The following is a 57,671-nucleotide window of genomic DNA, read 5'->3' on the forward strand; positions in this document are numbered from 1 at the left end:
CCCTCCAGTGCCAAGATGCCATGATGTCATCTTGCTGCCGGGAGGGGGTTTTTTTTCGTCTGGCGCTTTCGCATGCTTGCACCCCAAGCACAAAGTGCTGGGGTCAGACCCTCAATACCGCCAACGCAAAGGTCATCGCCAACGTGCGAGGCGGGGGGATGCGCCCCAGTGGGGCACATCCCGATCACGAAGTGACTGACCCCGGCTCTTCATCAGCTGCCCATGCAAAAGGCGAAAAAAGTAGCGCTACGCGCTGCCGTTGTCACCTAACGTCGTTTAACTCCCTCGATAAGTCGAATACGACCACGGCGATACCACTAGCGGCACATGGTAGTTTTCATCCGTATGCGCAATGCCGAAAGCGAGGGTGACCAGGTCGATGAAGCGTGGCGTAGGCAGATCGAGGCCTTGGGCGGCGAAGTAGTCGCCTGCGTTGAACACCAGTTCATATTGACCCGCTTTCATGCTGTCGCCTTCCAGCAATGGCGTGCTGCAGCGGCCGTCGCTATTCGTCATATCCATCTTCAATAACACTTTGCCTTCTGGCGCGACTGAAAACAGGGCTACCTTGACGCCCGCCCCCGGCCTGCCGTGGGCGATATCGAGTACATGCGTGCTAAGTTTTCCCATTTGCTATCCTGTATATAAGGTGAGTGAAGGTGCTTATCGTGCAAATCATATACCGGCGACTGCGCCCGGCTATATGATTGGGCATATAGCCAACATTGTCCTCCTATAGGCGCGCCTCCGCATGAACAATTACGAACATTATCCACGCGACTTGATCGGCTACGGCCGGACGCCACCCCATCCGCAATGGCCGGGCAAGGCCCGTATCGCCCTGCAATTCGTCCTCAATTACGAGGAAGGGGCGGAAAATAACGTGTTGCATGGCGATCCCGCCTCGGAAACGTTTTTATCGGAAATGATTGGTGCGGCCGCTTTTCCTGCGCGTCACCTGAGCATGGAGTCGATTTACGAATACGGTTCGCGCGCCGGGCTGTGGCGCTTGCTGCGCATGTTCGAGGAACGGCGCCTGCCGTTGACGGTCTTTGGCGTCTCGATGGCCTTGAAGCGCAATCCGGAAGCGGTGGCCGCCTTCCAGCAACTGGGGCATGAAATCGCCTGTCATGGCTTGCGCTGGATTTCCTATCAAAACATGGATGAAGCGACGGAGCGCGAACACATGCGTGTAGCCGTGCAGATCATCCGCGAAATGACGGGTTCCGCTCCGCAAGGCTGGTACACGGGGCGCGATTCGCCCAATACGCGCAAACTGGTGGTCGAACATGGCGGTTTTCGCTACGACGCCGATTATTACGGTGATGACTTGCCATTCTGGGAAAAGGTGGCGTACACGGATGCTGCCGGACAGCCCGCCGTGCAACCGCAGCTGATCGTGCCCTACACCCTGGATACGAACGACATGCGTTTTGCTGCCATGCAGGGCTTTAATTCGGGCACGCAGTTTTTCGATTATCTGAAGGATGCTTTCGATGTCTTGTACGCGGAAGGCGACCCGAACGGCTTGAACCAGCCGAAGATGTTGTCGGTGGGTTTGCATTGCCGCCTGGTGGGGCGTCCGGGACGGGCCGCAGCACTGGCGCGCTTCCTCGACTATGTGCAGGGCCATGAGCAAGTGTGGATCACGCGCCGCATCGATATCGCCGAACACTGGCATGCGACGCATCCCTATGCTGCCTGATGGATATTGATATTGGGTGATAAGTAAAATCAGTCTTTGCATATAGTTGTCGCATATGCCGGTGTTAATCTCCTATACTGGGACTATACCGAGGCCAGCATGTCAGAACCGATCCGCTTTTACTACCGTGGTGCCGTACAGGAAGTACGCAACGCCGCCCCTACGCAGACTGTGTTGCAGCACTTGCGCGAGGATTTGCATTGCACGGGCACCAAGGAAGGCTGCGCCGAGGGAGATTGCGGCGCCTGCACCGTCGTCATCGGCAGCCTGGTCGATGGCCAGGTCGAGATGAAAGCCGTCAACGCCTGCATCCAGCTCACGCCTACCCTCGATGGCAAGGCCCTGTTTTCCGTAGAAGACTTGCAACAGCCCGACGGCGCCCTGCACCCGGTGCAGCAGGCGATGGTCGAGTGCCACGGTTCCCAGTGCGGCTTTTGCACGCCCGGCTTTGTCATGTCCTTGTGGGGCATGTATCTGGAGAAAAACGGCGAGCAGCCAACGCGCTGCGAAATCGACGATACGCTCTCGGGCAATCTGTGCCGCTGCACCGGCTACCGGCCCATCATCGATGCGGCCAGGCGCATGGGGGAACTGCCGCATGTGACATTCGACCGTGTTGCCCTGGCGCAGCAATTGCACGCGCTGCAGCGTGCTAGCGTGACCACCTATGAACACGGCGGCCAGCACTTCCACGCGCCACGCAGCATTGATGAACTGGTGGCGCTGCGCGCGGCAAAGCCGCAAGCGTGTCTGCTGGCCGGCTCTACCGATGTGGGTTTGTGGGTGACCAAGCAATTGCGCGAGCTGGGCGACATCATTTATCTCGGCAACGTGGCCGCGCTGAAAACCATCGCCATCGCTGACGACAAGCTGCACATCGGCGCTGGCGCCAGCCTGAACGACGCCTACGCGGCGCTGTGCGGGCATTATCCGCAGGAATTGTCGGAACTGTGGCAGCGCTTTGCTTCCTTGCCGATCCGCAACGCGGCTACCCTGGGCGGCAATGTGGCCAATGGTTCGCCCATCGGCGACTCAATGCCATGGCTGATCGCGCTGGGCAGTGATATCGTGCTGCGCGGCACAGGCGGCCGCCGCAGCATGCCGCTGGAAGACTTTTATCTAGGCTATCAAAAGAAAGATTTGCAAGCAGGCGAATTCGTCGAAGCCGTGCGCGTGCCCTTGCCGCGTGCCGACGTGCTATTCCGTACCTACAAACTGGCGAAGCGCTACGACCAGGATATCTCGGCCGTGTGCGCCGCATTTTCCTTCCGCATGGATGGCGCTGTGATCGCCGAAGCGCGCATTGCCTTTGGCGGCATGGCGGCCACGCCGCAGCGCGCGGCGCAAACGGAAGCGTTTTTGCAGGGGCAGGCGTGGACGGAAGAGAACCTGCTCATCGCCATGCGCTTGCTGGCCGACGATTACGCGCCCCTGTCCGACATGCGTGCGTCGAATACCTACCGCATGACGACGGCGCAGAACCTGTTGCGCCGCTTCTGGCTGGAAACACGCCCCGGTGCGCCTTTACTGCCCACCGCCGTCAACGCCTACGCTTGCCGCGCTTGAAAGGACCAGCATGAACCATCCTGTCACGCCCGAATTGCAAGCGGCCACCTGGGCCGCCGTGGGCAAGCCCAGCCCCCATGAATCGGCGCAATTGCATGTGCTGGGGCAAGCCACCTACACCGATGATATCGCCGAACTGCAAGGCACCTTGCACGCGGCGTTGGGCCTGTCGCAAAAGCCGCATGCGCGCATCACGGCCATGGATTTGTCGGCCGTGCGCAGTGCCAAGGGTGTCGTCGCCGTCTACACGGCGCAGGACATTCCTGGCACCAATGATTGCGGTCCGATCATCCATGACGACCCCATCCTGGCTGCGGAACTGGTGCAATACGTGGGCCAGCCCATCTTTATCGTGGTGGCCGATACGCACGACCATGCGCGCCGTGCCGCCCGCCTGGCGCAAGTCGGCTATGACGAGCTGCCCGCGATCATGACACCGCAAGCGGCCAAGGCCGCGCAATCATACGTGCTGCCGCCGATGCAATTGACGCGTGGCAACTACCAGGCCGCGTTCGAGAAGGCGCCGCATGTGGTCAAGGGGCAGCTGTATGTGGGCGGCCAGGAACAGTTTTACCTGGAAGGACAGATTTCCTACGCCATCCCGAAGGAGGCGCAGGGCATGCTGGTGCTGTGTTCGACCCAGCATCCTAGCGAGATGCAACACGTGGTGGCGCATGCGCTGGGCGTGCATTCGCATAACATCACCGTCGAATGCCGGCGCATGGGCGGTGGTTTCGGCGGCAAGGAGTCGCAATCTGCCCTGTGGGCGGCGGCGGCATCGATTGCGGCGGCCAAGCTGAAGCGTCCCGTCAAATTGCGCGCCGACCGCGACGACGATATGCTGGTGACCGGCAAGCGCCACTGTTTTTACTATGAGTACGAAGTGGGCTACGACGACGACGGGCGTATCCTTGCCGCCAAGGTCGACATGACCACGCGCGCCGGCTATTCGGCCGACTTGTCCGGCCCCGTCGCCACGCGCGCCGTCTGCCACTTCGATAACACCTATTATTTGTCCGACGTGGATATCCGCGCCGCCTGCGGCAAGACGAATACGCAGTCGAACACGGCTTTTCGGGGCTTTGGCGGGCCGCAGGGCGCCATTGCCATCGAGTACGTGATCGATGAAATCGCCCGCCATCTACAACGCGATGCGCTCGATATCCGCCTGCTCAATTTTTATGGCCGCAATGATGCGGAAGGGCGCAATGTCACGCCGTATGGCCAGAAAATCGTCGACAACGTGATCCATGAACTGGTTGCCGAACTCGAAGACAGCAGCGATTACCGGGCGCGTCGCCGCGCCATCGATGCCTTTAACGAGGCCAGCCCCATTTTGAAAAAGGGTCTGGCATTCACGCCGCTGAAATTCGGCATCGCCTTCAACGTCACGCATCTGAACCAGGCTGGTGCCCTTGTGCATGTGTATGTCGATGGCTCCGTGCTGGTCAACCATGGCGGCACGGAAATGGGGCAGGGCATCAATACCAAGGTGATGCAGGTGGTGGCGCACGAACTGGGGCTGGACCTGGACAAAGTGCGTGCCACGGCCACCGATACCAGCAAGGTGGCGAACACGTCGGCCACGGCGGCGTCCACCGGCGCCGACCTGAACGGGAAGGCGGCGCAGGACGCGGCGCGCCAGATCCGTGAACGCCTGGCCGAATACGCGGTCAAACTGTATGGCGGCGAGGCGGCGTCCGTGCGCTTCTTCGACAATCATATCCACGTCAATGGCCACGTCATGCCGTTTGCCGAGCTGGTACAGAAGGCTTATCTGGCCAGGGTGCAACTGTGGTCGGACGGTTTTTATGCCACGCCGGGCCTGTCATGGGATGCGAAAACGATGACGGGCCATCCGTTTTCCTACTATGCATATGGCGCGGCCGTGGCCGAAGTGGTGATCGATACCTTGACGGGGGAGTGGAAACTGCTGCGTGCCGACGCCTTGTATGACGCGGGCCAGTCGCTCAATCCTGCGATTGATCTGGGTCAGGTTGAAGGCGCGTTTATTCAGGGCATGGGCTGGCTGACGACGGAGCAGTTGTGGTGGAATGCGGCGGGCAAGCTGATGACGCACGCGCCATCGACCTACAAGATTCCCGGCATTTCCGATTGCCCGGAAGATTTTCGCGTCCAGCTGTTCCAGAACCGCAACGTGGAAGACAGCATCCACCGTTCCAAAGCCGTGGGCGAGCCACCGTTGCTATTGCCGTTTTCCGTGTTCTTTGCCATCCGCGACGCCATTTCCAGCGTGGGAAATCACGCCGTGCAGCCACCGCTGAATGCGCCCGCCACCAGCGAGGAAATCCTCAAGGCGGTGATGGCAGTGCAAGCAGCCGGCGTGGCCGCTTAGGAGCGGAGGATGGCTGACTGGCTGACAGCGATGGGCAATGACACGCGGGCATCCGTGCTGGTGACGGTCGCCGTGGTGGAAGGTTCCGGGCCGCGCGAGGCGGGCGCGAAGATGCGTGTCACCCTCGATGGCCAAGTTGATACCATCGGTGGCGGCCACCTGGAATTGCGCGCCGTGGAAATCGCCAAGACCATGCTGGCCACGGGCGACACGCATGCGCGGCTCGAGCGTTTTGCGCTCGGTCCCAGCCTTGGCCAATGCTGCGGTGGCGTCGTCCACCTGGCGTTCGAGTATGTCGATGCCAGCCTGAAAGAGTTGCTGCTAGCCTTGCGCGAACGCCGCCAGCACGACAGTTGGAAAGTCACGGCGCTCGATGGCGACGCCGCGTCGGCCCTGTTCGATGTCGGCGGTTGCTTGATCGCCGGCACGCCAGCCCAGGCACCCGGCACGTTTTCGCGCGAGCGGGGAACGCACGTGGCGCAGGATGGCAAGGGGCAGCGCTGGCTGGTTGACCCCTGCCTGGCGCCACGCGCGCACCTGACCCTGTTTGGTGCCGGCCACGTGGGCGCCGCCATCGTGCGCGCGCTGGCTCACTTGCCCTGCAATATCACCTGGGTCGATGAACGCGAAGACATGTTTTCTGCGGCGCTGCCGGCGGGGTTGCCCGATAATGTGCGCATCGCCGCCACCGATACGCCCGAAGAATTTGTTGCCATGGCGCCGCCGGGCGGCAGTTTTCTCGTCATGACGCATAGCCATGCGCTCGATCAGCGCTTGACGCAAGCCATCATGGAGCGCGAGGATGCGGGCTGGTTCGGGCTGATCGGTTCGCACACGAAACGCAAGCAGTTCGAGCACCGCCTGCAGGCGCGCGGCGTGCCGGATGAGCGCATTGCTGCCATGGTCTGTCCTATTGGCATGCCCGGCATCCGCAACAAGGCACCGGCCGTGATCGCCGCCTCCGTTGTCTGTCAATTACTCATGGTGTGGGAGGAAGCGGCCGCTGCCGCCCTGGCCGCGCCGCTGCGCCTGGCTTCGGCCAGCGCGCCACCGCGGTGCCGAACACGCGCCGCCATTCATCCCTTATAGAAAGAAGTCATGCCGATTGTTCCTGCCACATTGCAAGCTTACCGTGCCAGCTTGCTGCACTTCCACGCCGATCCCGCCTTCAGTGAGGAAGCGCACGCCTGGCATGCCGATGGTTTGCTGATCGTGGCCGATGGGAAAATCGTGGCGGCCGGCGATTATGCGCAACTACAGGCGACTTTGCCGCCTGGCACGCAGATCGCCGATTACCGGGGCAAGCTGATCGTGCCCGGTTTTATCGACACGCATCTGCATTTCCCGCAAACGGAAATGATCGCCTCGCCCGCCCCCGGCTTGCTGCCGTGGCTGGAAACGTATACCTTCCCCACCGAGCGCGCGTTTGAAGACCCCGTGCACGCGCGCAATGTGGCCGAGTTCTTCCTCGATGAACTGCTGCGCTGCGGCACCACCACAGCCATGGTGTATGGCAGCGTGCATCCGCAATCGGTCGACGCCTTCTTTGGCGCCAGCGAGGCGCGCGGTTTGCGTATGGTGGCGGGCAAGGTCATGATGGACCGCAACTGCCCCGAATTCCTGCGCGACACGGCTGAGTCGGGCGCGCGCGAAAGCGAGGAGCTGATCCGGCGCTGGCACAAGCATGGCCGCTCGCTGTATGCGATCACGCCCCGTTTCGTGCCCACCTCGACGAATGAGCAGATGCACCTGGCGGGCGAACTGGCGCGCGCCTATCCCGATACCTATCTGCAGACGCATGTGTCGGAAAACGAGGATGAGTGCCGCTGGGTGCGCGAACTGCACCCGCAGGCGCGCAGCTACCTCGATGTGTATGACCAGTACGGCATGCTGCGCCCGCGCGCCATGTTTGGCCACTGCATCTGGCTCGATGAGCGCGACCGCGCGCGCATGGCCGAAACGTCTTCGGCGGCCGCCATTTGTCCCACCTCCAACCTGTTCCTCGGCAGCGGCCTGTTCGATTTCGAGCGGGCCGATGCGGCGCACGTGCTGCTGTCGCTGGCGACGGACGTGGGCGGCGGCACCTCGTTCTCGATGTTGCAAACCATGAACGAAGCCTATAAAGTAGCACGCTTGAAAGGCAGCTACCTGCCCGCCTTGCGCATGTTTTACCTGGCGACCCTTGGCGCCGCGCGGGCCATGCAACTGGAAGGCGTCCTGGGCAATTTCACGGCCGGCACGGAAGCGGACTTCATCGTGCTGGACAAGCAATCGACGCCGCTGCTCTCGCGCCGCACGGCCGGCTGTCAAAGCCTGGAGGAATTGCTGTTTGCCTTTGCGCTGCTGGGCGACGACCGTGCCGTGGCCGCCACCTATTCGGGCGGGCAATGCGTGCATATGCGGGGGCAGGGTTGACCTACCCGTTGTTTCATACGAATTACCCTGAGCGAGAACGCGAATGCACAAAAAACTCACTGGCCTGGCGCTTGCCGCCGCGCTGACACTGACCGGAACGGCGCATGCTGCCAAGGCAGTGGCCCATCCGTCTTCCAATGAAGCGGCCACCGCGCGCCATTTTGCCGCGTTGGTATCGGGCACGCAGCCCAAGACAGCCGAGTTGAGCCTGTTCTTTTCCATGATGCCCAAGGGCGGCGACCTGCATCACCACTACTCGGGTGCCATTTACGCGGAGCAATTCCTCGACTGGGTCGACAAGGAAAACTATTGCGTCAACAAGACGACTTACCGCATCGAAAGCAACAAGGACGTCTTGGCGGCCGAGCGCGCCAAGCCGGCCGCGCAGCGTGGCTGCCTGTCGTCTACGGAAGTGTTTGCCGATGCGGGCCTGTATGCGCAATTGCTGCAGCGCTGGTCGACCAAAGATTTCTACAACCACAGCGCCATCCAGACGCCGCCGGACCGTACCTTCTTTGATACGTTTGGCTACTTCGGCCCCGTCGCATCGAGCAACACGGCCGATGGCTTGAAAACCCTGAAGCAGCGCGCCATCGCGGAAAACCTCAGCTACATCGAGACGATTTTCGAGCTGTCGCCATTCGTACAGAACGCGCAGTTCGACCAGCAAGTGCTGGCGCCGGGCTTGCAGCCGGCGGCCTTGCAAGCCGTGCTGGCCAACTGGACAGGCAGCCTGGAGCGGGACGCCAGCTTCCAGAAAAGCATCACGGCCTATAACGACAATGTGAACAGCAGCAGCGCCGGCATCGATGATGTGAACTTCACCATGCGTTACCAGGCGTATGTGTTGCGTTTCCTGTCGCCATCGCAAGTGTTTTCGTCCATGCTTGCCGCGTTCAAGGCCGCCAGCCTGAATCCGCTGCTGGTGGGCGTGAACATTGTCGGCCAGGAAAGCGTGAACATTTCCATGCGCGACTACAGCCTGCACATGGAAATGTTCAAGTTCCTCAAGGCCAAATATCCGAACGTCAAGATCGCCCTGCATGCCGGTGAGCTGGCGCTGGGCATGGTGCCGCCGGAAGGCATGGCTTTCCACATCGCCGAAGCCGTCGATGTGGCTGGTGCGGACCGTATCGGCCACGGCATGGATATCGCGTACGAGCACAATGCGCTGGCGACCATGCAAAAGATGCGCGAACGGGGCATACCCGTGGAAGTAAACCTGACCAGCAACGACTATATTCTCGGCATCAAGGGCCAGGCCCATCCGATTACCCTGTACCGCAAGTATGGCGTGCCATTCGTCATTTCCACCGATGACGCAGGCGTCTCGCGCAATACCCTGTCGAATGAATACGTGCTGTTTGCCAGCCAGTACAAGACTAATTATGCGGAAATCAAAAAGCTGTCATACAACAGCCTGCGTTATTCTTTTTTGGCTGAGGCCGACAAGCAACGTTTGCTGAAAGCGCTCGATGCCCGTTTCACCCGTTTTGAAGCGCAAATTGCTGCGGCAGACAAGGTAGGCAAGAATGGTAAACCGTAAGTTGCGCGACGTTCACAACTGATACTCTCAGGACGGCCGGATTTTCCGGCCGTTTTCCATTTCTCTTCTCAAGTTCTAGTGATGTCATTTAGTTAATTTGTGGCAGCCATGCGACACAATTAACGACAGATACACGACTTTGTCCTATTTCCTGGATGAATCAATTTCAAGTACATATTGCTCATTTATAATCTCGCGCCATAAGCCCGGACGCTGTCAGCACGATATCAATCCAGCTAGTTACGCATGTCATTTATACTTTAAATATATAAATATGTAAAAAAAAACGTATTTGTCATCCATTTTTTGATGATGCATAGTGGGATAAAGGTGATATTAAAAAGTCACAATTCATATGGGTGATATCGTATGAAGATGGGTATTTGCAGTAAATAGAGGTGAGATGCAGAGTGAAACAAACAGTGGCGCAGTTAAATGACGACATTCTTCTGTATTTTGCCGCCGTGTCACAGTCTTGAAATATTTAACAATTACACTCGCGGCTTGCCATGTTAGCCGGGTAAGCATGTCGGGTGACTGACACAGGTGCTAGCGCCCTGGGTCGTACGGATTGGAGGCAGTTTTTCCGCCGTTATTGTCTGGATAGTAAGGGTTTAAAGTGTGGAGCGGCGTTTGTGATGGTCTTGTCAGGACCTCAGCCAGTCCCTCCGGCGTAACAGTTGCAGCATCGTAAAGAGGAGATCTTGTGTTTGTGTTGCTGTGCGGCGCAGCCGGACGGTGGGCAATCCAGGATTTTCAAAAAATAATAGTCTTTTCTGGGGTTAAAGATGATCAATCACAAGCGACTTCGGCTAACGCAAATCGCGTTCAGCCTGTCTATTGCACTGGCGGCGGCACCATCGTTCGCACAGAACACTACGTCTTCCATTGGCGGCCGCATCTCGGCCACCGACGGCAAGCCGGCAGCAGGCGCCACTGTTACCATCGTGCACACCGAATCGGGGTCCGTCAGCAATGTGACGACCGATGCGGAAGGCCGCTACGTTGCCCGTGGCTTGCGCGCAGGCGGTCCTTACACCATCACCATCACCAAGAATGGTGAAGTTGAAAAACGCGAAGGCGTGTACGTCCAACTGGCTGAAACGGCCAACGTGGACGCCACCCTGGGCGCGCAGATACAAACGGTGAACGTAACGGGTACGGGTGCCCGCGCACAGATATTTAACCGTAGCAATATGGGTGCAGGTACCAATATCGGTCCAACGGAATTGGCTACCCAGGCATCGATCTCGCGCAGCCTGCAAGATTATGCCCGCGTCGATCCGCGCTTGTCGCAAACAGACAAAGAGCGCGGCGAAATTTCCGTCGCCGGCCAGAACTCGCGCTACAACTCGATGACCATCGACGGCGTGGCCGTGAATGATACGTTCGGCTTGGAAGCGAGCGGTACCGCAACCGGCAAGCAGCCGATTTCGGTGGAGGCCATCCAGTCGGTGCAAGTGAACGTTGCCAACTACGATGTGACCCAAAAAGGCTACACGGGCGCCAACATCAACGCCGTTACGAAGTCCGGTACAAACAAAGTCAAGGGTAGCGTTTACTACGTTTTCCGTAACGACAAGATGTCGGGCGACCGTTATAACGATACGTCGGGCGAATATTACGCACCGCCAAAATCGAAAGATACCACCAAGGGCATCACCATGGGTGGCCCGTTAATTGAAGATAAATTGTTCCTGTTCGCTAATTACGAGAAATCGAGCAGCAGCCGCAGTTCGCCAGCATTTGGCCCGATCGGCAGCCCGCTGACGAACGTCACTATTTCTCAAGCGGCCATTGACAGCGCCATCGCCATCGGCCAGAACAAGTATGGTATTCCGAACGGGACGTCAGTTCCTGGCGGCACGGAATTCACTGCCACGGAAAAGCTGTTGAAGCTGGACTGGAACATGACCGATACGCAGCGCATGATGTTGCGCTACTCGAAAACTGAGCAGTCTGAACCGATTTTCCCGGGCTTCTCCCCGACTGGACTTTCGCTGAGCTCTTACTGGTATTCTCAGGACAAGAGCCTGGAAACTCTGGTTGCTCAATGGACTTCCGAGTGGACCCCAAACTTCTCGACAGAAGTGAAATTATCGACGCGTAAATATGACAGCGTACCGAAGAACAATGCCTACCTGCCTGCGATCGGCCTGCAATTTACCGGTGCGGCACCGGATGGGTCGCCTGCCGGCTTGAGCACCGCCAGCCGTTACCTGAACTTCGGTACGGAATTGAGCCGCCAAAAGAACGTCTTGAACAACAAGACGCTAGACGCCTACGTGGGCGCGAACTGGGCCTTGGGCGACCATGATGTCAAGTTCGGCACCGATTACAGTACGACCAAGGTATATAACGCATTCCTGCAGAACGTCAATGGTAACTATACCTTTGGCTGCCTGAGTACTGTTAGTTATTCGTTCGGCAACCTCGATTGCACGAAGGCGACAGCTGCTCAAATGCAAGCTGCGGTACTGGAAAACTTCCAGCGCGGTCGTCCCAGCTCGTATACATTGCAGGCGCCAGTGGCCGGTGCTGCTATCGAAGATGCGATTGCTCGCTTTACGTTGAAAAACATCGGCCTGTTCGTGCAAGATAGCTGGAATGTCAACAAGCAGTTGACCCTGATGGCTGGCTTGCGTGTCGACGGCACGCGTATCGGCGAAAAACCTATCCGTAATACCGTTGCTGCCTTGCCGGTTGGTCCGATGGTGAAGGGTCGTCAAACGGGCGGTTTTGGTATCGACAATACGCACACCATCGATGGCGAAAACCTGTATCAGCCACGTTTTGGCTTCAATTACAAGCTCGATACGGCACGCCCGACGCAAATTCGTGGTGGCGCGGGCCTGTTCCAGGGAGCTGCCATGGCTGTCTGGTTGGGTAACCCTTACCAGAATACGGGCGTAGTACTGCGCAACTTCAATTGCAGCTCAACAGGTAAAGCCTGCCCGACCAACGACGGTTTCTTCAGCATCGATCCCTTGAATCAACCAACCAACGTCGGTGATACGGTGCCGGCCATGAAGGTCGATGCGCTGAGCTCCGATTTGGCACAGCCGTCCGTCTGGAAGGCTAATCTGGCGTTCGAACATGAATTGCCGTGGATGGGGCTGGTTTTTGGTGCAGAATACTTGCGCACCAAGACCAATAATGCAATTTATTACCAAGAGCTGAATCTGGGCGCGCCAACCCGAACCGGTAGCGATGGACGTCCCCTGTACTATGAAGCGAATGCATACAATGTTGATTGCTGGGATGTGGCCAAGGGTAGCTTGACAGGTAAGGCCGGCTGCACCGCCCGCACCAAGGCAGGCAGTAACGAGAAGTTTGGTCAGGTATTGATGGCCACCAAGACCGACAAGGGTGAAGGCAATCTGCTGACCCTGTCGCTGCGCAGCCCGATGCGCAATGGTCTTTCTTGGGGCACGTCCTACACCTATAGCGATGCGACCGAAGTGTCGCCGCTGACGTCGTCGACTTCCAGTTCGAACTGGGGTGGCCGAGCCGTATTCAATCCGAACGAAAACGTCGCTTCGAATTCGAATTACATGGTCAAGGACCGCTTCACTGCCAACGTCAGCTGGCAGAAGCGTTTCTTCGGCGAGTACAAGACGAGCTTCGGTCTGTTCTATGAAGGACGTAGCGGCAAGCCATATAGCTGGACCTTCAATAACGATTTGAATGGTGACGGCCTGGCTGGCAATGACTTGATGTACATTCCAAAAGCACCGGGCTCGGGCGAAGTTGCCTTTGCTGGCGCCACTGATGCTGCCCGTGCAGCGAATGAAGCGGCTTTCTGGAAGGTGGTCAACAGCAATGGCGACTTGCGTAGCTCCGCTGGTAAAGTTATGAGCCGCAACAAGAGCTTTGCACCATGGACCAATAGTATCGACATGCGCTTTAGCCAGGAAATTCCAGGCTTCTTCAAAGGCAATAAAGGCATCATCACCTTTGACATGTTGAACGTTGGTAACATGATCAATCGCAAATGGGGCCGTATTAATGAAATCGCTTTCCAATCGCAAGGCGGTCAAGTGCGCAGTTTCGTTGACTTCGTCGGTATCGATGCCCAGGGCCGTTACATCTACAACACCCGTTCGACGGTAGAAGGTACGGAAACCCGCCAGGCAAAAGGCGAATCGCAATGGGGCCTGCAAGCAACGGTCAAATACGAATTCTAATTTCGTAGTTGCCTCGTAGTTTGGCAAGCTAAAAACGGCTGGTGGCGACACCAGCCGTTTTTTTTATAGACCAGATGGTTTACTCTTTCCTCTTTTTGACAAATATCATTCCATGGCTCACTTCCTCCGCACCCCGGTCGCCTGCGCGGCGCTGATTCTGTCCCTGTCTGCCTGCAGCAATTTCGCTTCCGCGCCGCAGGCCGCGCGTAGCGGCCCGATTGAAGTGAACCTGGTCGCCCTGAACGACTTCCACGGCAACCTCGAACGCAGCAAATTTACCTACACGAGTGCCACCGATGCCGAGCGCAAGACGGTGCAGGCGGGCGGCATCGATACCTTGTCCGGCGCCCTGACGGCGTGGCGGCGCGAAGATGCGCAGCTGATTTTTGTCGGCAATGGCGACCTGGTCGGTGCCAGCCCCGCCATGTCGGCGCTGTGGGCCGATGAACCGAGCATCGTCGCCATGAATATGCTGGGCATGAAGGCCAGTTCCGTGGGCAACCATGAATTTGACCAGGGCAAGGCGGAATTGCTGCGCCAGCAGCGCGGCGGTTGCGAGTCCGCGCGCGCGGACAAGGCGTGCAAGTTCGCGCCGGACTTCAAGGGCGCCAACTACACCTATCTGGCGGCCAATGTGATCGACGCGCAAACGGGCAAGTCCCTGTTGCCGGCCTACCGCATAGAAGAGGCGCATGGCGTCAAGGTGGGCTTGATCGGTGCCGTGCTGAAAGATACGCCGTCCGTGGTGACGGCCGCCGGCATTGCCGGCCTGCAGTTTGGCGATGAGGCGGATGCCATCAATGCCACCTTGCCACAGCTGCGCGCGCAGGGCGTGGGTGTGTTCGTCGTGCTGCTGCACCAGGGCGGCGAGACGAAAGAAGCCATCGACCAGCCCGATTGCAGCCACCTGAAGGGCGAAGTGGTCGACGTGGTAAAACGCCTCGACCCGGCGATTCAACTGGTCATCAGCGGCCATTCGCACCAGGGTTATCTGTGCCGTGTCGATGGCCGCCTGGTGACGCAAGCTCAGATGGGCGGACACATGTTGACGCGCATCAAGCTCAAGGTCGATCCCGTCAAGAATGCCGTAGTCGATGCCAGCGCGCAAAACGTCGTCATGTTGCCTGGCATGTATGAGCCGGACCCGGCCGTTGCCGCTTACCTGGAATCGGTGAAGCAGCGCAGCGCGGCAGAATTGTCGCGTCCCGTGGCCGCCATCGCCGTGCCCACGGTTGGCCGCAGCACCAAGGGCAGCGGCGCTTCTGCGCTGGGCGACCTGGTGGCCGACAGCACTCTGTTCGGCGCGCGAGCTGCCGGCGCACAAATCGGCCTGATGAATAATGGCGGCATCCGCAAGGACCTGGAAGCAGGCGCCGACCTGATGACGAACGTGGGCCAGAACCAGGCAGTTGTCCCGTTCGGCAATACTTTGATCGTCGTCAGCCTGTCCGGCGCGCAAATTCGCACCTTGCTCGAACAGCAATGGCCGGGTGCGGAAGCGGAAGACAACAACCTGTTGCAAGTGTCCGAAGGTTTCAGCTACCGCTGGGACAGCACCCGCCCCCAGGGCCAGCGCGTGCTGCCAGGCAGCATCATGCTCAATGGCGTGGCTATTGAAGACAATCAACAATACAGAGTCGCCGCCAACAGTTTCCTGGCCGGCGGTGGCGACCGCTTTACCGTGCTGGCGGCTGGCACGCGCCGGCTCGACACGGGCGTGCGCGACATCGACGCCTTCAGCGATTACCTGATCGCCCGTGCGCGTGCCGGCAAGCCGGCTGGCAGCGCCACGGCGGCCGGGCGCATCGTGCGCGTCAAATAATCTTTACAAGGAAAAACCATGCGTCGTATATTTGTTTCCCTGCTCGTCACTACCCTGTTCGCGGGCAGCGCCCACGCCGATTTCACCATTCCCGGCTTTGAATTGGTGCACACCTCGCCCGTGGAAACCAGCTTGACCAACCTCGACCTGCGTGAGCCCGTCGCCGTGTGGAGCGAGCTGTTTGATTCGGCAAAAAAAGAGATCGTCATCGCCCAGTTCTATGCTGTCAGCAAACCGGGCACGGCGTTTGAAAAGGTGCTGGCCAGCCTGACTGCAGCCGGCCAGCGCGGCGTGAAGATCCGCTTCCTGCTGGATCAGAAGGGCGTGGGCCTGTCGGAAGCGGCGACCATCGCGCAGATCAAGGCGATTCCGAACCTGGATTTGCGCCTGATCGACTTCAATAAAATCACGGGTAACGGCATCGTGCATGCGAAATACCTGGCCGTCGATGGCCAGGTGGCGTATATCGGCAGCCAGAATTTCGACTGGCGCTCGTTCGAGCACATCCACGAGACGGGCTTGAAGATCACGGAGCCGGCGATGGTCAGTCAGGTGCAGGCGATTTTTGAACAGGATTGGCAGGCGCAGGCGTTGACGTCGCAAGGCGGCCGCGCCACGGTGCTTAATAGCAAGGTGGTGCCGGCCAATTACGCACAAAACGCGTTTTTGCTGGCCAGCCCGAATGCGTACAACCCGCCCGGCGTGGGCGACTCGGAAACGGGCTTGCCCGCCTTGCTGGTGGAAGCGAAAAGCGAAGTGCGCATCCAGTTGCTCGATTACGCGCCGCTGTCCTACGGGCCGAACCGCACGCGTCCGTACTACGCCGTGATCGACAACGCGGTGCGTGCGGCCGCCCAGCGTGGCGTGAAAATCAAGCTGATGGTATCAAGCTGGAACACGGAAGCGCCGGCCATCGCCTACCTGAAGAGTTTGGCCCTGGTGCCGAACGTGGAAATCCGCATCGTGACGATTCCTGCCGCTTCGACGGGTTTCATCCCATTCGCGCGCGTGATCCACAGCAAGACCATGAGTATCGACGGCAAGCTGGCCTGGGTTGGCACGAGCAACTGGGCGGGCGGCTATTTTGACTTGTCGCGCAATCTGGAAGTGGTGCTGCGCAACGACGCCATGGCGCAGCGGATTGCCGCGCTGCATGAGCAGACGTGGAGCTCGGCGTATGCGCAGCCTATCGATATCAACAAGCACTATCCAAAGCCGGCCAAGGCCACGCCGCAAGGCAAGGAGTAATGCTCAACATGAAAAAATTACTCTGCGTGCTGGCGCTGGGCGCCGCTTTTGCCTCCGGCAATGTCCTGGCCTGGGGCAATGATGGCCACCGCGCCGTGGGTGCTATCGCTGATCAATTGCTCAAGGGTAGTGCGGCGCAGGCGCACATCAGCCAATTGCTGCTGCCCGGCGAAAGCCTGGAAAAGATCGCCAACTGGCCCGACTGCGTGAAGGGTACGTATTGCGGCCCGCAATCACCGGAAATGCTGACGTATGTCGCGGCAAACCCCAAGCATGGCGAATACCATTACACGAATGTGCCATTCCAGAATGCGCACTACCACGACCATGGCGTGGGCACGGCTGACGACGATATCGTGCAGACGCTCAAGCAGGCTATCCTGGTGTTGCAGGGCAAGGCGGACGCGTCCAGCAATCCGCACGGCTTCAGCCAGCGTGAAGCGTTGATTTTGATCACGCACCTGGTAGGCGATATCCACCAGCCGCTGCATGTGGGCAATGCGTTTCTTGGCAAGGATGGCCAGTTTTTCGTGCCCGCCACGCAGGCGCAGATCGACGACATCGCCATTTTCAACGCACGCGGCGGCAATGACTTGTTGCTCGACGATGCGAAGATGACGGTGCTGTCGGACGCCGTGATTCCTGCGCCGCTGCCGGCGGAAGAGGGGACAACAAAAGCTCCCGCCTATCCGAAGTCGCCCACCAAGCCCCTGCATGCGTATTGGGATACGACCGTGGTCGATTACGCCATGCGCCGCCTGAGCACGCGCGCGCCGCAGCAGTTCGCCAAGACCGTGATCGCCAGCCAGCCAGCAGTGAGCGCCAATACCGGCGACCCCGCTACCTGGCCGTATCAGTGGGCCGATGCCGCGCTGGCGGCATCAAAGATTGCTTTCACGAACGTGGTGGCCGGTCCTGCCACGCAGCAGACCGGCCGCAAGGGCGAGGTGTATCAGGTGTGGAGCTTGACGGTGCCGGACAATTATCCCGTGCCCAGCTCGGCGCTGGCGAAGCAGCAACTGATCGAGGGCGGCTATCACCTGGCGGCCGTGTTGCAATCGATCTGGCCGCAATAAAAATGTCATTCGAGAGCGGCCTGCGGGCCGCTTTTTTCATGCCAGGGTGATGCCAATTCCCATCTCGCGGTAGGGCGCGACCAGGGCGTCGTCCACGTCGCGGTGCACGATGATATCGTTGACCTGGCTCAAGGGCACGATTTGAAACGGCGAAGACGTGTTGAACTTTTCCGGCGAGGCCAGTACGACGGTGCGGCTTGACGCCTCGCTCAGCGCGCGTTTCACGCACGCTTCTTCATGGTCACCGGTGGTGATGCCCGCTTGTGGATGCAGGCTGGATACGCCCATGAAATACAGGTCGGCGCGGATGCGGCCGATGGCTTCCACGGTCGCCGCGCCCACGCCCACGATCGAGTGCTTGTACAGACGCCCGCCCAGCATCAGCACCTCGATACCAGGGTGATTGACCAGTTCGATGGCAATCGAGGGACTATGCGTGACCACCGTTGCCTGCAAGTCGCGTGGCAACTGGCGTGCCAGTTGCACGGCGGTGGTGCCGCCATCGAGAAATACCACTTGTCCCGTTTGTATCATGGCGCCCGCCGCGCGGCCAATGGCGGGCTTGGCTTGCAGTGAAATCTGCTCGCGTCCCGCAAACGGTGCCAGCGCTGGCGAGCGCGGCAGCAAGGGCAGGGCGCCGCCGTGTACGCGCTCCAGCAATCCCTCTTTTGCCAGCTCGCGCAGGTCGCGCCGTATCGTGTCTTCCGACAAGCCCAGGGCGTCGCTGACGGCCTTGGCGACGAGCTGGCCTTCACGCTGGAGCAGGTCCAGCAGGTATTGTTTGCGTTGATGTGTCAGCACTTTTTTTTCTTGAATTTTCTTGATATTGCACGAGTTTGCATGATAAGGTCGGCAAAAGCAAGCACAGACAAGTACAAGGAAATGACATGCGCGAAGAACAAAGCAAGCACGAACGGGTCCGCATCCAGCAGATGCAGACCCTGTCGCACGACTGGTATCTATTGCAGAAGACCACGTTCGACTATCTGCGTCATGATGGCCAGTGGCAGACGCAGACGCGGGAAACCTATGACCGCGGCGATGGGGCCACGATCCTGCTCTACAACAAAGTCAAACGCACGGTGATCCTGATCCGCCAGTTCCGCTTTCCCACGTATCGTGAAGGCCACGACGGCTTCCTGATCGAAGCGGCAGCCGGCTTGCTGGAAGAAGCCAGCGCCGAGCAACGCATCCGCGCCGAGGTGGAAGAGGAAACCGGTTACCGGGTAGGCGACGTGCACAAGGTCTTCCAGGCTTTCATGAGCCCCGGTTCCGTGACGGAGCGCCTGCATTTTTTTGTTGCCGAATATGACCCCGCCAGTCGCATCGGCGACGGCGGCGGCCTGGCACACGAGGGGGAGGATATCGAAGTGTTGGAATTGCCCCTGGCGCAGGCGCTGCAGATGGTGGCAGATGGCCGCATCTGCGATGGCAAGACCATCATGTTGTTGCAGCACGCGCAACTGCATGTGATGCCGTCAGCGCAAGAGATGCGGCGGGGCATGCAGATTCTGGTTGCCGGCCCTTACCGTTCGGGTACCGGCGACGATCCTGCCCTGATGGCGGCGAATGTGGCGGCCATGCAAGCCGTCTGCCTGCCGCTGTATGCCAAAGGACACATGCCCGTGCTCGGTGAATGGCTGGCCTTGCCCATGCTGGCGCTGGCTGGTTCAAACCGGGTGGGCGATAGCGTGTATGAGGAACTGTTCCACGCGCATGCGACGCGCTTGCTCAGCCATTGCGATGCCGTGCTGCGCATCGGTGGCGCATCCCAGGGGGCCGACCAGATGGTGGCGGTGGCACGCAGCCTGGGCCTGCCTGTATTTTTCTCGCCGGACGAGATTTCGCAGGCGTAAAAAAAGCGAAGCCCGCAGGCTTCGCTTTTTTGATGACGTCACAGCCGAGTCACAGCCGACTATCGAGACTTCACGAATGGAACACCAATCGCCTTCGGTGCAACGGACTTCGCCATCAGGCCCGCCAGCACGATCACGGTGACCACGTATGGCACCATCTGGATCAGCGAGCCGGGGATGCGGCCCACGACAGGCAAGTCCACGCCTTCGATCTGGATCTGGATGGCGGCAAAGAAGCCGAACATCAGACAGCCGAGGAAGGTGTAGACAGGGCGCCAGTTGCCGAACACCATGGCCGTCAGGGCCAGGTAGCCGGCGCCGGCCGACATGTCGCGCAGGAAAAAGCCGCTTTGCACGATGGCCAGGTAGGCGCCCGAGAACGAGCACAGGATGCCGGCCACCAGCATGGCCATGTAGCGCGTCGCCTCGACGCTCACGCCGGCCGAATCGGCCGCATGCGGGTTTTCGCCGCAGGCGCGCAGGCGCAGGCCGAAGCGCGTGTGGTACAGCAGCCAGTGCACGAGTGGAATCAGCAGGAACGCCACATACACGAGGATGGAATGGCCGCCGATCAAATGGGCATATACCCAGCCGATGAAGGGAATGTGTTCCACGTACTGCGTGCCCGGCAAGACCACATCGAACAGTCGCGCTGAACCGAGGTCGGGCGTGCGGCCGCCTTGCTGGAAGAAGAATTGCGCCAGCACGAACGTCAGGCCGCTCATGGCGATGTTGATCGCCATGCCGGCCACCAGTTGATTGCCCTTTTGCGTGATGCTGACGTACGCTTGCAGCAAGGCCAGGGCGACGCACACGAGCATGCCGGCAGCCATGCCGTAGTACGGGTTTTGCGTCGTGTAGGCCACGGCGGCGGACGCGAAGGCGCTGGCCAGGATCTTGCCTTCCAGGCCGATGTCGATCATGCCGCTGCGTTCGGCAAACAGGCCGGCCATAGCGGCAAAGATCAGGACGGGCGCATTGCGCACGGTCGATACCAGGATGCTGGCGAATTGAAAGTCGTCGAGTGTCATGGTGTTAGCCTTTGGTGCGCTTGAGCAGGGCGGAAATGGCCGGTGCGTAGAAGTTTTCCATGGCGCCGCAGAACAGGATGATCAAGCCCTGGATGAAAATGAAGGTTTCCGTCGGGATATTCGGTTTTTCCAGCGACAAATCAAAACCACCCTGTATCAGTGCGCCGAACAGCACGGCCGACAGGAAGATGCCGACCGGATGCTGGCGGCCCATCAGGGCGATGGCGATACCGATGAAGCCGGCGCCGCCGACGAAATTGAGCGACAGATAATGCGTCGAGCCCATGATGGAATTGACGGAACCGAGGCCCGCCAGCGCGCCGGAGATCAGCATGACGACGATGATCATCTTGCTGATCGACACGCCCGCATAGTGGGCCGCATGCTTGTTGAGGCCCGTGGCGCGCAGCTTGAAGCCCCACGACGAGCGCCAGACCATCACGCCATAGATCACCAGCGCGGCAATCGCCAGGATAAAACTGATGTTCAGCGGCGTGTCGCCCAGCGACGGGAACCAGGTGGAGAGGCGCGGCATTTCACCGCTTTCCGCAAACACGCGGCTGGCCGTATTCTGTTCGCCCGGCGGTATCAGGTATTTCACGATCACGAAGTTCATCAGGCTGGCGGCGATGAAGTTGAACATGATGGTGGTGACGACGATATGGCTGCCGCGCCTGGCTTGCAGGTAGCCGGGCAAAAAGCCCCACAGCGCGCCGAACAGGGCCGCGCCTATCATGGCGGCCGGAATCAATAGCCAGGCTGGCAGGGTCTGGTCGAAGGCCAGCATGGCCACCGTCAAGCCCAGGCCGCCGATATACATCTGGCCTTCGGAACCGATATTGAACAGGCCGGCCTGCATCGCCACGGAGACCGACAGGCCCGTGAAGATGAAGGTGCTGGCATAGAACAGGGTATAGCTCAAGCCTTCCGGATTGAGGATGGCGCTGTGGACGAGGATACCCAGCGATTCGGCCGGGTCTTCGCCCAGCATATAAATGACCAGGGCTGCGACCAGCAAAGCCGACAGCAGGTTTAACATGGGCATGACAAAGGCTGTCGCCCAGCGTGGCAAGTCGTTATTCATGATTTATGCATTCCCCCCATCAACAGACCGATGCGGGTGGTATCGAATTCTTCAATTTTCAGTTCGCCGGTGATGCGTCCGCCGCACATGACGAGAATGCGGTCGGCCAGCGCCCGCACTTCTTCCAGTTCGACGGACACCAGCAGGATCGCCACGCCCGCGTCGCGCAGGGCCAGCAATTGCGTATGGATGCTTTCGATGGTGCCGATATCGACGCCGCGCGTGGGCTGGCCCACCAGCATCAGTTTCGGCTTGGCCAGCACTTCGCGCGCGATCACCACCTTTTGCTGGTTGCCGCCCGACAGCAGGCCGATGCGCAGGTCCGGATTGGCCGGGCGCACGTCGAAGGTCTTCAGCAATTGCGCACAGCGCGCGCCGATGGCCTTGAAGTTGAACAGGCCCCAGCGGTTTTTCAAGTGATCCTGGTAACCGAGGATGGTGTTTTGCATGACGGAAAAATTTTTCACCACGCCATCGCGCAAGCGGTCTTCCGGAATGTGGGCGATGCCCAGATCGCGGAAGACTAGCGGCAAACCGTCGGCGTCAGTGCGCTTGCCAAACGGCAAATCTTTGCCCTGGAAGCGCAGCTTGCCCGAGGTGGGCAAGCGCATGCCGGACAGAATTTCCAGCAGCTCGCTCTGGCCATTGCCCGAGACCCCGGCGATGGCGACGATTTCGCCGGCGCGCAAGTTGAAGCCTATGTCGGCCAGCAATTTCACCTGTTGCTCGTCGGCCAGTTGCAGAGCGTCGACTTCCAGCACCGTGGCGCCCGGATTGTACGGCGCGCGCGGCAAGTGGCTCTGGATGGGGCGGCCCACCATCATATTGGCCAGTTCCTCTTTCGAGGTAGCGTTTGTTGCCACGGCGCCCACCACCGTGCCGCCGCGCATGACGGTGACGTTGTCGGTGATTTCCAGGATCTCTTGCAGTTTATGCGTGATCAGGATGATGGTCTTGCCCTGTTCCTTGAACAGGCGCAGGATTTCAAACAGCGAGGCCGTTTCCTGCGCCGTCAGCACGGCCGTCGGCTCGTCGAGGATCAGAATGTTGGCGCTGCGGTAAATCTGCTTGAGGATTTCCACGCGCTGCTGCGCCCCGACGGAGAGGTCTTCGATCTTCGCCAGCGGGTCGACGTCGAGGCGGTAGCGCGCGCAGATGTCGCGCAACTTGGCTTCCGCTTCCGCGCGGTGGCTGGCCAGGCGAAAACCGCCTTCCGTACCCAGCATGATATTGTCGAGGACGGTGAAGTTCTCGACCAGCATGAAATGCTGGTGCACCATGCCGATGCCGAGGTTGATCGCTTCCTGGCTGTTGCGGATAGGCTGTACTTTTCCGTCGAGCAAGATTTCTCCGCCGTCGGCACGGTAATACCCGTACAGGATGCTCATCAAGGTCGATTTACCGGCGCCATTCTCTCCCACCAGGCCATGGATACTGCCCTTGGCGATGGAAAAGTTGACGTCGGCGTTCGCCTTCACATGTCCAAACTGCTTGGAAATGCTGCGAAATTCTACTGCTGGCTGCATAGGTTCATAACTGGATAGTTTCATGGAAACGCGCCGCGCGGAGACAGGCTCCGGCGGCGCGCTATAAGATACGCAGAAAAATTAAACCGGGCAGCTGCTGCCGACGCGGTAATCGATCACTTTGATCTTGCCATCGATAATGTCCTTACGCGCACCCAACACGCGTTTTTCGATTTCCGGCGTAATCAGCTTGCGGTTGTTGGCGTCGAGCGCCCAATCCACGCCGCCCTCTTTCAAGCCTTTATAGCTGACGCCGCCCTTCCAGGTGCCGTTCTTGACTTGCATGAAGCTGTCGTAGACGGTGTTGTCGACGCGCTTGACCATCGAGGTCAGGATGCTGCCCGGGTACAAGCCATTCTGGTTCGAATCGACGCCGATGGCCAGCTTGCCTTTTTCCTTGGCCATTTGCAAGGTGCCCATGCCGCTGCCGCCAGCGACGGCGAAGACGACATCGACGCCGCGCTCGAATTGGGAACGGGCCAGTTCGCCGCCCTTGGCCGGGTCATTCCAGGCGCTGGACGTGGTGCCGACCATGTTTTGCGTGATTTCCGTCTTCGGATTGACGGCTTTGACGCCTTGCGCGTAGCCGCAGGCGAAGTTGCGGATCAGGGGAATATCGATGCCGCCGATGAAGCCGACCTTCTTGCTCTTGCTGGCCATGGCTGCTGCCACGCCCACCAGGTAGGAGCCTTCTTCTTCCTTGAAGACGACGGAATTGACGTTGCTGCCGGCAGCCTGGCCATCGATCAGCACGAATTTTACGTTCGGGAATTCCTTGGCGACCTTTTGCACGGCTTGCGTTTGCGCAAAGCCGATGGCGGCGATCATGTCGAGTTTCTTGCGGGCCAGGCCGCGCATGACTTGTTCAGCCTGCGTATCGCTCGAGGCTTGTACTTCGATGAAGGAAATGCCCGTGTCTTTTTTGAAGCGCGAGGCGCCTTCGAAAGCGGATTGGTTGAACGACTTGTCGAACTTGCCGCCCGCGTCATACACGACACCCAGTTTTGGGGTAGCCGCGGACGCTTGAGCAGTCAACAATACGGCTGCGATCGTCAAACTAAATTGTGTAAGTTTCATGAATTGGCTCCTGGAAGATCGATATTGTATATTTTTTATAGGTGAAACATATAATTTGGGGCCGATTTAGCCTGTTTTTGATGCACGAGGTGATGATTCCTTATCAACATTGCACTGTATTGCACAAGATCATTGCTGGCCTCGTATGCTTTTATGTCGTCAGTGTGATGCTCATGCAACAGTCGCGCCCCGTCTCTTTTATAGGTACAACATCGAATGGGGCTGCCGGAGCGGGCTGGAATGCGCCGTCAGTGGACGGGCAGGGCAGACACGGGACCGGCGCCGCGATGGGCGTCCGAATCACTATGCATCATGCCAGATATGTATGACAAATACGTTTTTGTTTATGCATTTATATGCAGTGCATATAAATAGGCGCTGCTGTCAGGCTGATGGAGGATTGATGATATTCAAGAAGGCCCGCACGACGGGAGCGTCGTCGAGCGTGGTGTAGCTGATGTACAGGTTGGCCGATGGGGGATCTGTCTTGATGGGCAGAAAGACGACGCCGGGCCAGCCGATGCGGCTCGTCGTTTCCGGCACCAGGGTCACGCCCAGGCCCGCGCCCACCATGGCCAGCAGGGTTTGTGGCTCGCTCGCTTCCTGGAAGATCACGGGTTCGAAACCGGCATTGATGCAGCATTGCACCAGGTAGCGGGGAAACGCAGATTTATCTAGGGTCAGGGAGAGCATGGGCTCGTGGGCGATGTCGATCAGTTCGATGGCCGTGTGTTTCGCCAGCGGATGGTGTTCATTGACGGCCACGCAGACGTTTTCGCGGAAGCACAGTTCCTGGCGTAAATTATCGTGGCGCAAGTCGTCGTCGTTGAGTTTGGGTTCGCGCCAGAAACCCACGTCGATTTGCTTGGCGCGCAAGGCTTCATATTGCACCGTAGGACCGAATTCGTGGATGGTCCAGGTGACACGGGGAAATTTGGTCTGGAATTCTTCCAGCAGGCTGGGGATAGGGCCCCACATGGCCGAGCCGACGATGCCCACGCGCAAGCGGCCCACTTCGCCGCGGTCGATCTGGCGGATCGTGTCGATGGTCATGCGCATCTTGGCCAGCAGGTCGGCCGCCTCGTTCATCAGCGCCTTGCCCGCCACGGTCAGCTCGAAAGTGCGCGTGGTGCGCGCAAACAGGCGCACGCCCAATTCGCTTTCCAGTTTCATGATCTGCTGGCTCAGGGGCGGCTGCGAGATATGCAGGCGCTCGGCGGCGCGGCTGAAGCTTTTCTCCTCGGCGACGGCGAGAAAATACTTTAACTGTTTCAGATCGATGGACATGCTTTCCTTGCATTACCTGATGCTAAACGGGAACTGCGCGCAAGCCCGAAGGCCGCGCGCTTCTTTACAGCAGCCCTATTATCGTGCCACGACTGCCTGCATGGCAATGGCCAGCGCGGTGCCGACCTGGGCATTGTGCTTGACCAGGGCGATATTCGTCGCCAGGCTGCGGCCATCCGTCAACTGCTTGATGCGCGACAACAGGAATGGCGTGACTTGCTTGCCCTTCACACCGCCCGCGTCCGCTTCCTCCAGCGCTTGCGTAGTGATGGCATCGATCTCTTCCTTGGGCATGGCTTGCGCGGCCGGCACGGGGTTGCTGACGATCACGCCGCCTGTCAAACCCAGTTGCCACTTGGTGCCGATGAAGGCAGCTTGCTCGGCAGCAGTATCGAGGCGGAAATCGGCCTTGAAGCCGCTTTCGCGCGTGAAAAAGGCGGGGAAACCGTCCTGGCCCACGCTGATGACGGGCACGCCATGCGTTTCCAGGTATTCCAGGGTCAGGCCGATGTCGAGGATGGATTTGACGCCTGCGCAGACCACGGCCACCGACGTTTGCGCCAGTTCCTGCAAGTCGGCGGAAATGTCGAAGCTCGTTTCCGCGCCGCGGTGCACGCCACCGATGCCGCCCGTGACGAATACAGAAATACCCGCCAGTTGCGCGCAGATCATGGTGGCGGCCACGGTGGTGGCGCCCAGTTTGCCCTGCGACAGGACGAACGGCAGGTCGCGGCGGCTGACCTTCATGGCGTCGGGCGAAGTGCCCAGCAATTCCAGTTGCTCGGGCGACAGTCCCACGCAGATCTTGCCGCCGATGATGGCGATGGTGGCCGGCACGGCGCCGCCGTCACGGATGATCTGTTCCACTTCGCGCGCCATTTCCACGTTTTGCGGATACGGCATGCCGTGTGAAATGATGGTCGACTCCAGCGCCACGATGGCCTTGCCGGCGGCGCGCGCGTCCAGCACTTCTTGCGAGAACGAGAGGAAGTTATTCAATTGCGTCATGTTTCAATCCTGTTGAAAGAGGGTAGGGGGAGGCGGCGCCAGGTCGGCGTCGTCGATGTCGTCGAGCGCGCTGGCGGAAATTTGTGGGGAGACGGTAGCAGCCGATTCCAGGGTCATGGCAGCGAGCTTCAGGCCGCGCCGGCATGCCAGTTTCAAGTCGCTGCTGTCGTGGTAGAGCGACCAGCAGACGGCGGCGGAAAACGCGTCGCCTGCGCCCGTCACGTCGACGGCGTCCACTTCGCGCGCGGCCAGGTGCACGACCGGCGCGTCCTGATTGTTGCCATCCGTAAAGTACACGCCTTCGCCGCCGCAGGTGACGATCACCTGGCGCGCGCCCTGGCGCTGCACTTCACGACAGGCGGCGCGCACATCAAACGCCGTTGGCAAGGCCCGCGCCACGCGCGTTTCCAATTCGCCCCGGTTAAGGATCAGCAGGTGCAAGCCCGTCAGGTCTTGCGGCAAGTGCGCCATCTTCGGCTGCGAGACGGCGACGATGACGAGTGGCGTCGCGTTGGCCGCGTCCTGGCGCGCGTCGGCCAGCAATGCCTGCACGCTGTCGTGGCCCAGGTTCAGGTCGCAGACAGTGAGGGCGGCGGCGGCGCGCTGCGGCTGACGGCTATGCAAGAAGGCCGGGGTCAGCTGTTCGTAGAGTTGCATGTTGGCCATCGCCAGCAGCATTTCGCCATGTTCATCGAGCACGGCCGTGTAGGTGCCGCTGCTGGTGTTGCTCAGATGCAAGCTGCCGCGCATATCAATGCCCGCGTCTTCCGCGTGCGTCTGCAGCGCGTGGCCGGCCGCATCGTCGCCCAGCGCCGTCAGCAGCGCGACGGGAATTGACAGGCGGGCGAGGTTTTCCGCGATGTTGCGGCCCACGCCGCCAAACACTTCTTCCGAACGCACGGGATTCGAGGTGCCCATCTGCAGGGTTGCCAGGGTGCGCATCTTGCGGTCGAGGTTGGCGGCGCCTATGCACAGCACGGGACGGCTGTCGGGCAGCACGTAGGCGCGTCCCAGCAGGCGGCGTTCCCGGATCAATCCGGCGATGTGGCCGGCGACGGCCGAGCGTGACAAGCCCAGTTCGCTCGCCAGGTCTTGCTGCGAGATGAAGGGGTTGTTGCGGATCAGCGTGTACAACTGGTCTTTTTTATTGGTATCGGTCACAAGGTTTTCGCTGAAAGTTAAAACATTTGTCTTCGACTGTAAACAATTGTCTGTTTAGTGTCAAGCGCGTCTCAAGCGTGCGCGCAAGGCGTTCGTATGCAGCTTGTATGCATGCATTTCCCGGGCGTCGCCGGGGCGTGGCCGCTGCTGGCAGGTGTACCCTAGCCTCGACTATAATATCGGCCATTTATATTTGAATTGTATAAATGGGCAAGAAAAATGGTATTTGCCATACATATTCCGTTTGATGCATAGTGGCGGCAAATAGTAGCAATACGCATTTCGATATACCTGTAACACCATACATACCCGATACCTGGGCCGCAGTCCCTCTCCGGGCACGGCAGCGCAGGCAGCAACCATCATCATTAGTCAATCAGAGGATAACCATGTCGAACAACACCCCTTTCCACGCCGCCGAAATCATCCGTGCCCGCGCTCCTGAAAATTTCAAGCCGCGCGTGGCGATGATCCTCGGCTCAGGCCTGGGTGTGTTGGCCGAGCAGATGACGGACGCCGTCAGCATCAGCTTTGACGAATTGCCTGGCTTCCCGATCAGCACCGTGCACGGCCATGCAGGCGAACTGGTGCTCGGCACCCTGTCGGGCGTCGCCGTCGTCTGCATGAAGGGCCGTGGCCACTTCTATGAAGGTTATGGCATGGGCGTGATGACGAGCGCCATCCGCACCTTGAAACTGCTGGGCTGCGAAATGCTGTTCGTCACCAACGCCGCCGGTTCCCTGCGCCCTGAAGTGGACGCCGGCAGCCTGGTGGCCATCAGCGACCATATCAACCTGCTGCCCGGCACGCCGATGGTCGGCCCGAACGACGACCGCTTCGGCCCGCGCTTCTTCAGCATGGCCAACGCCTATGACGCCGAACTGCGCCAGCAAGTCAAGGACACGGCGGCCGCCAACGGCATCACCCTGCACGAAGGCGTGTTCGTTGCCTACCCAGGCCCGAACTTCGAGACGGCTGCGGAAATCCGCATGATGGCCCGCCTGGGCGCCGACACGGTCGGCATGTCCGTGGTGCCTGAAGTGGTCTCGGCCCGTCATTGCGACCTGAAAGTGGTGGGCGTGTCCGTCATCACCAACCTGGCCGAAGGCATGTCGCCATTCGCCCTGTCGCACGAGCAAACCCTGAAATACGCGGCCATCGGCGCGAAAGACCTGGTCAAGCTGATCCTGGCTTTCTTGGCCAAAGTCGCTGAAAAACCGCAAGCCTAAGCACTTTTTTAAGCAGTAGCGGCGCGCCGGCCACCGGCGCTGCCGCGCGTCAGGCCGTGAAAAACCGGCCTACACTGTCCGCATCATCTTCGCATCATTCCATAAAGCGAGCCTTATCATGTCACGCGCATTTATCCTCCTGCTTGATTCCTTCGGCCTTGGCGCGACGCCAGACGCCGCCAAGTATGGCGACGCAGGTGCCAATACCTTTGGCCACATTGCCAGCACTGTCGCCAAAAGCGGCAAGACCTTGAAACTCCCTAACATGGAACGCCTGGGCCTGGGCGCCGCCGCCCACCTGGCCAGCGGCGAATGGGCCACGGGCTTCGACCAGCGCGACGGTTTCACCGGCGCCTACGGCGCGGCGCGCGAGCGCTCCACCGGCAAGGACACGCAGAGCGGCCACTGGGAAATCGCCGGCGTGCCCGTCGAATTCGACTGGGGATATTTTCCCCGCACCACGCCATCGTTCCCCGCCGACCTGACCGACAAGCTGAAAGCCATGTCGGGCGTACCCGGCTTCCTCGGTGACTGCCATGCCTCGGGCACGGACATCATCAACAAGCATGGCGACGAACACGTCGCCACCGGCAAACTGATTATCTATACTTCGGGCGACTCGGTGATGCAGATCGCCGCGCACGAAGAATCGTTCGGCCTCGAACGCCTGTATGCAGTGTGCGAAATGGCCTTCAAGTTGGTCGAACCGTACAACATCGGCCGCGTCATCGCCCGCCCTTTCACTGGCAGCAACGGCAACTACACGCGCACTTCCAACCGCCACGACTACGCCGTCGCGCCGCCAAGCAAGACCCTGCTCGATCACGTCAAGAATGCGGGCGGCGAAGTCGTCGGCCTGGGCAAGATCAGCGACATTTTTGCCACCCAGGGCATCTCGCGCGTCGTCAAGGGCGTCGACAACATGGCGCTGTTCGAAGCGCTCTTGAAGACGGCCGATGAAGTACAGGACAAGTCGCTCACCTTCGTGAACTTCGTCGATTTCGACCAGGCCTTCGGCCACCGCCGCAACGTCGAGGGCTATGCCGACGCGCTGCGCGAAATGGATGCGCGCCTGCCGGAATTCATGGCCAAGCTCAAAGATGGCGACCTGGTCGTGATCACCGCCGACCATGGCTGCGACCCGACCTGGCACGGCTCCGACCACACCCGCGAACACATTCCGATGATCTTCTTCGGCCCCGGCGTCGCCCCGCGCGCACTGGGTATTTCCGAGACGTTCTCCGATATTGGCCAAACCCTCGCCAAGCACCTTGGCGTACCACCACTTGCTAATGGAACCAGCTTGTTATGACACTCATGCACCCCGAATTCAAGCGTAACGAGGCTGTGGGCCTCGACCTGGGCTGGATCAACCAGATCCGCGTCAACCGCGCCGCCACCGACCGCCGCGCGGCCAGCCTGGCGAACCGCCGCACGGTGAAAAAGGAATACCAGGCCGCCTGGCTGGTGAAAGCCATCCAGATGATCGACCTGACCACCCTGGGCGGCGACGATACGCCGGGCAGAGTGGAGCGTTTGTGCATGAAGGCCATGCGCCCGCTGCGCGCTGACCTGATGGACGCACTGGGCCTGACGGAGTTGAGCACCGGCGCCGTGTGCGTGTACCACGAGATGATCCAGCCGGCCGTGAAAGTCATCCAGGGCCGTTTGCCCATCGCCGCCGTGTCGACGGGTTTCCCGGCCGGTCTGACGAGCATGGAAACGAAGCTGCGCGAGATCGAACTGTCGGTCGCCGCCGGCGCGTCGGAAATCGATATCGTCATCACGCGCCAGCACGTCCTGAACGGCAACTGGCAAGTGCTGTACGACGAAATGCTGGCGTACCGCAAGGCGTGCGGCGAAGCGCACGTGAAGGCGATTCTCGCCACGGGCGACTTGCTGACCATGGAAAACGTGGCCAAGGCATCGTGGGTCTGCATGATGGCAGGCGCCGATTTCATCAAGACCTCCACCGGTAAAGAGGGCGTGAACGCCACCATTCCCGTGGCCCTGACGATGGTGCGAACGATCCGCGAATACCACGAGCAGACGGGCTTCCAGGTGGGCTTCAAGCCGGCCGGCGGCGTCAGTTCGGCCAAGAGCGCGCTGCAGTACCTGACCCTGATGAAGGAAGAACTGGGCAACGAATGGCTGCAGCCGCATTTGTTCCGCATCGGCGCTTCCAGCCTGCTGACCGACATCGAGCGCCAGCTCGAGCACTACGTCACCGGCAGCTACTCGGCCAATCATCGTCACGCACAACCTTAAAGAACAATCGTCATGCCAACAATTAACGAGATTCTCAATACTATGGACTACGGCCCTGCTCCCGAAAGTCAAAAAGAAGCGCAGGCGTGGCTCGATGGCCATCAGCGCACATTCGGTTTGTTCATCGACAATGCCTGGAGCGAACCGGCCGAACTGTTCGCCTCGACCAATCCTGCCGATGGCACGCAGCTGGCCGAACTGACGCAAGCGAGCGACGCTGACGTGGAACGGGCCGTGGAAGCGGCGCGCCGCGCGCTGCCCGTATGGCAAGGCATGGGTGGCCACGGCCGCGCCAAAGTCATGTACGCGCTGGCCCGCTTGCTGCAAAAGCACTCGCGCCTGTTCGCCGTGCTCGAAACCCTGGACAACGGCAAGACCATCCGCGAAACGCGCGATATCGACTTGCCGCTGGCCGCGCGCCACTTCTACCATCACGCCGGCTGGGCGCAGCTGCAGTCGGAAGAATTTGCCGATTACCGCGCCGTCGGCGTGGTGGGCCAGATCGTGCCGTGGAATTTCCCCCTGCTGATGCTGTCGTGGAAAATCGCCCCGGCCCTGGCGGCCGGTAACACGGTGGTCTTCAAACCGGCCGAATTCACCTCGCTGACCGCCATGCTGTTCGCCGAATTGTGCGTGCAGGCGGGCGTGCCGGCCGGCGTGGTCAATATCGTCACGGGCGACGGCCGCGTGGGCTCGGCCATCGTCAACCACCCTGGCGTCGACAAGATCGCGTTTACCGGGTCGACGGAAGTGGGCCGTTTGATCCGCGAGGCAACGGCTGGCAGCGGCAAGAAGCTGTCCCTGGAGCTGGGTGGCAAGTCGCCATTCATCGTCTTCGAAGACGCTGACCTGGACGGCGCCGTGGAAGGCCTGGTCGATTCGATCTGGTTCAACCAGGGACAAGTGTGCTGCGCCGGCTCGCGCCTGCTGGTGCAGGAATCGATCCAGGAGCGCTTCCTGAACAAGGTGCGCGCGCGCATGGAAAACCTGCGTCTCGGCTCGCCCCTGGACAAATCGATGGACGTAGGCGCGCTGGTCGACCCGGTGCAGCGCCAGCGCATTGCCGCGCTGGTCGATAGCGCCCGCGCCGAAGGCTGCGACGTGTGGCAACCGGCGTGCGAACTGCCGGCAGACGGCTCGTGGTTCCCGCCTACCCTGATCACGGGCGCATCGACTTCGGCCGCCGTGGCACAGGCTGAAATCTTCGGCCCCGTGCTGGTGGCCATGAGCTTCCGCACGCCGCCCGAAGCGGTGCAATTGGCGAACAACACGGTGTACGGCCTGGCCGCCAGCGTGTGGACCGAGTCGATCAGCCTGGCCCTCGATATCGCGCCCGCCATCAAGGCCGGCGTGGTGTGGATCAACAGCGCCAACCAGTTCGACGCGGCGTGCGGCTTTGGCGGCTACCGCGAATCGGGCTTCGGCCGCGAAGGCGGCCGCGAAGGCATGCTGGAATACATGACGGCCCTGGCCGAAGATGCGCGCCCGGCCTTGCCGGTAGTGGAAGCGAAAGCCAAGGCCAATGTAAAACCGGCGGCAGCCGATCCCTTCGCCATCGACCGCACGGCCAAGATGTACATCGGCGGCAAGCAGGCGCGCCCTGACAGCGCCTACAGCGCGCCCGTATTCGGCGCGAACGGCGCCCTGCTGGCCGAAGTGGGCGTGGGCAGCCGCAAGGATATCCGCAACGCCGTCGAGGCGGCCCATAAAGCGTCTGGCTGGACCAGCGCCACGGCGCACAACCGCGCGCAGGTGCTGTACTACATTGCCGAAAACCTGGCCGCGCGCGCCGACGAATTTGCCGCCCGCATCGCCGCCATGACAGGCAGTAAAAATCCTGAGAGGGAAGTGCAGGCATCGATCGAACGCCTGTTCTACTACGCCGCCTGGGCCGACAAATACGATGGCCTGGCGCACCAGCCGCCCACCAAGGGCATCACCGTGGCGCTCAATGAAGCGGTCGGCGTGATCGGCATCGTCTGCCCGAACGAAGCGCCGCTGCTCGGCTTCATCTCGCTGGTAGCGCCGGCCATCGCGCTGGGCAACCGCGTGGTGGTGGTGCCGTCGGAAGCGCATCCTTTGAGCGCGCTGGACCTGTACCAGGTGTTCGACACGTCCGACCTGCCGGGTGGCGTCGTCAACATCATCAGCGGCAACGCCGATGAACTGGCGCGCACCCTGGCCACGCACGCCGACATCGACGCCGTCTGGCGCCATGACGGTTCCGCCGAAGGTTGCGCGGAAGTCGAGCGCCTGTCGGCCGGTACCCTGAAGCGCACCTGGGTCGGTGGCGCCAAAGGCCGCGACTGGTACAGCGCCGCCCAAAGCGGCGGCCGCGCTGTGCTGGCGCATGCGTCGCAAGTGAAAAACGTGTGGATTCCTTACGGCGTCTGATGGACAGGTAGCGTTGCAAAGCTGGGGGCAGAGCCGTAGGGCCTGACCCCATATCTCATGATTGGAGTTATTCCATGTTGTTAACCCAAGAAATCATTCGCAAGAAGCGCGACAAGGGCGTGCTGAGCGCCGAAGAAATCCAGTTTTTCGTGCGCGGCATCACTGACGGCAGCGTCAGCGAAGGCCAGATCGCGGCGCTGGGCATGGCGGTCTATTTCAACGACATGAACATGGACGAGCGCGTGGCGTTCACCCTGGCCATGCGCGATTCCGGCCACGTGCTGGATTGGCGTGCGCTGAATCTGCCTGGCCCTGTCGTCGACAAGCATTCGACGGGCGGCGTCGGCGACGTGGTCTCCCTGCTGCTGGGTCCCATGGTCGCCGCGTGCGGCGGCTACGTGCCGATGATCTCGGGGCGTGGCCTGGGCCACACGGGCGGCACGCTGGACAAGTTCGACGCCATTCCCGGTTACTGCACAGTGCCGGACAATGAACTGTTCCGCAAGGTCGTGCAGGACATCGGCGTGGCCATCATCGGCCAGACGGCGCAGCTGGCGCCGGCCGACAAGCGTTTCTACAGCATCCGCGACGTCACCGCCACGGTGGAGTCGGTGGCCATGATTACCGGCTCCATCCTGTCGAAGAAACTGTCGGCCGGCCTGGACGCACTGGTGATGGATGTGAAAGTGGGCACGGGCGCCTTCATGCCGACCTACGACAAGTCGGTGGAACTGGCCGAGAGCATCGTCGCCGTCGGCAATGGCGCAGGCATGCAGACGTCGGCGATTCTGACTGACATGAACGAATCGCTGGCGCCGTATGCCGGCAATGCGCTGGAAGTGCGCGGCGCCATGGATTACCTGACGGGCCGTTCGCGTCCCGCACGCCTGCACGAAGTGACGCTGGCGCTGTGCGCCGAGATGCTGGTGTTGGGCGGCCTGGCTGCCACCGAAGAGGAGGCGCGCGTGAAATTGATGGCGGCCCTCGATTCGGGCGCAGCGGCCGAGCGCTTCTCGCGCATGGTGTCTGCCCTGGGTGGCCCGGCCGATCTGATCGAGAATCCGGACAAGCACCTGGAACAGGCGCCGTTCGTCGTGCCGGTACCGGCGTTGTCCGCCGGTTTTGCCAACGTGCGCGATTGCCGCGGCATCGGCCTGGCCGTGGTGGCCTTGGGCGGTGGCCGCCGCCGTCCGACCGACAGCATCGACTTCGCTGTCGGCCTGACGGACCTGGTGGGCCTGGGCGAGCAAGTGAGCATCGGCCAGCCGCTGGCCATGGTGCACGCGCGCACGCAAGCGGCGGCGCAGCAAGCCGTCAAGGAAATCCAGGCGGCATACGCCATCAGCGCAGTGGCGTTGACGGCCAATCCGGTGATTTACCGTACGATTCGTCCGTAGTTGAAAACTGGGGTCAGACCCCCGTTTGCGATAGCGCTGAGCTATGTGTCAGCGGTGTTGAGGGTCTGACCCCGGCCTTAATGATTTCAAAGGTATTGCAGAAAAAATGAACAACCAAGAACTGATCGCCGAAGCCAATGCCGGGCGCGAACTGGCCTACGCGCCATACTCGCGTTTCAAGGTGGGCGCGGCGCTGCTGTGCAAGGATGGCCGCGTCTTCCGTGGCTGTAACGTGGAAAACGCCGCGTATGGCTTGTGTAATTGCGCCGAGCGCACGGCGTTTTTCAGTGCCATCGCGCATGGCTGCAAGCCTGGCGACTTCGCCAAGCTGGCCGTCACGGGCGACACCGCTGAGCCAATTTCCCCTTGCGGCGCCTGCCGTCAGGTGATGTTCGAGCTGGGCGGCGCCGATTTGCCGGTGATCCTGACGAACCTGAAAAACGATGTCATGGAAGTGACGGCGGGCTGGCTGCTGCCGCACGGCTTCGGCAGTTCCGATCTGGACATGAAACCATAGGGCTGGTTTGAACAAGACGATCGATATCCAGGCGGCCGTGGCGATTGCCGCAGCCGAAGCCATGGCAGCGAAGACGCAGGGCACGTTTGGCGTGGGCGGCGTGCTGCTTGATGGTGCCGGCAACGTGCTGCAATCGATGCACAACAACGTCGTGCGCCAGGGCCTGGTGTTCGACCCCACCGCGCATGGCGAGCGCCAGCTGGTGGACTGGTATTTCGCCGAGCGGGCCAAGGGCACGCCCTTGCCGCCGCCCGGCGAACTGACCATCGTCACCTCGCTGGACCCGTGCTGCATGTGCACGGGCGCCATCCTGGCGGCTGGTTTCAACGTGGTGGTGGCCGCGCCCGACGTCAAGGCCGGCATCAATTACGATGGAAGCGCCACGTTTGCCGCCTTGCCGGCACCGCTGCAGGCGCAGGCCGGCCGCAGCTTTTGCTATCCGGCCGTGCGTGGCGCCACCGAGTATGCGCGCCTGCCTTCCGGCGCCGCACCCAAATCTTTTTTCATTGGTAAAAGCATTCACGAGTCGACGCAGGCACTGTGTTCGCTCGTGTTCGAAGCGACATCGGCGCAGGTGATGCAGTTGCTGAACGCCGGCGACGACGTGCCCCTGCGCGATCCGGCCACCTTGCCGTCCGAGCATATCGTGGTGCGCGCCCTGCGTCGACGCTATCCCGACGCCCTGACTTACCGCTGCGAGCCACATGCGCCCGATGCGGGCCTGGCGCCATTTCTGCAGGCGGCCATGGAGCAGGATGTGCGCGATGGCGGCCAGGGCGACGCGGCCGCCTTGCTCGATGCCTTTGGCAACCTGTTGCTGTGCATGCCGGGAAAATTGGCGCAATCGGCCATCCGCACGTCGTTCATGGAATGCACGCGCCAGTACGCGCAGCTGCGTTTTGAATTGATGGCGAATGCGCAGCCGGCGCTGCAGGAAGAGATCAAAAGCTACCTGGGTCACCCCAAGCATGGCACCTTCGTGCTGGCCATCGGCCCGGACGATAGCGCTGCCAGTTTCATGACCCTGGGCGCGTACGGCTCCACCATGGAAGGGGCGCTGCCGGAAAATAATCCCGCGCAATTCCAGTACGTGCGTCCCGGTATGCCGGAAGGCGCGCTGCTGGCGCTGTGCGAGTCGATGCCGCCCCTGTATCGCAAGCTGATACGCATCCGGCCGCGCCAGGTGGCGGACCAGGCCCTGGTCCAGGCGCTAGGCTAGCCTAGGCATCATCGTCGGGCAGGTTGTTGAGTAAAAAGTCGCGCACGTTTTCGCCCGCCACGCGGCGAATCTGCGCTTCCGACAAGCCGGCGTCGAGCAGGGCCTGCGTCAGGCGCGGCAAGCCGGCTGCGTCGATGGCCGTGGTGACGGCGCCGTCGAAGTCCGAGCCATAGGCCACGTGTTCCGCCCCGATCAGTTTTACCGTGTACTTGATGGCGCGCGCGATCGCTGCCACGTCCTTGCCGCAGACGGCCGTATTCCAGAAGCCGATGCCCACCAGGCCCCCCTGGGCGGCGATGCGTTTCAATTGTGCGTCGCTCAGGTTGCGTCCATTGGCGCAAGTGCCGCGCACGCCCGTGTGCGACACCATCACGGGGCGTTTCGCCAACGTTAACACCTCGTCGATGGTGGCCGCCGAGGCGTGCGCCAGGTCGACGATCATCTTGCGCTGCTCCATGGCGCGCAGCCATTGGCGGCCCAGCGGTGTCAGGCCGCCTTTCTTCAGGCCGTGCTGGGAACCGGACATTTCCGTGTCGAAGAAGTGCGTGGGCGCGGCCATGCGGTAGCCGGCCTGGTACAAGGTGGCGAGGTTGTCGAGCTTGCCTTCGAGCGCATGCGCGCCTTCCAGTGTCAGCCAGCCGGCCAGCAAGGTGGGGTCTTTTTCGCGCGCGGCGATGAAGGTGCGCAGCTGGGCGCGGCTGCCGATGACCCGCATCTTGCCATGGCTCTTGGCCGCTTGCTGGCGCAATTCATCGGCCTGGTAGGTGGCGCGCGCCAACAGGCTGTTCCAGGTAGCGGGCGGCAAGCCTTGCGCCATCACCAGCGCCGTGATGTTGTCCGTGTCGCTGGCATTGCGCTCGATATTCATCTTGCGCGGCGTCTTGGTGACGACGGAAAAAGCTTGCAGCGCCACGTTGGCCCGCTGCAGGCGGGGAAAGTCGACATGCCCGCGCTGGCTGTCGCGGTTCAGGTTGCGTTGCCACAGCAAGCTGTCCGCGTGCAGGTCGGCGATCCACAGGCTCTGGTGCAGGGCCACAGTGGCTGTCGATGGCGTTTTGCCGGACGGTGCGTGGACACGGTTGAGGTGCTCGTCAACGAGGACGGGAGCGGACAGGAAACCGCCGATCAGCGCAAGGCTGGCGGCGGTGAGGCTACTGATAATCATTGTTCTCCGTTTTACCATGGATCGTAGGTGCCCAGGCTCCAGATATGGCCTTCCGGGTCGCGACAGGTAAAGCCCCGTCCGCCGTAATCTTCATCCTTGATGTCGAGCACGATCTCGGCGCCCGCTTCGCGCGCGCTGCTGTAGACGGCATCGGCATCGCTGACGACCAGGTAGCAGCTTTGCGTGTTGGCGCCACCGATGTCGCCAGGCAGTTTCATCAGGCGGCCATAGTCGCTGTCGAGGGCCGGTGCCACCATGATCATGCCATTGCCAAAGCTCAATTGCGCATGGGCGACACCACCGTTGCCGTCAGGCACGATCAATTGTTTTTCAAAACCGAGCGCCTTGCACAGCCATTCGATGGCGGCGGGCGCGTCGCGGTAGCGCAGGCAGGGAATGGTCGTAGCTGCTGTAGCTTTTGCTGTCGTGGTCATCAGAAAACTCCTAGGGCTGTGGGGGAGTAGCTTTGATCATGCATCCTACGCGGCGTTCCGTATCAATTCTATCGAGTAGGACGGGTTTGATGTCCGTCAGTGCTGCACCCGTCCATAGTGCCATAAAACAATCATTGCACTCTTGCCACGACGCAAATTTTTATTGCGGCGACTGCTGCGAGCCCGGTACTTTTTCGTCTGCGCTGGCATCGTCGCTGTTGCTTGCCCATTTCAGCAGCATGACGAGGGCAAACAGCATGATGGCCAGCGGCAAGATGGTGATCAGGAATGCCAGGCCCAGGCAGCACGCCAGCAGCATGCGCCAGGACATGGTGCGCAAGGCGGCCATGCCCTGGCGCGTGTAAGCGCACAGCTCGTTCCAGAAAGTGCTGAAGGAAGTGCTGCCCGGTGCCGAATTGAGGTCTTTCATGCCGTTCTCCTGTCGTGTGGATGCCGCTGCCATATGCATGCTGGCGATGACCGCACTATAGGCAACACCTTGCTGCCGAACCTAGCCTATGCGATGAATGGCAGGAATGGCGGACCGAACGGCGACAGGCCGGGACCAGCTGTTATTCAAACACCTTGAGTTTCAGCTGAAAACTGAGGGCGCCGTACAGGCGATCCTTGTAGGAAGGCACGATGGCGATATTCACGCCCACGCGCTGATATTCATAGCTGATGGTGGGGACCAGGGCCGGGAACCAGCCACCGTCGCGCATCTTCGGATAGCCGCTGAAGCCGCCAACGACGGCGCCGACGCGCAGCGGCCCCACCTTGATTGGCTGGTAGTACACGCCCAGATAGTTCGAATAGGCGCGGTCGCTATTGTAGAAGCGCCCGGCCGTGACCGAGGCGACGGTGGAAAAACGGTATTCGGCGCCCAGTCCCGGATTGCTGTCGTTCAGGTTCTTGTCGCGTTGAAAATGATACGAATAAAAGCCAGCGTTGAGCCAGGTTTCGCTCAGCGGCTGCTTGTCTATCATGTTGACAACATCGGCGTGCGCGCCGCAGGCATATGCCAGCATCAGTGCGCCTAGGGACAATCGTTTCATGCGTGCTTCATCCTTATGATTTCGTACTCCGTGGGCCGGCCTGGTCTGGCGCTGTCGCGATCGTATCACCAGTCGGCCGTGTTTCTAAGCAATATTGAAAACTGTGAACAGGCAGTTGTTTACCGGTCTATTGCATGCGTACGTTTGGCTTTCCATGAGTTTCCCGGGCAGCGGCTGGATGATGATACTAATTAAGCAATTATGTTCTCATAATTATCATAAAAGTTGTTGGTTCGCGACATGAAAAATCCGGTGGATATGATATTCTGGCGTCAAGTTAATTTTCTTTTTGGAAATAAAATGTCAAACATGCCTAAATTGCCACTCCTTCTCGTTCTGTCGACCGTGTTCGCTGCCGGCGCCGCGCAAGCCGGTGTTGTCGATCTGGGTATCGGTGGCGCCAATTTGTATTCCCTGAGCAACTTCAGCGCCTCCGGCAGCGATGTTGAAGGCGGCGTGCTGGTCGCAGGCAATCTGACGGGCTCGAACTATTCGATCAATGACAAGAACAAGGACGCCTACGTCACGCACGGTAATACCGGCTATGCGCTGGTCGTTGGCGGCAATCTGAACTACAGCTCCGGTTCTATCAAGAACGGCAACTACTTTGTGGGCGGCAGCACGACGACGAGCAGCGTGGGCCTGAATACGGCGACCAAGACGACGGCCTCGCCCGTATCGTTTGCCTCCACCTCGGCGCAATTGAAAAACACTTCGACCTCGCTGGCAAAAGTGGCTTCCACGGGCAGCAGTGCAGTGGCCTACGGCGGCATGACCCTGACGGGCGGCACGGGCAGCGTGCAAGTGTTCGACCTGACTTCCGCAACGTTGGACTCGGTGAACAACTTCAAGTTCAGCAACCTGCACACGAACGACACCCTGATCCTCAATATCAGCGGCAAGAATGTGAACCTGTCCGGCGGCTACGGCGATTTCAGCAAATATAATGTGCTGTACAACTTCTATGAAGCGCAAACCATCACCATGAACGGCGTGGGCCTGTATGGCAGCATTCTGGCGCCGCTGGCGACCCTCGCCGGTGGCAATGGCCAGATCAATGGCAACGTAGTGGTGGGTAACTGGGCCTCGAATATCCAAGTCAACGCCAACCATTATTTCAGCGCCACCAATGTGGCCGGGTATGTCTCGGCCGTGCCGGAACCGGAAACCTATGCGATGCTGTTGGCAGGCCTGGGCCTGGTTGGTTTCATGGCGCGCCGTCGCAAGAGCAAGACGCTGGCGTAAGCGTTCGCGCTGTTCAGGAAACCGCCTTTCAAGGCGGTTTTTTTTCGCCTGTTGGCGCCATGGATACCGCCGCCAGCACCATGTGCGTGAGCAGGATTTCGGCATCGTCGTAATCCTTGCGCGTGAGCTGCTTGCGTTCCAGCACCAGGGTCATCTGCGCTGAAAAATCCGCATACGATTGCGTCATGGCCCAGATGGCGAACATCAGGTGCGTGGCATTGACGGGCGCGATCCTGCCGGCGGCGATCCAGGCTTCGAAGACGGCGATATCCTTGCGCAGCAGGGGCACGACCCTGTCGCGTATCTGCGCGCCGTACAGGGGCGCGCCGTTGATGACTTCCAGCGCATACACGCGCGAGGCCCAAGGCTGTTCGCGCGAAAAACGCAGCTTGGCGCCGATATACGCGCGCAGCACGTCGCGCGGCTCGTCGCGTTCATTGGCCAGCGATTCCATGCGCGCCAGCCAGTCGTCGAGCACATCGTCGAGCACGCGCTGGTAGAGCAGCTGCTTGGACGGAAAGTAATACATCAGGTTTTGCTTCGACAGGCCGGCCCGCTCGGCGATGGTGGCGATCGACGCGCCTTCATAGCCGCTTTCGGCGAAGGCGCGCACGGCTTGCTCCAGGATGTCCGCTTCCAGGCGGTCGCGGTTTTGCAGGCGCCGGCCGCCAGCATTTTTCACGGAAAGGGCAGGGGATTTGTCGCTGGCCATGGCGGATTCTTTAGCGTGGGCGTATCGATTGCAGGAAGGCTTGCAGCACGGGGGTATCGGTGTAGGCCACGTTGAAGCGGAACCACACCGTCTCGGGCGCGCGCAGCATGAAAAATTCGTTCGGCGACAGCAGGATGCCCGCCTTCAATGCCATGTCGGCAATGAGCTTGCCATTCCATTCAGGCGTCTGCAGGTCGGGCCAGCCGGCGCTGACAAACATGCCGCCACGCGGACGCGCAACTGGCGCCATGCCCACCTGCGCCAGGCAGTCGATGCTGCGCTCGCGGGCCGCATCGAGTTGCGCCACCAGTCGTTCCACCATGCGCTTATAGGGCCGCGCGGAGATGGCGTGGTAGACGGCGCGCTCGTTGATTTCCGACGTCGTCAGTCCCGCCAGCATTTTCACGCGCACCAGTTCGGCCACCAGCGACGGCGAGGCGCAAATAGAGCCCACGCGCAGCACCGGTGACAGGGTCTTGGAAAAACTGCCCACGCGGATCACGCGGCGCAAACCATCCATGGCCGCCAGCGATGCGTCGCCGCGCGCTGCCAGTTCGCGGTAGATGTCGTCTTCCACCAGCCAGAAATCGAATTGCTCGGCCAGCGCCAGCAGGCGATGCGTTTGCGCCTGGCTGAGCGAGGTGCCGAGCGGATTTTGCAGCACCGTGTTGACGAACATCAGTTTGGGCTGTGTGCGCGCAGCCTCGCTGGCCAGCGCATCGAGGTCCAGGCCCGCCTCGCCACGCGCTATACCGACGGGGATGCAGCCGTGGTGGCGGATCAGCGATTGCAGATTGCTGTAGCCGGGGTCTTCCACCAGCACCGTGTCGCCCGGCTTGGTCAGGCTGCGCAGGATCAAATCGAAGGCGTGCGTGGCGCCGTGCGTCAGCAAGACCTGGTCCGGCGCCACCTGGACCAGCTCTTCGGACAAGGTCGTCGCCAGGTGCTGGCGCAGCGAGGGAAAACCCAGTGGATGGCCGTAGCCGCGCAGGCGGCTGGCGGGAATGCGCATGGCCTGGCGCACGGCATCGAGCACGGTCGCTTCGCCATACATCTCGGGCGGCAGCCAGCCCGCTCCCACGGGCAGGGCATCGGATACGCCCGAATACAGGTCCGGCGTGAGGGCGTCGATGGCGGTGGGGCTGGCATGCAGGGCTAATTGCGGCGAGGCGGCGATATCGTGGCGCGCAACGAAATAGCCGGAACCGCGCCGCGACGACAGCAAACCCAGGTTGACCAGGCGGTCATACGCTTCGACGACGGTGAAAGTCGATACGCCATTGCAGCGGGCGAACTGGCGCACGGACGGCATGCGTGTGCCGATGCGCAGGACGCGGCTGCCCACCATGACGCTGATGGCGATGACGATCTGCTCGACCAGGCCGCCCTTCTTCTGGCGGTCGATGTCCAGCACGGGCCAGCCGCTGGCGTTGCCTTCGCCCTCGTCCTGCTTCACGTTGTGCGTCACGGTGGCTCCTTATGCTGCCTTGCACAAAAAAACTGTAGTGGTTTTCCGACCTGTACGGTTGGGATACTTTGCCGTTTGTGTATCTGTGCCATCGGGGATGGCCTGTCTATTATTACATCAGCTTTTTGCCAACTGGTAAATTATTTTACGCTTCGTCAAAAACGATCCTGGCGCCGCGCCAGCCCATTCCAAGGAGAAGGTCATGAACGAAACAAGGCCGGAATCGATGTCGGCATTCTGGATGCCGTTTACGAATAACCGTGATTTCAAGGCCAACCCACGCTTGCTGGTGTCGGCCGAAGGCATGTACTACAAGGACGTCGATGGCAACGCCATCCTCGATGGCACGGCCGGCCTGTGGTGCGTGCCGTGCGGCCATGCGCAGCCAAGAATCGTCGGTGCGATCCGCGAGATGGTGGGCCAGCTCGACTTCGCGCCCACCTTCCAGATGGGCCATCCGGCCGCCTTCGACCTGGCGGAAAAACTGATGGACTACACGGGCCACAAGTTCGGCCACGTCTTCTACACCAACTCCGGTTCCGAAGCCGTCGACACGGCCCTGAAAATCGCCCTGGCCTACCATCGGGCGCGCGGCGAGGGCGCACGTACGCGCCTGATCGGCCGCGAACGCGGTTATCACGGCGTGGGCTTCGGCGGCATTTCCGTGGGCGGCATCGGCGGCAACCGCAAGACCTTCGGTCCCTTGCTGCCGGGCGTTGACCACCTGCCGCATACGCATAACCTGGAGAAGAACGCCTACACGGTGGGCGAACCCGAATACGGCACTCACCTGGCCGATGAACTCGAGCGCATCGTCGCCCTGCACGACGCCTCGACGATTGCCGCCGTCATCGTCGAACCGGTGGCCGGTTCCACGGGCGTGCTGATCCCGCCGAAAGGCTATCTGAAACGCTTGCGCGAACTGTGCACCAAGCATGGCATCCTGTTGATTTTCGATGAAGTGATCACGGGTTTCGGCCGCATGACGACGCCGTTCGCGGCCGATTATTTCGATGTCGAGCCTGACCTGATGACGACGGCCAAGGGCCTGACCAACGGCATGGTGCCGATGGGCGCCGTGTTCAGCAAAAAGTATATCCACGATACCTTCATGGATGCGCCTCCCGGCATCGAACTGTTCCACGGTTACACGTATTCCGGCCATCCGCTGGCCTGCGCCGCTTCGCTGGCGACCCTGCAAGTGTTCGAGGAACAGGACATTCTGGGCCACGCGAAAGCGATGCAATCGTATTGGAGCGATGCCGTGCATTCGCTCAAAGGCTTGCCGCACGTGATCGACTTGCGCAGCATTGGCCTGATCGCCGGCATTGAACTCGCCCCCATCGCCGGCAAGCCAGGCGCGCGCGCCTTCAATGCCTTCAAGCAGGCCTTCGCCGACGGCGTGCTGATACGCACGACGGGCGACATCATCGCCCTGTCGCCGCCACTGGTGCTCGAAAAACAGCATATCGACGAGCTGTTCGGCAAGCTGGCCACCGTGCTGAAAAATCTCGACTAAGGACAGTCATGAACGATCTCGATATCATCACCCACTACATCAACGGCGCCAAGGTCGACACCCAGAGTGGCCGCTACGGCGACGTCTACAACCCGGCCCTGGGCGTTCCCGTGGCCAGGGTTGCGCTGGGCACCGTGGAAGACGTCGACGCGGCCGTGCAGGCCGCCGCCGCCGCATTTCCTTCGTGGTCGGCCACGCCGCCCCTGACGCGCGCGCGCGTGCTGTTTCGTTACCTGCAGCTATGCCAGCAGCACACGGACGACTTTGCCGCCATGCTCACGCGCGAGCATGGCAAGACTTTCGCCGATGCGCAGGGCGAAGTGGCGCGCGGTATCGAGATGGTGGAATTTGCCGTCGGCATTCCGCAATTGTTAAAGGGCGAATTCACGGACCAGATCTCGCGCGGCATCGATGCCTGGTCCATGCGCCAGGCGCTGGGCGTGGTGGCTGGCATCACGCCATTCAATTTTCCCGTGATGGTGCCGATGTGGATGTTCCCCGTCGCCATCGCCTGCGGCAATACCTTCGTCCTGAAGCCGTCCGAGCGCGATCCGTCGGCCTCCTTGCTGCACGCGAAACTGCTCAAGGAAGCGGGCTTGCCCGACGGCGTCTTCAACGTGGTGCAGGGTGACAAGGTGACGGTCGACGCCTTGCTCGACCACCCGGTGGTGCAGGCGATCAGCTTTGTCGGCTCCACGCCGATTGCCGAATACATCTATGCGCGCGGCAGTGCCAGCGGCAAGCGCGTGCAAGCCCTGGGCGGGGCGAAGAATCACATGGTGGTGATGCCCGATGCGGACATGGACATGACGGTCGATGCCCTGATCGGCGCCGCCTACGGTTCGGCGGGCGAGCGCTGCATGGCCATCTCGGTCGTGGTGGCAGTGGGCGACGCTGGCGACAAGTTGATCGACGCACTGGCAACGCGCACGGCTGCACTGAAAGTGCGCGACGGCATGGCCGAGGGTGCGGAAATGGGACCCGTCGTATCGCTGGCCGCCAAGCAGCGCATCGAAAAACTCATCGCCTCGGGTGTGGAGCAGGGTGCGACTTTAGTGGTCGATGGCCGCAACCATGTGGTGCCGGGCCGTGAGAACGGCTTCTTTGTCGGCGGTACTTTATTTGACCACGTCACGCGCGACATGAGCATTTACAAGGAAGAGATTTTCGGCCCCGTGCTGTGCGTGTTGCGCTGTCCTGACGTGGTGCATGCGGTGGAACTGATCAACGCCAACGAGTATGGCAACGGCGTGGCCATCTACACGCGCGACGGCGGCGTGGCGCGCGAATTCGTGCGCCAGATCCAGGTCGGCATGGTGGGCGTCAACATCCCCTTGCCCGTGCCGATGGCCTTCAACAGCTTTGGCGGCTGGAAGCGCAGCATGTTCGGCGATCACCACGCCTATGGCCCGGAAGGCGTGCGTTTCTACACGCGCCACAAGGCCGTGATGCAGCGCTGGCCGAACACGGCAAGCGCTGGTGTGGAATTTGCTTTTCCCCAGATGAAGTGATGGTTTCTCACACAAAGTCCACCGCAGGATAAAAGAAGGAAAACGCGATGATCGAGTCATTGAATTTTTTGCCGCATGCCACCCTGCCCAGCGAGGAGCTGGCGGGTCATTTTACGGACCTGGCGCCTCCTTTGAGCGCGCGCCAGGCGGCCATCGAAAGCGCCCGCTGCCTGTACTGCTATGACGCGCCCTGCAGCCGCATCTGCCCGTCGGAAATCGACGTGGCCAGCTTCATCCGCAATATCCACGACAAGAACATCAACGGCGCCGCCGCTGGCATCCTGAAGCAGAATATCCTGGGCGGCAGCTGCGCCCGTGTCTGTCCGACGGAAATCCTGTGCGAGGATGTCTGCGTGCGCAACCACGACGCCGAAGGCCAGCCCGTCAAGATCGGCCTGTTGCAGCGCTACGCCGTCGACCACATGCATTTCGCCAGCCACCCGTTCAAACGGGCGGCAAGCACGGGCAAGACGATTGCCATCGTCGGCGCGGGGCCAGCCGGCCTGTCGTGCGCGCACCGCCTGGCCATGCTGGGCCACGACGTGGTGATCTTTGAAAAGGAGAACAAGGCGGGTGGTTTGAATGAATACGGCATTGCCAAGTACAAGCTGACGGACGACTTCGCGCAAAAGGAAGTCGAGTTCCTGCTGGGCATAGGCGGCATCGAGATCCGATGTTGCCAGGTGCTGGGCGAGAACCTGCACCTGCGCGAGTTGCATACGCAGTACGACGCCGTCTTCCTCGGGCTGGGCCTGGGCGCCAGCCGCAAGCTGGGCTTGACGGGCGAGGAGGCGCCTGGCTTGCTGGCCGCCGTGGACTATATCAGCGCGCTGCGCCAGGCCGACGACCTGGCCGCGCTGCCCGTGCCGCAACGCGCGATTGTGATTGGCGCCGGCAATACCGCCATCGACATGGCCGTGCAGATTCAAAGGCTGGGCGCAGAGGAAGTCACGCTGGTCTACCGGCGCGGTTTCGATGCCATGACGGCCACCCACCATGAACAGGAGATCGCCAAGGCGAACCAGGTACGCATGCTGACGTGGGCCCAGCCACAGCAGGTGCTGCTGGATACGGCAGGCAAGGTGGCGGGCATGCGCTTCGAGAAAACGCGCATGCAGGGCACGCGGCTGGCGGGGACGGGGGAAACGTTCGACGTGGCGGCCGACGCCATCTTCAAGGCCATCGGCCAAAGCCTCGATACCGACGTGCTGCTTGACCCGATGGCGTCACTGCTGCAGCGCGAAGGCGACAAGATCGCCGTCGATGCGGCCTTTCGCACGGTGCTGCCGGGGATTTACGCGGGCGGTGACTGCGTGGCGCCGGGGCAGGACTTGACGGTGCAAGCCGTCCAGCATGGCAAGCTGGCCGCTCTGGCCATCCATGCCGATTTACTGACCAAACTGGAGGCTGCATAATGGCTGATCTCAGCATCGAATTTTGCGGCATCAAGTCGCCGAACCCTTTCTGGCTGGCGTCCGCACCGCCGACCGACAAGGCCTATAACGTGGTGCGCGCCTTCGAGGCGGGTTGGGGCGGCGTGGTGTGGAAAACCCTGGGTGAAGACCCTGCCGCCGTCAACGTCTCGTCGCGCTACTCCGCCCTGTACGGCAAGAACCGCGAAGTGGTGGGCTTCAATAATATCGAACTGATTACCGACCGCTCTCTGGAAATTAACCTGCGCGAAATCACGCAGGTGAAAAAAGACTGGCCGGACCGTGCCATCGTCGTCTCGCTGATGCTGCCCTGCGAAGAGCACTACTGGGCCGACATCCTGCCCAAGGTGGAAGCGACAGGGGCGGACGGCATCGAACTCAATTTTGGCTGCCCGCACGGCATGCCGGAGCGGGGCATGGGCGCGGCCGTGGGCCAGGTGCCCGAGTACGTGCAGATGGTCACCGCCTGGTGCAAGAGACACAGCAAATTACCCGTCATCGTCAAGCTCACGCCCAACATCACGGATGTGCGCATGCCGGCGCGCGCGGCCAAGGCGGGCGGCGCCGATGCCGTCTCGCTGATCAACACCATCAATTCCATCACCTCGCTGGATCTTGACCGTATGGTGGCCCTGCCCATCGTGGGCGGCGCCAGCACGCACGGCGGCTATTGTGGCGCGGCAGTGAAACCCATCGCGCTGAACATGGTGGCGGAAATCGCGCGTGACCCGCAGACGAGCGGCTTGCCCATTTCCGGCATCGGCGGCATCGGCAACTGGCGCGACGCGGCCGAATTCATCGCACTGGGGGCCGGCTGCGTGCAGGTGTGCACGGCCGCCATGCTGCATGGCTTTCGCATCGTCGACGAGATGAAGGATGGCCTGTCGCGCTGGATGGACGAGAAGGGCTATGCGCGCATCAGCGATTTTTCCGGCAAGGCCGTGGCCAACACGACGGACTGGAAATACCTGGACATGAATTACCAGGTCATCGCACAGATCAACCAGGACGACTGCATCAAATGCGGCAAGTGCTATGTGGCTTGCGAAGACACGTCGCACCAGTCGATTGCGCAACTGATCGACGCCGCCGGCACGCGCACGTATGAAGTGATCAAGGAGGAATGCGTGGGCTGCAACCTGTGCGAAATCACTTGTCCGGTGCAGGGCTGCATCACGATGGTGCCGCAGAACACGGGCAAGCCATACATGAACTGGACGCAGGACCCCAGGAATCCACGGGCATTGGTGGAGACGGCATAGGGCACGTTTTTTGCGTGCGTATATTTTATAAACAACGGCTGGCCTTTGCGTTAAGCTAGATTGACTTAAAAGTCGAGCCGTTTCCATAAAACCGATCCCCTCCCAACCGATGGAGCATACCTGTGAACCACGACTATTCAGGCAACACGCAACTCTGGAATGAGGACCTGGCGCCCACCACGGCGGCGCAGCGTACCTGGCGCTGGTATCACTTCGCCGCGCTGTGGGTCGGCATGGTGATGTGCATTCCCGCCTACACCCTGTCGGCCAGCCTGATCGACAGCGGCATGTCCGGTTACCAGGCCGTGCTCACGGTATTTCTCGCCAACGCCATCGTGCTCTTGCCCATGCTGCTGATCGGCCATGCGGGTACCAAGTACGGCATCCCGTATGCGGTGCTGGCGCGGGCCTCGTTCGGCACCATGGGCGCGCGCCTGCCGGCGCTGATGCGCGCCATCGTCGCCTGCGGCTGGTACGGCATCCAGACCTGGTTCGGCGGGCAGATGATCTACACCCTGATGGGCGTGCTGGTGGGCCATGAACTGGGCGGCGAGAAGATCGCTGGCCTGGGCATCAACGGCAGCCAGCTTCTGTGCTTCCTGGCTTTCTGGGCCATCCAGTTCTATTACATCCTGCATGGCATGGAATCGATCCGCAAGCTCGAGACCTATACGGCGCCGCTGAAGATCCTTATCTGCTTCGTGCTGCTGTACTGGGTGCACAGCAAGGCTGGCGGCGTGGCCAGCTTGCTGGACCAGCCATCGCAGTTCATCCCCGGCGGCAAAAAGGCGGGCCAGTTCTGGAGCGTCTTCTGGCCATCGCTGACGGCCATGGTAGGTTTCTGGGCCACCCTGGCCTTGAACATCCCCGACTTCACGCGCTTCGCCAAGACGCAGCGCGACCAGGTGATCGGCCAGTCGATCGGCTTGCCCGTGCCCATGGGATTGCTGGCCATGCTGGCGGTCATTGTCACGGCAGGCTCCGTGGTCATGTATGGAAAGGCCATCTGGGACCCCGTCGACCTGGCCAGCCGCATGACGGGCGCCGCCGTGCTGATCGCCCTGATCATCCTCCTGGTCGACACGGTCAGCGTCAACCTGGCGGCCAACCTGGTGGGACCGGCGTATGACTTTTCCTCGCTGGCGCCGAAGCAGATTTCGTACAAGATGGGCGGCTACATCACGGCCTTCATCGCCATTGTCATGATGCCGTGGAAGGTGCTCGAATCGACGCAGGGTTATATTTTTACGTGGCTGATCGGCTACTCGGCCCTGCTTGGTCCCATCGCCGGCATCCTCATCGTCGACTATTATTTTGTGCGCAAGACGCAGCTCGACGTCAGGCATCTGTACCGCGACGACGGCGTCTATTCGTATGGCAATGGCTGGAACATGGCGGCCCTGATCGCCTTTGTCATCGCCGTGCTGCCGAACATTCCCGGTTTTCTGAATGCAGCCTTTCCCACGGCGTTTCCCGACGTGGCCGAAGGCTTTAAAACCATTTACACCTACGCCTGGTTCGTGGGCGTGGCCATCGCCGCCGTCGTTTATGGCGTCATGATGAAGGGCAAAGTGCCGGCGAGAGTGCAGCAGGCGCCGCAGTCCTGATCTTTTCGAGGAGGAGACAAGATGACTACACTGATACGTGGCGGTACCGTCGTCAACGCCGACCGCGCGTTTCGCGCCGATGTGCTGATCGAGGGCGATACCATCGCCGCCGTCGGCGAGAACCTTTTGGCACCGGTCGGTGCCACCGTGATCGAGGCGGGCGGCCTGTACGTGATGCCGGGCGGGATCGATACGCACACGCACATGAATTTGCCCTTCATGGGGACCGTCACGTCCGACGATTTTTTCACGGGGACGGCGGCGGGACTGGCGGGTGGCACCACCACCATCATGGACTTCGTCATTCCGGCACCGAAGCAGTCGCTGATCGAGGCCTATCACCAGTGGCGTGGATGGTCGGCCAAGGCGGCCGGCGACTACACCTTCCACGTGGCGATCACATGGTGGAGCGAGCAGGTACATGAAGAGATGGGCACCCTCGTGCGCGAGCATGGCGTGAACAGCTTCAAGCACTTCATGGCCTATAAGAACGCCATCATGGCCGATGATGAAACGCTGGTGAAAAGTTTTACCCGTTCGCTGGAACTGGGGGCGCTGCCCACCGTGCATGCGGAAAATGGCGAGCTGGTTTTTCAATTGCAGCAAGCCTTGCTCAAGAAGGGGATTACCGGGCCGCAGGCGCATCCCCTGTCGCGCCCTCCGGCCGTGGAAGCGGAGGCGGCCAACCGCGCCATCGCGATTGCGAATGTCCTCAATACCCCCGTATACATCGTGCACGTTTCGTGCGCGGAGTCGCTGGACGCCATCACGCGGGCGCGCGCGAATGGCCAGCGCGTGTATGGCGAAGCGCTGGCGGGCCACCTCGTGATCGACGACAGCGTCTACCAGGGCGATGATTTCGACTACGTGGCGGGCCACGTCATGAGCCCGCCGTTTCGCGGCAAGCAGCATCAGGCGGCCCTGTGGCACGGCCTGCAAAGCGGCAACCTGCACACGACGGCCACCGACCACTGTACCTTTTGCGCCGAGCAGAAGGCGGCCGGCAAGGACGACTTCACGCGCATTCCGAACGGTTGCGGCGGCGTCGAGGAACGCATGGCTGTGGTGTGGGACGCGGGCGTCAATTCCGGCATGCTGACGCCCTCCGAATTCGTCAAGGTGTCATCGACCAATGCGGCGCAAATCTTCAATATGTATCCGCGCAAGGGCGTCGTCGCCGCAGGCAGCGACGCCGACATCGTGCTGTGGGACCCGCAAGGCACGCGCACCATTTCCGCCGCCACGCAGTTCGCCAAGGGAGGCTTCAACGTCTTCGAAGGACGCACCGTGCGCGGCATTCCCAGCACCACGATTGCCGCCGGCAAGGTGGTCTTCCACAAGGGTGAATTGATGGCTGTCGAGGGAGCAGGGCGCTATATCGAACGGCCCGCCTTTTCCGCCACTACCGCATGAATTCAGGAGACAATAATGGATGATCTACGCATCAATGGCGAACGTTTGTGGGCAGCGCTGATGGAACTGGCGCAGATCGGTGCCACGGTGAAGGGCGGCGTCAAGCGCCTGGCCCTGACGGACCTGGACAAGCAGGGGCGCGACCTGGTGGTAGCCTGGGGCCGCGAGGCCGGCATGAGTATCACGATCGACCAGATCGGCAATGTCTTCATGCGCCGCGACGGCGTAGACAATACCCTGCCGCCCGTGATGACGGGCAGCCATATCGACACGCAACCCACGGGCGGCAAGTTCGATGGCAATTACGGCGTGCTGGCCGGCCTGGAAGTGGTGCGCACCCTGAACGACCTGAAGATCAAGACGCAATCGCCCATCGAAGTGGCTTTCTGGACCAATGAGGAAGGCTCGCGCTTCGTGCCCGTGATGATGGGCTCCGGCGTATTTTGCGGCGCCTTCTCGCTCGAAACTGCCTATGCTGCCAAGGACACGGAGGGGAAAACGGTAGGCGAGGAACTGGCGCGCATCGGATACAAGGGCGAGCAGGTGCCGGGCGACCATCCCATCGGCGCCTATTTTGAAACGCATATCGAGCAGGGCCCCGTGCTGGAAGACGCGGACAAGGTGATCGGCGTGGTGCCGGCCGTGATGGGCCTGCGCTGGTACGACTGCACCGTCAATGGCATGGAGGCGCACGCAGGCCCCACGCCGATGGGCCTGCGCAAGGACGCGTTGCAAGTGGCGACCGGCATCATGCAGGAAGTCGTCGCGATTGCTCACCGCTACCCGCCATATGGCCGCGGCACGGTCGGCATGGTGCAGGTGTTTCCGAACAGCCGCAATGTGATACCCGGCCAGGTGAAATTCAGCATCGACCTGCGCAACGTCAGCGATGAACTGCTGGACACGATGGATGCGGATATCCGCGCCTTTATCGAGCGCACGCAGGCCGACACTGGCCTTGGCATCACGATCGAGCAAGTGTCGTATTTCGCGCCGACGCCATTCCATCCCGACTGCGTGGGCGCCGTGCGCAACGCCACGGCAAAGCTCGGGTATTCCGTGATGGACGTGGTGTCCGGCGCGGGCCACGACGCCATCTACGCGGCGCGGCTAGCGCCGGCCGGCATGATCTTCGTGCCGTGCAAGGACGGCATCAGCCACAATGAAATCGAAGACGCCAAGCCCGCGCACCTGGAAGCGGGCTGCAATGTGCTGCTGCATGCGATGCTGGAGCGGGCCGTGGCTGTCTAGCGAAATCGGCCCACGTCCCCTCAGGTCTTGGGCTGGAAGTTACGCAAAAACGCCAGCAGCGCGCGCGCCGCGATGTCGGCGTCGTCTGCCGTCATGGTTTCCAGCGGGTTGTGGCTGATGCCGCCATTGCCGCAGCGGGTAAACAGCATGGCCACGTCGGTGATGGCTGCCATGGCCATGGCGTCGTGGCCGGCACCCGACAGTAGCGCATACGGGGCGATGCCCACGGATTCCACGGCTTGCGCCAGCTGCGCCATCAGCCACGGTGCACACGGCGCCGCATGCGCGGACAGCAGCAGTTCCAGCTGGCAGTCGATCTGGCGCCGCGCGCAGATGGCGGCGATGCCTTCGAGGATATCGTCAACTGCACCCTGGCGTACCGCATCGCTGGCCGCGCGGATGTCGAGCGACAGGGTGCAGGCGCCGGCGATCACGTTGACGGAGCCGTTGGGCACATGCAGCTGGCCCACGGTGCCCACCAGTGCCTCGCCCCGGCTACAACGCTGCTCCACCAGCAGGATGATTTCGGCCGCCGCGCTGGCCGCATCCTTGCGCATGCTCATGGGCGTGGTGCCCGCATGGCTGGCCACGCCGCCAAGATTGAGCAGGTAGCGCGAGCTGCCGGCAATCGCCGTGACGATGCCCAGTGGCAGGTCGCGCTCGAGCAGCACGGGACCCTGCTCGATATGCACTTCCACATAGCCGAGCAAGTCGGCCGGGTCGCGCGCGATGGCGCCGATGGCACTCGCCTCGTGACCTGCGACAGCCAGCGCGTCGCGCATGCTCACGCCATCCGTATCGAGCTGCTCCAGCAGCGATACGTCGAACTTGCCCGTGACGGCCGTGCTGCCCAGGAATGTGCTCTTGAAGCGCACGCCTTCTTCCTCGGCGAAGCCGACGATTTCGAGGTGGAAAGGCAGCTTTTCACCGCGTTCGTGCAGATGGCGCACGATGGCGATCGGCAGCAAGATCCCCAGCCGGCCATCGTACTTGCCGCCGTTGCGCACCGTGTCGTAATGCGATCCCGTCATCAGGGTTTTGGCATTGGGTGCATCGGACAGATAGCGCCCGACCACATTGCCGACGGCGTCGATATGCACCTGCATGCCGGCCTCCCGCATCCAGTCGGCCAGTTGCGCGGCCGTTTTCCGGTGCGCCGGCGTCAGGTAGGCGCAGGTCAGGTTGTAGTCGCTGTCGCTCCAGCCGGCCAGCGTTTCCGCGTGCTGCATGATGGCCGGGCCGAAGTCCAGGCGCACGTCGAACAGCTCGTTCAGGCGCAGCTCGGCGATGCGCTTGATCTGCCGCAGCGATTCTGCCAGTTCATCGGCGTGGCGGTTTTTCAGGCGCCGTGCAAACGTGGCGATGATGTCCTGGCGCGTCAAGCCTTCGCCCGTCGGGCCCTTGACGGCCAGGATGAAGGGGAAGCCGAACCTGGCGTTGTATTCGCTGTTGAGGCGCTGCAGGGTGGCAAATTCATCGGGGCTGCACAGGTTCAGGCCGGACTTGGCCTGCTCGCGCCTTGATTCCGCCGTCAGCTGCCCGGCGATGGCGGCTTTGCCGGCCAGCTCGGGGTGGGCGCGTATCAGCCCCAGCTGCTCATCGGGTGAGGCTTGCGCCAGCACGCGCTGTAGTTCCGTCTTGAGTGCCATCAGGCTGGAAAACGGACGGGCGTGGGCCGCGCGCTGAGCGATCCAGGGCGAATGTTCGTAGATGCCATGCAGTTGCGCGATAAAATCGGCCTGGCTGCCGGCGTTCAGGTCTGAAAGGGTGGTCATGGTTTTCCGATCATGCAAGCGGTGATGATAGCGCCCCGTTCCTGCGTTCATTATATGCGCGTGCTGATAGCGGCTATCGCTGCACCAGCGCCTTGGCGGCCGCGCTGACCTGGTCGCGCAGCCACTTGTGCTCGGGCGCCTGGTGCACGCGCTGGTGCCACAGCTGGTAAAAGCGCATGGGCGGGAATTTCAATGGCACGGTATACGTTTTCAGCGGCAGGGTCTTTTCATAGAAGCGCACGAATTGCCGGCCCGTGGTAAGCACCAGGTCCGTCTGCGTCAGCATGTAGGGGATCAGGCCGAAATACGCCGACTCCACCACCACGTTGCGCTGCAGGTTTTGCCGTTCGAGGAAGGAATCGATCACGCCGTGGTAGCCGGGCATCATCTGCGACGGCGCCACGTGGGGCAGGCTCAGATAATCGTCGAGCGTCATGGCGTCGCTGGCCGTGCGGCGCGCATAGGCATTTTCCGCATGCATGGCGCAGATGATGGGGTCTTCGAACAGCTTCGAGATGTGCAGGTGGGCGGGCGGCTCGTCCCAGTTGGCGATGACGAGGTCCAGCCCCCCGTCGGAGAGTTGGCGGATATGGTCGATCCCCGGCCCCAGGCTATGCAGCACCACGCGGCTTTTCGGCGAGCCGCGGCGCAGCAGGGCCACCACGTTGGGCAGGAACTGGCTGTCCAGGTAGTCGGGCGCGGCGATATGGAAGGTGCGCGCCTCTTCCTGCGCCACGAACGGCGTCTTCTTGACGAACAGGCTCTCCGTCTGATCGAGGATGCGCTTGGCCGGATTGAGCAGGCTTTCGCCATGCTGCGTGGGGACCATGCCGCGCGCGCCGCGCACGAGCAGCGGGTCGCCCGTGAGTTCGCGCAGCTTGCGCAGGGAGGCGGAAATCGAGGGCTGCGGCTGATTGAGTTTCAGCGCCACGCGCGAGACATTCTTTTCCACCAGCAGCAGGTAGAGGATGCGGATCAGGTGCAGGTCGAGGTGTTGCGGCAGGCTGGACATGTGGCGGCGGCTCTGTTGTATATCGATTTGAATATGTCAAATATACGATATTTTTCATGTGATGGGCGGTAAATCCGTTTATCTTGTGTAGATTGGCACGAATAGTGGTTCGGTCTGACTCGAGGAATTTTATGGAAGTATTCGCCTACCTGATCCCATACGGCCTTGAATGGCTGAACCTGATCGTCCGCTGGCTGCACGTCATCACGGGCATTGCCTGGATCGGTGCTTCCTTTTATTTCGTCTGGCTCGACAACTCGATACGCCCGCCGGCACCTGGCTCCGAGTTGGCGAAAAAAGGCGTGTCGGGAGAATTGTGGGCCGTGCATGGCGGTGGCTTTTATCATCCGCAAAAATATCTGGTGGCACCGGCCGAACTGCCGAAGGAACTGCACTGGTTCAAGTGGGAAGCGTATTCGACCTGGCTATCCGGTTTCGCGCTGCTGACGATCGCCTATTATTTCAATGCCCAAGCCATGATGATCGACAAATCCGTGGCTGATATCTCCAGCGGCCAGGCCGTCGGTATCGGCATCGCCACGCTCGTCATCGGCTGGACCGTGTACGACCTGCTGTGCCGTTCGAAACTGGCGCAATATGAATTGTGGTTCGGCGTGACGGTGTTCGCGCTGATCGTCGGCGCCGCGTATGTGCTGACGCATTTGCTGAGCGGACGCGCCGCCTACATCCACGTGGGCGCCATGATCGGTACCATCATGGTGGCCAATGTGCTGATGCTGATCATTCCCGGCCAGCGCAAGATGGTCGAGGCCATGGCGGCTGGCAAGCTGCCCGATCCCAAGCACGGCTTGAAGGCCAAGCAGCGCAGCGTGCATAACAATTACTTTACCTTGCCGGTGCTGTTCATCATGATCAGCAACCACTACGCCATGACCTACCGGAACGACCATGCCTGGCTGGTGCTGGCGCTGATCATGGCGGCCGGCGTCTTCATCCGCCACTTTTTCAACCTGCGCCACAAGGGGCGTGTCGAGTGGCGTTATCCTGCCCTCGGCGTGGCCTTGCTGGTGGCCGTGGCCGTTGCCATCGCGCCGAAAGCGCCCGTGGCGGCAGCACCTGCGGTGGACCCGGCAGCGCAGTTCAAGAGTGTGCATGCCATCATCGCCCAGCGCTGCGCCACCTGCCATTCGGCGCAGCCCACGCAACCGGGTTTCGCCACGGCGCCGGCCGGCATGATGCTGGATAATGAAACGGAAATCCGCCAGCACGCGGCGCAAATCTACAAGCAGGCCATCGAGCTCAAAGCCATGCCGATTGGGAACCTGACCAATATGACGGAGGCCGAGCGCAGCGAATTGGGCGCCTGGCTGCAACAGACCATGCAAGGAGCAAAATGACAACGCACGCGGAACAAATCACGGCCTGGATCGACGATCACTTCGACGAAGAAGTCGCATTTTTACAGAAGGTGGTGCAGCAGCCGACGGATACGCCGCCCGGCAATAACGCGCCGCATGCGGAACTGGTGGCGCAACTGCTGCAGGCGTATGGCTGGCAGGCGGAAAAGCACGCGGTGCCGGCCGATCAGGTCGAGGCATATGGCATGCAAAGCATCACCAACCTGATGGTGCGCCGCCCGTATGCTGCGGGCGGGCCGACCGTGGCCCTGAATGCGCATGGCGACGTGGTGCCCCCCGGCGATAACTGGACGTATCCGCCGTACGGCGGCCAGATCGACGGCGGCTATATGTATGGCCGCGCGACGGCCGTCTCGAAGGGCGATTTCGCCACCTATGTGTTTGCCGCGCGCGCGCTTGAAGCGCTGGGTGTTCCACTCAAAGGCCAGCTGGAACTGCATTTTACGTACGACGAG

General features: G+C 61.1%; 44 protein-coding genes and 1 pseudogene (1 of these 45 running past the window's edge). 28 read left to right on the top strand and 17 right to left on the bottom strand.

The annotated features are described in order from the left end of the window. Nucleotides 1-276 precede the first annotated feature (276 nt). Nucleotides 277-630: a hydroxyisourate hydrolase gene (uraH, locus tag K0F85_RS15320; RefSeq protein ID WP_010395048.1), complete on the bottom strand. Its 354-nt coding sequence runs from the start codon at nucleotides 628-630 to the stop codon at nucleotides 277-279. Between the two features lie 121 nt (nucleotides 631-751). Between uraH and puuE the strand changes: the two genes are divergently transcribed. The 10 genes from puuE (at nucleotide 752) to K0F85_RS15370 (ending at nucleotide 17,921) form a co-directional block, all read left to right on the top strand. Then, nucleotides 752-1,705, top strand: coding sequence for an allantoinase PuuE (puuE, locus tag K0F85_RS15325; RefSeq protein WP_219116863.1), 954 nt, complete (start codon nucleotides 752-754; stop codon nucleotides 1,703-1,705). 99 nt (nucleotides 1,706-1,804) lie between these two features. Further along, nucleotides 1,805-3,271, top strand: a complete 1,467-nt coding sequence (gene xdhA, locus K0F85_RS15330) for a xanthine dehydrogenase small subunit (protein WP_219116864.1) — start codon at nucleotides 1,805-1,807, stop codon at nucleotides 3,269-3,271. Nucleotides 3,272-3,281: 10 nt separating this feature from the next. Continuing rightward, entirely contained in the window at nucleotides 3,282-5,627 is a 2,346-nt protein-coding gene (xdhB, locus tag K0F85_RS15335) for a xanthine dehydrogenase molybdopterin binding subunit (protein ID WP_219116865.1), read from the top strand. Nucleotides 5,628-5,636: 9 nt separating this feature from the next. Further along, nucleotides 5,637-6,716 carry a xanthine dehydrogenase accessory protein XdhC gene (gene xdhC / locus K0F85_RS15340; RefSeq protein WP_219116866.1) on the top strand — a complete coding sequence of 360 codons (1,080 nt, stop codon included), beginning with the start codon at nucleotides 5,637-5,639 and terminating at the stop codon, nucleotides 6,714-6,716. Between the two features lie 9 nt (nucleotides 6,717-6,725). Further along, complete coding sequence (gene guaD, locus K0F85_RS15345) at nucleotides 6,726-8,042, top strand: guanine deaminase (protein ID WP_219116867.1); 1,317 nt, start codon at nucleotides 6,726-6,728, stop codon at nucleotides 8,040-8,042. Nucleotides 8,043-8,085: 43 nt separating this feature from the next. After that, nucleotides 8,086-9,588 carry an adenosine deaminase gene (locus K0F85_RS15350; RefSeq protein WP_219116868.1) on the top strand — a complete coding sequence of 501 codons (1,503 nt, stop codon included), beginning with the start codon at nucleotides 8,086-8,088 and terminating at the stop codon, nucleotides 9,586-9,588. Nucleotides 9,589-10,376: 788 nt separating this feature from the next. After that, a complete protein-coding gene (locus K0F85_RS15355; RefSeq protein WP_219116869.1) occupies nucleotides 10,377-13,775 on the top strand; it encodes a TonB-dependent receptor in 3,399 nt (1,132 codons plus the stop codon). Between the two features lie 112 nt (nucleotides 13,776-13,887). After that, a complete protein-coding gene (locus K0F85_RS15360; RefSeq protein ID WP_257572806.1) occupies nucleotides 13,888-15,597 on the top strand; it encodes a bifunctional UDP-sugar hydrolase/5'-nucleotidase in 1,710 nt (569 codons plus the stop codon). Nucleotides 15,598-15,615: 18 nt separating this feature from the next. Further along, complete coding sequence (locus tag K0F85_RS15365; protein ID WP_219116870.1) at nucleotides 15,616-16,845, top strand: phospholipase D-like domain-containing protein; 1,230 nt, start codon at nucleotides 15,616-15,618, stop codon at nucleotides 16,843-16,845. Nucleotides 16,846-16,853: 8 nt separating this feature from the next. After that, a complete protein-coding gene (locus K0F85_RS15370; RefSeq protein WP_219116871.1) occupies nucleotides 16,854-17,921 on the top strand; it encodes a S1/P1 nuclease in 1,068 nt (355 codons plus the stop codon). Nucleotides 17,922-17,957: 36 nt separating this feature from the next. Here the strand turns inward: K0F85_RS15370 and K0F85_RS15375 are convergent, their stop codons facing one another. Beyond that, the gene (locus K0F85_RS15375) at nucleotides 17,958-18,722 is read right to left on the bottom strand and encodes a DeoR/GlpR family DNA-binding transcription regulator (protein ID WP_219116872.1); all 765 of its coding nucleotides are present in this window, start codon (nucleotides 18,720-18,722) and stop codon (nucleotides 17,958-17,960) included. Nucleotides 18,723-18,808: 86 nt separating this feature from the next. Between K0F85_RS15375 and K0F85_RS28815 the strand changes: the two are divergent. After that, a pseudogene (locus K0F85_RS28815) lies at nucleotides 18,809-19,393 on the top strand (NUDIX domain-containing protein); the annotation flags it as partial. Between the two features lie 443 nt (nucleotides 19,394-19,836). Here the strand turns inward: K0F85_RS28815 and K0F85_RS15385 are convergent. The 7 genes from K0F85_RS15385 to K0F85_RS15415 form a co-directional block, all read right to left on the bottom strand. Beyond that, on the bottom strand, nucleotides 19,837-20,808 hold the full coding sequence (locus K0F85_RS15385; protein WP_219116874.1) for an ABC transporter permease: 972 nt from the start codon (nucleotides 20,806-20,808) through the stop codon (nucleotides 19,837-19,839). Between the two features lie 4 nt (nucleotides 20,809-20,812). Beyond that, the gene (locus K0F85_RS15390) at nucleotides 20,813-21,892 is read right to left on the bottom strand and encodes an ABC transporter permease (protein ID WP_219116875.1); all 1,080 of its coding nucleotides are present in this window, start codon (nucleotides 21,890-21,892) and stop codon (nucleotides 20,813-20,815) included. Further along, the gene (locus K0F85_RS15395) at nucleotides 21,889-23,418 is read right to left on the bottom strand and encodes an ABC transporter ATP-binding protein (protein ID WP_219116876.1); all 1,530 of its coding nucleotides are present in this window, start codon (nucleotides 23,416-23,418) and stop codon (nucleotides 21,889-21,891) included. Before K0F85_RS15395 ends, K0F85_RS15390 begins: the two co-directional genes overlap by 4 nt. An 81-nt stretch (nucleotides 23,419-23,499) precedes the next feature. Further along, entirely contained in the window at nucleotides 23,500-24,495 is a 996-nt protein-coding gene (locus K0F85_RS15400; RefSeq protein ID WP_219116877.1) for a BMP family protein, read from the bottom strand. A gap of 384 nt (nucleotides 24,496-24,879) precedes the next feature. Beyond that, entirely contained in the window at nucleotides 24,880-25,782 is a 903-nt protein-coding gene (locus tag K0F85_RS15405; protein ID WP_219116878.1) for a LysR family transcriptional regulator, read from the bottom strand. A 78-nt stretch (nucleotides 25,783-25,860) separates the two neighbouring features. Then, nucleotides 25,861-26,790: a pseudouridine-5'-phosphate glycosidase gene (locus K0F85_RS15410; protein WP_374198707.1), complete on the bottom strand. Its 930-nt coding sequence runs from the start codon at nucleotides 26,788-26,790 to the stop codon at nucleotides 25,861-25,863. 3 nt (nucleotides 26,791-26,793) lie between these two features. After that, entirely contained in the window at nucleotides 26,794-27,951 is a 1,158-nt protein-coding gene (locus tag K0F85_RS15415) for a carbohydrate kinase (RefSeq protein WP_219116879.1), read from the bottom strand. A 389-nt stretch (nucleotides 27,952-28,340) separates the two neighbouring features. On the opposite strand from K0F85_RS15415, the gene xapA reads away from it, so the two are divergent. From xapA to K0F85_RS15450, 7 genes are all read left to right on the top strand, one after another. Continuing rightward, nucleotides 28,341-29,180: a xanthosine phosphorylase gene (gene xapA / locus K0F85_RS15420; RefSeq protein ID WP_219116880.1), complete on the top strand. Its 840-nt coding sequence runs from the start codon at nucleotides 28,341-28,343 to the stop codon at nucleotides 29,178-29,180. A 118-nt stretch (nucleotides 29,181-29,298) separates the two neighbouring features. Further along, nucleotides 29,299-30,492: a phosphopentomutase gene (locus K0F85_RS15425; RefSeq protein ID WP_219116881.1), complete on the top strand. Its 1,194-nt coding sequence runs from the start codon at nucleotides 29,299-29,301 to the stop codon at nucleotides 30,490-30,492. Then, nucleotides 30,489-31,448: a deoxyribose-phosphate aldolase gene (gene deoC / locus K0F85_RS15430; protein ID WP_046685481.1), complete on the top strand. Its 960-nt coding sequence runs from the start codon at nucleotides 30,489-30,491 to the stop codon at nucleotides 31,446-31,448. The genes K0F85_RS15425 and deoC overlap by 4 nt, the downstream gene beginning before the upstream one ends. 12 nt (nucleotides 31,449-31,460) lie before the next feature. After that, nucleotides 31,461-33,842: an aldehyde dehydrogenase family protein gene (locus K0F85_RS15435; protein ID WP_374198708.1), complete on the top strand. Its 2,382-nt coding sequence runs from the start codon at nucleotides 31,461-31,463 to the stop codon at nucleotides 33,840-33,842. 74 nt (nucleotides 33,843-33,916) lie between these two features. Beyond that, entirely contained in the window at nucleotides 33,917-35,239 is a 1,323-nt protein-coding gene (gene deoA, locus K0F85_RS15440) for a thymidine phosphorylase (RefSeq protein ID WP_219116882.1), read from the top strand. 106 nt (nucleotides 35,240-35,345) lie between these two features. After that, entirely contained in the window at nucleotides 35,346-35,756 is a 411-nt protein-coding gene (locus K0F85_RS15445) for a cytidine deaminase (RefSeq protein ID WP_219116883.1), read from the top strand. Nucleotides 35,757-35,763: 7 nt separating this feature from the next. Continuing rightward, nucleotides 35,764-36,975: a nucleoside deaminase gene (locus tag K0F85_RS15450; RefSeq protein ID WP_219116884.1), complete on the top strand. Its 1,212-nt coding sequence runs from the start codon at nucleotides 35,764-35,766 to the stop codon at nucleotides 36,973-36,975. Nucleotide 36,976: 1 nt separating this feature from the next. On the opposite strand, the gene K0F85_RS15455 is transcribed toward K0F85_RS15450, so the two are convergent. The 4 genes from K0F85_RS15455 to K0F85_RS15470 all read right to left on the bottom strand — a co-directional run bounded on the left by K0F85_RS15455 (nucleotide 36,977) and on the right by K0F85_RS15470 (nucleotide 39,629). After that, nucleotides 36,977-38,140, bottom strand: coding sequence for a dipeptidase (locus K0F85_RS15455; protein ID WP_219116885.1), 1,164 nt, complete (start codon nucleotides 38,138-38,140; stop codon nucleotides 36,977-36,979). 11 nt (nucleotides 38,141-38,151) lie between these two features. After that, complete coding sequence (locus K0F85_RS15460) at nucleotides 38,152-38,574, bottom strand: VOC family protein (RefSeq protein ID WP_219116886.1); 423 nt, start codon at nucleotides 38,572-38,574, stop codon at nucleotides 38,152-38,154. A gap of 160 nt (nucleotides 38,575-38,734) precedes the next feature. Further along, nucleotides 38,735-39,004: a hypothetical protein gene (locus K0F85_RS15465; RefSeq protein ID WP_219116887.1), complete on the bottom strand. Its 270-nt coding sequence runs from the start codon at nucleotides 39,002-39,004 to the stop codon at nucleotides 38,735-38,737. 142 nt (nucleotides 39,005-39,146) lie between these two features. Beyond that, nucleotides 39,147-39,629 carry a hypothetical protein gene (locus tag K0F85_RS15470; protein ID WP_257572807.1) on the bottom strand — a complete coding sequence of 161 codons (483 nt, stop codon included), beginning with the start codon at nucleotides 39,627-39,629 and terminating at the stop codon, nucleotides 39,147-39,149. 300 nt (nucleotides 39,630-39,929) lie between these two features. Between K0F85_RS15470 and K0F85_RS15475 the strand changes: the two genes are divergently transcribed. After that, a complete protein-coding gene (locus K0F85_RS15475) occupies nucleotides 39,930-40,874 on the top strand; it encodes a choice-of-anchor A family protein (RefSeq protein WP_257572808.1) in 945 nt (314 codons plus the stop codon). Between the two features lie 28 nt (nucleotides 40,875-40,902). Here the strand turns inward: K0F85_RS15475 and K0F85_RS15480 are convergent, their stop codons facing one another. Both K0F85_RS15480 and K0F85_RS15485 read right to left on the bottom strand, forming a co-directional pair. Continuing rightward, entirely contained in the window at nucleotides 40,903-41,586 is a 684-nt protein-coding gene (locus K0F85_RS15480) for a TetR/AcrR family transcriptional regulator (RefSeq protein ID WP_219116888.1), read from the bottom strand. 10 nt (nucleotides 41,587-41,596) lie between these two features. Further along, entirely contained in the window at nucleotides 41,597-43,054 is a 1,458-nt protein-coding gene (locus K0F85_RS15485) for a PLP-dependent aminotransferase family protein (RefSeq protein ID WP_219116889.1), read from the bottom strand. 202 nt (nucleotides 43,055-43,256) lie between these two features. Between K0F85_RS15485 and K0F85_RS15490 the strand changes: the two genes are divergently transcribed. From K0F85_RS15490 to K0F85_RS15520, 7 genes are all read left to right on the top strand, one after another. Beyond that, complete coding sequence (locus K0F85_RS15490) at nucleotides 43,257-44,573, top strand: aspartate aminotransferase family protein (protein ID WP_219116890.1); 1,317 nt, start codon at nucleotides 43,257-43,259, stop codon at nucleotides 44,571-44,573. Between the two features lie 8 nt (nucleotides 44,574-44,581). Continuing rightward, the gene (locus K0F85_RS15495) at nucleotides 44,582-46,084 is read left to right on the top strand and encodes a CoA-acylating methylmalonate-semialdehyde dehydrogenase (RefSeq protein ID WP_219116891.1); all 1,503 of its coding nucleotides are present in this window, start codon (nucleotides 44,582-44,584) and stop codon (nucleotides 46,082-46,084) included. Nucleotides 46,085-46,131: 47 nt separating this feature from the next. Next, nucleotides 46,132-47,499, top strand: coding sequence for an NAD(P)-dependent oxidoreductase (locus K0F85_RS15500; protein ID WP_219116892.1), 1,368 nt, complete (start codon nucleotides 46,132-46,134; stop codon nucleotides 47,497-47,499). Then, on the top strand, nucleotides 47,499-48,779 hold the full coding sequence (gene preA / locus K0F85_RS15505) for an NAD-dependent dihydropyrimidine dehydrogenase subunit PreA (RefSeq protein ID WP_219116893.1): 1,281 nt from the start codon (nucleotides 47,499-47,501) through the stop codon (nucleotides 48,777-48,779). The genes K0F85_RS15500 and preA overlap by 1 nt, the downstream gene beginning before the upstream one ends. A 122-nt stretch (nucleotides 48,780-48,901) precedes the next feature. Further along, a complete protein-coding gene (locus tag K0F85_RS15510) occupies nucleotides 48,902-50,386 on the top strand; it encodes an NCS1 family nucleobase:cation symporter-1 (protein WP_219116894.1) in 1,485 nt (494 codons plus the stop codon). A gap of 21 nt (nucleotides 50,387-50,407) precedes the next feature. Continuing rightward, nucleotides 50,408-51,799, top strand: coding sequence for a dihydropyrimidinase (gene hydA / locus K0F85_RS15515; RefSeq protein WP_219116895.1), 1,392 nt, complete (start codon nucleotides 50,408-50,410; stop codon nucleotides 51,797-51,799). Nucleotides 51,800-51,814: 15 nt separating this feature from the next. After that, nucleotides 51,815-53,050, top strand: a complete 1,236-nt coding sequence (locus tag K0F85_RS15520) for a Zn-dependent hydrolase (protein WP_219116896.1) — start codon at nucleotides 51,815-51,817, stop codon at nucleotides 53,048-53,050. Nucleotides 53,051-53,070: 20 nt separating this feature from the next. Here the strand turns inward: K0F85_RS15520 and K0F85_RS15525 are convergent, their stop codons facing one another. Beyond that, a complete protein-coding gene (locus K0F85_RS15525) occupies nucleotides 53,071-54,825 on the bottom strand; it encodes an allantoate amidohydrolase (RefSeq protein ID WP_219116897.1) in 1,755 nt (584 codons plus the stop codon). Nucleotides 54,826-54,898: 73 nt separating this feature from the next. Beyond that, on the bottom strand, nucleotides 54,899-55,837 hold the full coding sequence (locus K0F85_RS15530; RefSeq protein WP_219116898.1) for a LysR family transcriptional regulator: 939 nt from the start codon (nucleotides 55,835-55,837) through the stop codon (nucleotides 54,899-54,901). A gap of 131 nt (nucleotides 55,838-55,968) precedes the next feature. Here K0F85_RS15530 and K0F85_RS15535 point away from each other — a divergent pair, with 131 nt between their 5' ends. Together K0F85_RS15535 and K0F85_RS15540 are read left to right on the top strand one after the other, a co-directional pair. After that, on the top strand, nucleotides 55,969-57,195 hold the full coding sequence (locus K0F85_RS15535) for a urate hydroxylase PuuD (RefSeq protein WP_219116899.1): 1,227 nt from the start codon (nucleotides 55,969-55,971) through the stop codon (nucleotides 57,193-57,195). Then, nucleotides 57,192-57,671 carry the 5' portion of a M20/M25/M40 family metallo-hydrolase gene (locus K0F85_RS15540; protein ID WP_219116900.1) on the top strand. 753 nt of this gene lie beyond the right edge of the window, so 480 of the gene's 1,233 nt are visible here — the first part of the coding sequence; it begins with the start codon at nucleotides 57,192-57,194; its stop codon lies off the right edge, out of view. Before K0F85_RS15535 ends, K0F85_RS15540 begins: the two co-directional genes overlap by 4 nt.

Source organism: Janthinobacterium sp. UMAB-56 (assembly GCF_900095265.1).
Lineage (GTDB): Bacteria > Pseudomonadota > Gammaproteobacteria > Burkholderiales > Burkholderiaceae_D > Janthinobacterium.

Bases quoted from the DNA above. Each gene is read 5' to 3' on its own strand.
- uraH (WP_010395048.1), bottom strand. From the start codon at position 630: ATGGGAAAACTTAGCACGCATGTACTCGATATCGCCCACGGCAGGCCG.
- puuE (WP_219116863.1), top strand. From the start codon at position 752: ATGAACAATTACGAACATTATCCACGCGACTTGATCGGCTACGGCCGG.
- xdhA (WP_219116864.1), top strand. From the start codon at position 1,805: ATGTCAGAACCGATCCGCTTTTACTACCGTGGTGCCGTACAGGAAGTA.
- xdhB (WP_219116865.1), top strand. From the start codon at position 3,282: ATGAACCATCCTGTCACGCCCGAATTGCAAGCGGCCACCTGGGCCGCC.
- xdhC (WP_219116866.1), top strand. From the start codon at position 5,637: ATGGCTGACTGGCTGACAGCGATGGGCAATGACACGCGGGCATCCGTG.
- guaD (WP_219116867.1), top strand. From the start codon at position 6,726: ATGCCGATTGTTCCTGCCACATTGCAAGCTTACCGTGCCAGCTTGCTG.
- K0F85_RS15350 (WP_219116868.1), top strand. From the start codon at position 8,086: ATGCACAAAAAACTCACTGGCCTGGCGCTTGCCGCCGCGCTGACACTG.
- K0F85_RS15355 (WP_219116869.1), top strand. From the start codon at position 10,377: ATGATCAATCACAAGCGACTTCGGCTAACGCAAATCGCGTTCAGCCTG.
- K0F85_RS15360 (WP_257572806.1), top strand. From the start codon at position 13,888: ATGGCTCACTTCCTCCGCACCCCGGTCGCCTGCGCGGCGCTGATTCTG.
- K0F85_RS15365 (WP_219116870.1), top strand. From the start codon at position 15,616: ATGCGTCGTATATTTGTTTCCCTGCTCGTCACTACCCTGTTCGCGGGC.
- K0F85_RS15370 (WP_219116871.1), top strand. From the start codon at position 16,854: ATGAAAAAATTACTCTGCGTGCTGGCGCTGGGCGCCGCTTTTGCCTCC.
- K0F85_RS15385 (WP_219116874.1), bottom strand. From the start codon at position 20,808: ATGACACTCGACGACTTTCAATTCGCCAGCATCCTGGTATCGACCGTG.
- K0F85_RS15390 (WP_219116875.1), bottom strand. From the start codon at position 21,892: ATGAATAACGACTTGCCACGCTGGGCGACAGCCTTTGTCATGCCCATG.
- K0F85_RS15395 (WP_219116876.1), bottom strand. From the start codon at position 23,418: ATGCAGCCAGCAGTAGAATTTCGCAGCATTTCCAAGCAGTTTGGACAT.
- K0F85_RS15400 (WP_219116877.1), bottom strand. From the start codon at position 24,495: ATGAAACTTACACAATTTAGTTTGACGATCGCAGCCGTATTGTTGACT.
- K0F85_RS15405 (WP_219116878.1), bottom strand. From the start codon at position 25,782: ATGTCCATCGATCTGAAACAGTTAAAGTATTTTCTCGCCGTCGCCGAG.
- K0F85_RS15410 (WP_374198707.1), bottom strand. From the start codon at position 26,790: ATGACGCAATTGAATAACTTCCTCTCGTTCTCGCAAGAAGTGCTGGAC.
- xapA (WP_219116880.1), top strand. From the start codon at position 28,341: ATGTCGAACAACACCCCTTTCCACGCCGCCGAAATCATCCGTGCCCGC.
- K0F85_RS15425 (WP_219116881.1), top strand. From the start codon at position 29,299: ATGTCACGCGCATTTATCCTCCTGCTTGATTCCTTCGGCCTTGGCGCG.
- deoC (WP_046685481.1), top strand. From the start codon at position 30,489: ATGACACTCATGCACCCCGAATTCAAGCGTAACGAGGCTGTGGGCCTC.
- K0F85_RS15435 (WP_374198708.1), top strand. From the start codon at position 31,461: ATGCCAACAATTAACGAGATTCTCAATACTATGGACTACGGCCCTGCT.
- deoA (WP_219116882.1), top strand. From the start codon at position 33,917: ATGTTGTTAACCCAAGAAATCATTCGCAAGAAGCGCGACAAGGGCGTG.
- K0F85_RS15445 (WP_219116883.1), top strand. From the start codon at position 35,346: ATGAACAACCAAGAACTGATCGCCGAAGCCAATGCCGGGCGCGAACTG.
- K0F85_RS15455 (WP_219116885.1), bottom strand. From the start codon at position 38,140: ATGATTATCAGTAGCCTCACCGCCGCCAGCCTTGCGCTGATCGGCGGT.
- K0F85_RS15460 (WP_219116886.1), bottom strand. From the start codon at position 38,574: ATGACCACGACAGCAAAAGCTACAGCAGCTACGACCATTCCCTGCCTG.
- K0F85_RS15465 (WP_219116887.1), bottom strand. From the start codon at position 39,004: ATGAAAGACCTCAATTCGGCACCGGGCAGCACTTCCTTCAGCACTTTC.
- K0F85_RS15470 (WP_257572807.1), bottom strand. From the start codon at position 39,629: ATGAAACGATTGTCCCTAGGCGCACTGATGCTGGCATATGCCTGCGGC.
- K0F85_RS15475 (WP_257572808.1), top strand. From the start codon at position 39,930: ATGTCAAACATGCCTAAATTGCCACTCCTTCTCGTTCTGTCGACCGTG.
- K0F85_RS15480 (WP_219116888.1), bottom strand. From the start codon at position 41,586: ATGGCCAGCGACAAATCCCCTGCCCTTTCCGTGAAAAATGCTGGCGGC.
- K0F85_RS15490 (WP_219116890.1), top strand. From the start codon at position 43,257: ATGAACGAAACAAGGCCGGAATCGATGTCGGCATTCTGGATGCCGTTT.
- K0F85_RS15495 (WP_219116891.1), top strand. From the start codon at position 44,582: ATGAACGATCTCGATATCATCACCCACTACATCAACGGCGCCAAGGTC.
- K0F85_RS15500 (WP_219116892.1), top strand. From the start codon at position 46,132: ATGATCGAGTCATTGAATTTTTTGCCGCATGCCACCCTGCCCAGCGAG.
- preA (WP_219116893.1), top strand. From the start codon at position 47,499: ATGGCTGATCTCAGCATCGAATTTTGCGGCATCAAGTCGCCGAACCCT.
- hydA (WP_219116895.1), top strand. From the start codon at position 50,408: ATGACTACACTGATACGTGGCGGTACCGTCGTCAACGCCGACCGCGCG.
- K0F85_RS15520 (WP_219116896.1), top strand. From the start codon at position 51,815: ATGGATGATCTACGCATCAATGGCGAACGTTTGTGGGCAGCGCTGATG.
- K0F85_RS15525 (WP_219116897.1), bottom strand. From the start codon at position 54,825: ATGACCACCCTTTCAGACCTGAACGCCGGCAGCCAGGCCGATTTTATC.
- K0F85_RS15530 (WP_219116898.1), bottom strand. From the start codon at position 55,837: ATGTCCAGCCTGCCGCAACACCTCGACCTGCACCTGATCCGCATCCTC.
- K0F85_RS15535 (WP_219116899.1), top strand. From the start codon at position 55,969: ATGGAAGTATTCGCCTACCTGATCCCATACGGCCTTGAATGGCTGAAC.